Source organism: Actinotalea lenta, from assembly GCF_030586465.1.
Classification (GTDB): domain Bacteria; phylum Actinomycetota; class Actinomycetes; order Actinomycetales; family Cellulomonadaceae; genus Actinotalea; species Actinotalea lenta.
Window position 1 is genome coordinate 687,965 of record NZ_JAUQYP010000001.1, and the last position, 57,671, is coordinate 745,635.

Below are 57,671 nucleotides of genomic sequence, written 5' to 3' on the forward strand. Positions count from 1 at the left end.
CGTGGTGCGTGGTGCGTGGTGCGTGGTGCGTGGTGCGTGGTGCGTGGTGCGTGGTGCGTGGTGCGACACCGGCGCCGGCGGGCGAGGCGCTCGTCGCAGACGACGAAGGGCCCGTCACGACGTGCGTGACGGGCCCTCCGGTCGGGCGGCGGCGCGGGTTCGACCACCACCCGCGGGCTCACTCGCCGGCGATGAACTCCTCGAGGAGCCGGCGGCCCTTCGTGTCCTCCATCTGGACCGGCGGGGACTTCATGAAGTAGGTCGCGGCCGGGATGACCGGGCCACCGAGCCCGCGGTCCTTGGCGATCTTCGCCGCGCGCAGCGCGTCGATGATGACGCCGGCCGAGTTCGGCGAGTCCCAGACCTCGAGCTTGTACTCCAGGTTCAGCGGCACGTCGCCGAACGCCCGACCCTCGAGCCGGACGTAGGCCCACTTGCGGTCGTCGAGCCACGCGACGTAGTCCGACGGGCCGATGTGGACGTTGCGGTCCTCCTTCTTGCCCGACAGCGGACCGTCGTCGAGGTTCGAGGTGACCGACTGGGTCTTGGAGATCTTCTTGGACTGCAGGCGCTCGCGCTCGAGCATGTTCTTGAAGTCCATGTTGCCGCCGACGTTCAGCTGGTACGTGCGGTCCAGGATCACGCCGCGGTCCTCGAACAGGCGGGCCAGCACGCGGTGCGTGATGGTCGCGCCCACCTGGGACTTGATGTCGTCGCCGACGATCGGCACACCGGCATCCTCGAACTTCTTGGCCCACACGGGGTCGGACGCGATGAACACCGGGAGCGCATTGACGAAGGCCACGCCGGCGTCGATCGCGCACTGGGCGTAGAACTTCGCGGCCTGCTCGGAACCCACGGGCAGGTACTGGACCAGCACGTCGACCTTCTTGTCCTTGAGGACCTGGACGACGTCGACGGCCTCGGCCGGTGACTCCTCGATGGTCTCCGAGTAGTACTTGCCCAGACCGTCCAGCGTCGGGCCGCGCTGCACGGTGACGTCCAGCGGCGGCACATCGGCGATCTTGATGGTGTTGTTCTCGCTGGCACCGATCGCCTCGGACAGGTCGAAGCCGACCTTCTTGGCGTCGACGTCGAACGCCGCGACGAACTCGATGTCCGAGACGTGGTAGGGGCCGAACTGGACGTGCATGAGACCCGGAACCTTGCTGTTCGGGTCCGCGTCGGCGTAGTACTGCACACCCTGGACCAGGGAGGCGGCGCAGTTGCCGACACCCACGATGGCGACCCGGATGGGACTCATGTTTCCTCGCTTCCTCAGGACGGCTGGTCGCCGTCGTACCGATGGGGCACCGTACGGTGCCGTCGTCTGTCGCGACCGGAGTCGCGTTCGCGGTCGATCAATCCGTCGAGCAACGCGACCTCGCGCTCGACCTGCTCGAGGCCGTGGCGCTGCAGCTCGAGGGTGTACTCGTCGACACGCTCGCGGGTGCGGGCGGCCGAGGTGCGCAGCTGCTCCAGGCGCTCGGCGAGCCGGGTGCGCCGGCCCTCGAGGATCCGCAGCCGCGTCTCGACGTCGGTCTGCGAGAACAGCGCGAACCGGACGTCGAAGCCTTCGTCGTCCCACGCGGTGGGGCCCGAGCTGCTCAGCGCGTCGGCCAGGTGCTCCTTGCCGTCCGCGGTCAGCTCGTACACGTTGCGCGCCCGCTTGCCGGACAGGGCGTGCGGGGGCGGCTCTGCCGAGCCGACCACCGAAATCAGGCCGCGGTCGGCCAGTGAGCGCAGCGCGGGGTACAGCGAGCCGTAGGACAGTGCCCGGAACGACCCCAGCATGAGGTTCAGCCGCTTGCGCAGCTCGTAGCCGTGCATCGGGGTGTCCTGGAGGAGGCCGAGGATGGCCAGCTCGAGCACGTCGCTGCGGCTGCGCACCTGGTCACCTCCTGATCTGCTCGGGGGTCCCGACTGGTGGTCGAGAAGCTCATCGTAGCCGGATATATCGGCTCGATACATCAAAACGTAGCGGCTCACTGTTCCGTTCTCCAAACCCGCGAGCGCTGACGTGCACAGGGCCTCCACACGTCACCCCGCATCCGCCCCCGAACCGGCGCGGACCTGCTGCGTACCCTGGGACGGGTCGGCGAGGTGCCGGCTCTCTTCGCGACCCCGGAAGGCACCCGTGTCGACACCCCCCACCAGGCGCTCGAGCGGCGCCGGCGATACGCCGCGCCGGCGCAGCGTGATGCCCGACCGGCAGGGCTCCGGCCCGATCGGCGAGGTCCCGAGTCGGCGCCAGACCGCCGCGCAGCGGTCGTCCGGCGGGTCGGGTCGCGGCGGTTCGGGTCGCGGCGGTTCGGGTCGCGGTGGCTCCGGTCGCGGCGGCGGTTCGGGTCGTGGCGGTGGTTCGGGTCGTGGCCCGGGTCGCGGCCGTCGGCGGCTCATCGACTACCCACGCAGCGGCAAGCGCGGTGTGCTGCGCTGGCTGCCGTCCTGGCGGCTGGTGCTCGGCACGTTCCTGACGATCGGGGCGCTGGGCGCCGGTGCCCTGCTCGCGCTCTACCTGACCACCAAGGTCCCCGCGCCGTCGGACTTCGCCGAGGCGCAGACCGCGACCGTGTACTACGCCGACGGCACCACGAAGATGGGCACCTTCGGCGTGCAGAACCGCGTGATCGTCGCGTCGGACAAGATCTCCCAGCACATGAAGGATGCGGTCGTCGCCAGCGAGGACCGGACGTTCTACCAGAACCCCGGGATCGACCCGGTCGGCATCCTGCGGGCGCTGTACACGGACCTGCGCTACGGCACGCGCCAGGGCGGCTCGTCGATCACCCAGCAGTACGCGGAGCGCTACTACTTCAGCAAGACGGTGAGCAGCTACACCGGCAAGCTGAAGGAGGCGATGCTCGCGCTCAAGCTGGACCGGCAGCAGGACAAGGACGAGATCCTGTCCAACTACCTCAACACCATCTACTTCGGACGGGACTCCTACGGTGTCCAGACCGCCGCGCAGTCCTACTTCGGGGTCAACGCCTCGGACCTGACGATCTCCCAGGCGGCGCTGCTCACCGGGGTGATCCCCTCGCCGAACAACTTCGACCCGCGGGTCTCCCAGGCCCAGGCCGAGCGCCGCTGGAACTACGTCCTGGATGGCATGGTCAAGACCGGGGCGATCACCAAGGCCGAGCGCGACGCGCAGACGTTCCCGAAGACCGTCGACTACTCGCGGTCCGACGTCTACAAGGGTCCGCAGGGATACCTGCTCGCCATGGTCCGCGACGCGATGCTCAGCAAGGTCGGGATCAACGAGGACGAGCTCAAGACGCGGGGCTACTCGATCGTCACCACGATCGACCCGGGCCTGCAGGCCAAGCTCGAGAAGGCCGTGTCGGACGTGCCCTCGGACCACGCGCCCAACCTGCACATCGCGGCCGTGACGCTCGACCCCAAGGACGGCGCGATCCTCGCGCTGTACGGCGGTCCGGACTACCTGACCCAGGCCCGCAACGCCGTCACCCAGGACAACGCCCAGGCCGGATCGACGTTCAAGCCCTTCGCGCTCACCGCGTACCTGGAGAACGGCGGGTCGCTGAAGTCGCGCTACTCGGGTCGCAACGGGATCCCGATGAAGGGCTTCCCCAACGGCAAGGTCACCAACTACAACGGCGAGAACTTCGGGATGATCGACGTGGTCAAGGCCACGGCCGACTCGGTGAACTCGGTGTACGCGCAGATCAACCAGGAGGTCGGTCCGGACAAGACCATGCAGACCGCGATCAAGGCCGGTCTGCCTCAGGACACCAAGGGTCTGTCGGACAACCTCGCGAACGTGCTCGGCTCGGCGTCGCCGCACCCGCTGGACCTCGCCGCGGCTTACAACACGTTCGCCGCGGGCGGTGTGCACAGCAGCCCGTTCCTCCTGCGCAGCGTCAAGTACCTGGACGGCAGCGACGTCTACCAGGGCGGCACGACACCCAAGCGGGTGTTCCCCGCCGACGTGATGGCCGACGTGACCTATGCCCTCCAGCAGGTTCCCAAGCCCGGCGGGACCGCGCCGCAGGTCTCGAAGATCGGCTACCCGGTGGCGGGCAAGACGGGTACCGCCACCGACACCAAGGGCGCCTGGTTCGTGGGCTTCACGCGACAGCTGACCACCGCCGTGGCGATGTACCAGGTGGGTCCGAAGGGCGGCGAGGAGTCGATCACGCCGTTCGGCGGCTACTCGTCCATCACGGGCGGGTCGGCTCCCGCGGACCTGTGGACGGACTACATGACGCAGGCGATGGCCGGGCGGCCGAAGGTCGACTTCCCCCCGCCCGCCTACGTCGGCACGCCCAACGTCCCGCCGCAGGTCGCGGTACCGGACGTGACCGGGATGACAGAGGCCGACGCTCGCACCGCGCTCGGGGCCGCCGGGTTCACCACGCAGGTCACCCAGGCGAACGACCCCACGGTGCCGGCCGGCTCGGTGGTCTCCTCCGACCCGGCCGCCGGGACGCAGGCGGACCAGGGTTCCACCGTGACGATCACCGTCTCGCAGGGTCCGGGCACGGTCGCGGTCCCGGATGTCGTCGGCCTGGCCGTCGGTGACGCGAAGGCGTTGCTCGCATCGATGGACCTCAAGGCGACCGAGGTCAGCGAGCCGTCGGACACCGTGGCTGCCGGTGACGTGATCTCGGCCGATCCAGCGGTCGGGGCGCAGGTCAAGCCGGGCGACTCCGTCCAGCTCACGGTCTCCTCCGGTCCTGCCGCACCCACCCAGAGCCCGACCTCGTCGCCGAGCGCGACGAGCAGCCCCGGGGCGACGGGGGCGGCTTCGGGGCTCGGCGTGCCGGGGCGTGGCCTGCCCGGTGCGGGGGGTTGAGTCGGCAGACCCGCGGACGTTGTGGATCGCGTCCCCATGCCTCGCGGCGAGCCGGTACCATGGTGCGCCGTTGCCCGGAACGCGACGCCGATCGTCGCGGGGTCCTACCGACCCGCCCGGGTGGCAGACGCACAACCCTCCTGTCACGGATGGACCGTGACCGCGAAGACCACAGGAGGTGGGTTATCAGCATGCGTCGTTACGAGATGATGGTCATCCTCGACCCTGACATCGAGGAGCGCACCGTCGCCCCCTCGCTCGACAAGTACCTGTCGGTGGTGACCACCGCCGGTGGCAGCGTCGACAACATCGACATCTGGGGCCGGCGTCGTCTGGCGTACGAGATCGCCAAGAAGACCGAGGGCATCTACGCGGTCGTGGACTTCACCGCCGAGCCCGCCACCGCCCAGGAGCTGGACCGCCAGCTCGGCCTGAACGAGGCCGTCCTGCGCACGAAGGTCATGCGCCAGGACGCTCGCTGAGCTCCGGCCGACCGAGACGAACCGAGGAGCACGCATGGCTGGTGACACCGTCATCACGGTGATCGGGAACCTCACCGCGGACCCTGAGCTGCGGTTCACGCCGTCCGGGGCCGCGGTCGCGAACTTCACGATCGCGTCGACGCCGCGCACCTTCGACCGGCAGGCCAACGAGTGGAAGGACGGCGACACGCTGTTCCTGCGCTGCTCGATCTGGCGCGAGGCCGCGGAGAACGTCGCAGAGTCGCTCACCAAGGGCACCCGGGTGATCGCGCAGGGCCGGCTGGTCCAGCGGTCCTTCGAGACCCGCGAGGGCGAGAAGCGCACCGTCGTCGAGCTCCAGGTCGACGAGGTCGGTCCCTCGCTGCGCTACGCCTCTGCCAAGGTGACCCGCGCCCAGCGCTCCGGCGGTGGCGGCGGGTTCTCCGGCGGTGGCGGCAACGGCGCGGGCGGCGGGTACGACAACGACCCCTGGGCCACGTCCGGACCGTCCTCCTCCGGTGGCAGCTCGTCCTACGACGAGCCCCCCTTCTGACCTGATCTGACACCCCATCCCGGACCCCGAGGTCCGGGCTCCGAACCAAAGGAGCACCACGATGGCCAAGCCCGTCGTCCGCAAGCCCAAGAAGAAGCTGAACCCGCTGAAGGCCGCCAAGATCGAGGCGGTCGACTACAAGGACACCGCGTTGCTGCGGAAGTTCATCTCGGACCGCGGCAAGATCCGCGCCCGCCGCGTCACCGGGGTTTCCGTCCAGGAGCAGCGCGCGATCGCGCGGGCCGTGAAGAACGCCCGCGAGATGGCTCTGCTGCCGTACTCGAGCTCGGCTCGCTGAGAGGAGGGGTCGAGATGGCGAAGCTCATCCTCACCCACGAGGTGACCGGCCTGGGGACCCCCGGGGACGTCGTCGAGGTCAAGGACGGCTACGCGCGCAACTACCTGGTTCCGCGTGGCCTGGCCACGGCGTGGACCAAGGGCGCCGAGAAGCAGGTCGCAGCGATCCGCAAGGCCCGCAAGGCCCGCGAGATCTCCACGCTGGAGGACGCTGCGGCGGTGCGTGAGGCGCTCCAGGCCCGGACGTTCACGATCACGGCCAAGGCGGGTGCCAGCGGCCGCCTCTTCGGCGCGGTGACCACGAGCGACATCGCCGAGGCGGTGTCCGCCGGCGGGGGTCCCTCGATCGACCGGCGCAAGGTCGAGATCGGCCAGCCGATCAAGGCGGTCGGCGACTACCAGGTGCAGGTGCGCCTGCACGCCGACGTCTCGGCCCAGATCGACGTGCGGGTGGTCCCCGAGGCCTGACCCGGCACGCCGCGACGGCCCGGCCCCTCCCGGAGGGTGCCGGGCCGTCGCGCCGTCCGCCCACGCGTCGCCACCATCCGACGGCAGGTCACGGGTCCCGACGGCAGGTCACGGGTCTGAGGGTTCCCCCTGGGTGTGGTGCCCGTCGGAGGATCGGTCATCGCCTTCCTGTGCGGCGATCACGGCGACTGTCCGCCGCAACGACGTCAGCACGGTGGCAGCGACCACCTCGACCGGACCGTAGTGGTCGTGGCGGTCGTTGAGGGCGTCGGACAGCCGCTGGACGGCGTCGTCGACGTCGCGTGCCCGAGCCCGGTCCTCGACCTCCTGGCCGAGGCCCCGGACGTTGCCCGCCAGCTGCCGCAGCGCACCTGACATCGGCGAGCGCAGCTCGTCCGGGACGTCTGCGATGCCTTCCCCCCACGGGCGGTCGGAGGACAGACCGTCGAGGTCCTCCACCAGCACGACGCAGCGCCGCAGCACGTTGAGGCGTTCGGTACGCACCTCGACGGCGCCACGGTTCCGCCGGGCGCGCACATTGCCGCGCTGGGACTCATGAGCCTCGTGGACCACCTCGGTGGCCTGGGCGCGCAGCGGGTCGAGGCGCGGCAGACCGTCCCGCGCGGTCGGTGGGCGGTCACCGTCTGCGAGGCGGTCGGCGTAGCGGTCGAGGTGCGTGGCGACCGCGTCGCGCAGCTGTGCCAGACTCCGGTCCGCCCGGGACAGCGGAAGCTCGGGTGCCACCAGGTTGACCACGACGGCGACGAGCGCACCCAGCAGCACGAGCGCCGCGTAGCTGGCGGCGTACGTCTCCCGGTCCTGCGCGGCAACCAGGACGAACACGGCGGAGATCGGAACGTAGCTGCTCCCCTCTCCCAGGAAGTGCAGCCCACCCAGGAGGACCGCGATCGCGACCACGGCGGCCACCGACCACGGGCCACGACCGCCGAGCAGGCCGGCCCCGACGGCGACCAGTGAACCCAGCGTGAGGCCGGCGACGTTCTGCATCGAGCCCCGCAGGGACTGCGCGATCGTGGGCCGGGACCCCAGGATCGCGCCCAGCGGGGCGTAGTACGGGTACTGCCGCAGCGGGTCGGGAAGCTGTTGCGCCAGGACCCAGGACGCGGCGGCGGCCACCGCTGCGCGCGCGGCGAGCTGTGTGCGCGCGTGCAGCAGGAGCTGCTTGACGCGTTCCATGCCGTCCATGCAACGTGGCTCCCGCGCGCCCGGCAACCGCGGGGTCGGCTACGCGCCCGTGCGCATCCAGGCGGTTCCCCGCGCGCGCCAGCCGGTGGTCGCCGCGCGGGCGAGCATGAACAGGCCCGCGAAGGCCGCCCAGGCCCAGACCAGGCCGGCGGCGCCGGAGGGCGCCCACGCGTGCACGGCGATGGCCGCAGGCGCGTAGGCCACCAGAGTGATGAGCCCGGCCACGGCGAGGTACCGGCCGTCGCCTGCGCCGATCAGCACGCCGTCGAGCACGAAGACCCAGCCGGCGAGCGGGAGCGTGGCGCCCACCAGGAAGAGCGTCGTCGCGATCGCCCGGTGCACCGCCGGCTCGTCGGTGAAGAGCCTCGCGAAGCCCCATGCCCCGCCGGCGAGCAGCAGCCCGAGCGCCGCGCCGGAGACGACCCCCCACGTCAGCGTGCGCCGCAGCACCCCGCGGGTGGTCGCGACCTCGCCCGCGCCCAGCGCCTGGCCCACCAGCGCTTGCGCCGCGATGGCCAGCGCGTCCAGGGCGAACGCCGCGAACCCCCACAGCGCCGCGACCGCCTGGTGCCCGGCGAGGGCCACGGCGCCGAGCCCGGCGGCCACCCAGGTGGCCAGCAGGATCGCTGCGCGCAGCGTGATGGTCCGGGCCAGCAGCGGTGCTCCCGCAGCGATCGCCGCTCCGAGGCCCCGCACGCCGGGTCGCAGCGGCACCGTCTCCCGGCGTGCGCCGCGCACCACGACGGTGACCAGGACGGTTGCCATGAGCAGCTGAGTGATCGCGGTGCCCAGGCCGGAGCCTGCGACCCCCATCCGCAGTCCCAGGACCAGGAGCACGGACAGCGCGCCGTTGAGCACCGCCCCGGCCGAGGCGACCCACAGCGGAGTCCTGGTGTCCAACAGCCCTCGCAGGACGCCGGTGGCGGCGAGCACGGTGAGCATGCCGGGCAGGCCGGGCGCGGACCAGTGCAGGTACGCCACAGCCGGGCCGACCACGTCGGGCGGGGCTCCGAGCGCGTGCACCAGCCACCCGGCGGCGAGCTCGACGGTGACGGCGAGGCCCAGCCCCAGTGCCACGGCGAGCCAGAGGCCGTCGACGCCGTACCTCAGGGCCTCGTCACGGTGGCCCGCGCCGATGCGGCGGGCGACGCCGGCCGTGGTCGCGTAGGCAAGGAAGACGCACAGCCCGACCACGGTGGTCAGGACCGTGCTCGCGAGGCCGAGGCCGGCGAGTGGCGTGCTGCCCAAGGTGCCCACCACCGCGGAGTCCACCAGGACGAACAGCGGTTCGGCGACCAGGGCGCCGAGCGCGGGCAGCGCGAGAGCCACGACCTGCCGGTCCAACGACCGGACAGTGCCGGGTCCGGAGTGTCCACCTGGTGAACTCTTTGCCACGTCTTCCCCGTCCACAGCATCGGGAGGGTGTCGCCCGTGCTCAGAGCATTGTCCAGGCACCACCGTTCGCCACTATCCACAGCCTTGTCCCCGACTGTGCACAAGCGCTGTCCCCCATCGCGCGCTCACCGTCCACAGCGCCCACAACCTGTCCACAGGTCAGCTGCGGACGAGCTGCTTGGCGCTTCGTCGCCGCAGCTCTAGCCTCGCCGGTGGCCCGTAGGCAGCCGGTGTCGGACCTCGACGATAGGACTGGACGGCGACGGGGCCGGGTGGTCGAGGCGACAGGCCTGGGGTCGCGAAGGGGAGGTTCTGTCGGTGAGCATCGAAGAGCTCGACGCGGGGACGCGCGTCCGCGGACCCGAGTTCGAGCGCACGCCGCCTCAGGACATCTCGGCGGAGCAGTCGGTGCTCGGCGGCATGATGCTCTCCAAGGACGCGATCGCCGACGTCGTCGAGCAGCTCAAGGGCGTCGACTTCTACAAGCCCGCGCACGAGCTGGTCTACGAGGCGATCCTCGACCTGTACGGCCGTGGCGAGCCGGCCGACGCCGTCACGGTCGCCGCGGAGCTGACCAAGCGCGGCGAGCTGGGTCGGGTCGGTGGGGCGCCGTACCTGCACACCCTGATCTCGATGGTGCCCACGGCGGCCAACGCCGGCTACTACGCGCGCATCGTGCGCGAGCGCGCCGTGCTGCGCCGGCTGGTCGAGGCCGGGACCCGGATCGCGCAGCTCGGCTACGCCGCGGACGGTGGAGACGTCGACGAGCTGGTCAACACCGCACAGGCCGAGGTCTACGCGGTGACCGAGCAGCGCACCAGCGAGGACTACCTCCCCCTGGCGGAGATCCTCAACGGCGCGATGGAGGAGATCGAGGCCGCCGGGCACCGCGGCGAGGGCATGGTCGGTGTCCCCACGGGCTTCATCGAGCTCGACCGGCTCACCAACGGGCTGCACCCGGGCCAGATGGTCGTCGTCGCTGCGCGTCCGGCCATCGGAAAGTCGACCCTCGCCTTGGACATCGCCCGGGCCGCGTCGATCAAGCACGGCATGACCTCCGTGGTCTTCTCGCTCGAGATGAGCCGTAACGAGATCACGATGCGCATGCTCTCCGCCGAGGCTCGGGTGCCGTTGCAGAACATGCGCAAGGGCCAGATGCGCGACGAGGACTGGCAGAAGCTCGCCGCGACCATGGGGAAGATCTCCTCGGCACCGCTGTTCGTCGACGACTCGCCCAACATGTCGCTCATGGAGATCCGTGCGAAGTGCCGGCGCCTCAAGCAGCGTCACGACCTCAAGCTCGTCATCATCGACTACCTGCAGCTGATGACCTCGGGCAAGCGGGTGGAGTCCCGCCAGCAGGAGGTCAGCGAGTTCTCCCGCGCGCTGAAGCTGCTGGCGAAGGAGCTCGAGGTCCCGGTCATTGCGATCTCGCAGCTCAACCGTGGTGCCGAGCAGCGCACCGACAAGAAGCCCATGCTGTCCGACCTGCGTGAGTCCGGGGCGATCGAGCAGGACGCCGACGTGGTGATCCTGCTGCACCGCGAGGACGCCTACGAGCGCGAGTCGCCGCGCGCCGGCGAGGCGGACCTCATCGTCGCCAAGCACCGCAACGGCCCCACCGACACGATCGTCGTGGCGTTCCAGGGCCAGTACGCCAGGTTCGTCGACATGGCGCCGGCGATGTAGCTGCCGCCGGCCCGACGTCGGCTGAGCCGCCGGTCCGCCGCAGGACCTGCGCGGGCTACCGCGGTGTCGGCGCGTCGTCCCGGCCCGCCTCGAGGGGGCGCGCGCTCGGCTGGAACAGGAGCAGGTCGCCGGGCAGGACGCCGAGCGTCTCGCACAGCGTCGCCAGGGTGGACAGGCGGATGGCGCGTGCCTTGTTGTTCTTGAGGATCGACAGGTTCGCCATGGTGATACCGGTGCGGTGGGACAGCTCCGTGAGCGTCATGCTCCGCTCGATCAGGATCTGCTCCAGGCCCAGCAGCACCTGAGGTCCGGCCTCGGGGGAGTCAGTGGACACGCTGCACCTCCTCGAGCCGTCGCGGCGCGCCGCCAGCGGTCGGCGGCCGCCTGCTGCTCGAGGTCATCGTCGTCCTTGTCCGTGGCATGCGTCGAGCCCTGCAGTCATCGTCGCACCGATCGCTTCCCGAGTCAGCAGCCCGGCGCCGTCGGTCCCGGATGGCAGTGCCGCCCCAGCCTGCCACAGCAGGGTTCGACGCCCCGGGTCGGTAGCGGTCCGCGGACGACGTAGGCTGCACAGACGTGGCGACGTTCTCCTCGGTCTCGCGGCAGCACCTCCTCCAGGCGATCTCGGAGTACGACGAACGAGGCGGAGAGGAGTTCTGCGAGCTCTACGGCTTCACGCCGGCTCCGGAGCACACTCTCGTGCACGAGGGGCGCCGGTACGACGCGGGCGCTCTGCTCGGGGTGGCACATCGGATCGCGACGGGGCGGCTCGCTTCTCCGGACGAGGTGGCCCACGGGCTCGCCGGTGGTCTCGGCATCCTGCGCAAGCGCGGCTTCGAGGTGAGCGAGCCCGCCCGTCGCGTCCCCAGCGCCACCCGAGGCGGGACTCGTGCGTCGAGCAGCCGGCCCCGGGCGACCCGCACGCCGCGGGCTTCGACGCGCGAGGTGCCGCCGGCGATCTGTCCCACCTGCTCGATGGCTCTCCCGGCCACCGGGATCTGCGACTTCTGCGGCTGAGCTCCTGGCGCGACCCGGGGAGCCGGGCGGAGCGCGTGCGTCGAGGCCATGGCGGGCGCGGGCCGTGCCGTGCCAGGCTGTCGGTGTGGTGCCCGGACGGGCATGAGTCCGCCCCCTGCGACAGCCCTCCGGGCACCACATCGTGCTCCGGACGCGCGGGCAGCCGCTGAGGCCCGCCGGTGAGCGAGGCGCCGCCCAGCCGGCGACGGTGCCCGGGGGCCGAGACGCAATGGGTCCGGTGCCCGTCATCCCCCCTGCGGAAGACGAGCACCGGACCTCCGGTCCGATGTGCCCTCGGCTGTCACCGCAGACCTGCGGCAGTCGCGAGCGCAGGTCACAAATGTAATCGAACTCGATAACATCGTCAACGATAAGCGCCGCCGGTTGACCCGATCGGATGATCGCGGCACGAGCGGCGGGGCCTCGCGCCGTCTGCCCGGACTTCTCGGACGTGCGGCGTCGAACCGAACGGTCATCGATTCCGGGCGGGCGCGCCCTCGTGCGGGTGTGTGCTTGCCCACACCTGCACGCTCCCTGTGCACATGCCGGTGCCCTCGAGTTACGCAAGCGGTTGCATCGCCGCTACCGTGGCCCGGTGACCGAGATGATCGTGCCGACCCCCACGCCGGACCTGACCGTCGATGCCTTCACCCGCGCGTTCCTGCGCGAGCTGAACTTCGGCCAGGGCGTCGAGCTGTCGGCTTCCTCCGTGAACGACCAGTACCTGGCCCTCGCCCGCACCGTGCGGCAGTACCTGATGTCGCGCTGGCTGGAGACCCAGCACCGCCAGCGGGAGTCCCAGGCGAAGTCCGTGGCGTACCTGTCCGCCGAGTTCCTGTTGGGCCGTCAGCTCGACAACGCGCTGCTGTGCACCGGCCTCGAGGAGATCGCCGACGAGGCCCTGCGCGGCCTGGACATCGACCTGTCCGAGCTCCGCGACGCGGAGATCGAGCCGGGGCTGGGCAACGGTGGCCTGGGCCGGCTCGCGGCGTGCTTCATCGACTCGCTGTCCACGATGTCCGTCCCGTCGATCGGCTACGGCATCCGCTACGAGTACGGCATCTTCCGGCAGACGTTCGTCGACGGGCACCAGGTGGAGCAGCCGGACACCTGGCTCGAGCTGGGCTCGCCGTGGGAGTTCCCGCACCCTGAGGCCGCAGTGACGGTGGGCTTCGGCGGCCAGACGGAGTCCTACACCGAAGACGGGGAGCAGCGCTCGCGCTGGACCCCTGCGTGGTCGGTGCTCGGCATGCCCTACAACTACATGGTCCCCGGGTACCACAACGGCCGGGTCTCCACACTGCGGCTGTGGAGCGCACGCGCGACCCGCGCATTCGACCTGCAGATCTTCAACTCCGGCCACTACGCGGACGCGGTGCGCGCCCAGACGTTCGCGGAGAACATCTCCAAGGTCCTCTACCCCGAGGACTCGACGCCGCAGGGCAAGGAGCTCCGACTGCAGCAGCAGTACTTCTTTGTCGCGTGCTCGCTGCGCAACTTCATCGAGGACGTGCTCCCCGCGGACTTCGACCTGCACCGGCTGCCGGAACGTGTGATGTTCCAGCTCAACGACACGCACCCGGTGATCGCGGTGCCGGAGCTGATGCGCATCCTGGTCGACGAGAAGGGCTTCGGGTGGGACGAGGCCTGGGAGGTCACCCAGCAGTGCTTCGCCTACACGTGTCACACGCTGCTGCCCGAGGCGCTGGAGGTGTGGCCGGTCGAGCTGCTCGGTCGCCTGCTGCCGCGCCACCTGGAGATCATCTACCGGATCAACGACGACTTCCTCGCCCAGGTGCGCGCCACCTACCCGCGTGACGAGCTCAAGGCTCGCCGCATGTCGATCATCGCCGAGCACCCTGAGCGCGCGGTGCGGATGGCCTACCTGGCCACGGTCGCGGGCGCCAAGGTCAACGGTGTCGCCGAGCTGCACTCCCAGCTCCTGCGGGACAAGGTGCTCGACGAGTTCGCGACGCTGTGGCCTGAGAAGTTCACCAACGTCACCAACGGCGTCACCCCGCGTCGCTTCCTCCGGCTCGCCAACCCCGAGCTGTCCCGCCTGATCACCGACGCGATCGGCGGCGGCTGGGTCACGGATCTCGAGCGTCTGCGCGAGCTCGAGCCGTTCGTGGACGACCCGGAGTTCACGCGGCGGTTCCGGGACGTCAAGCGCCGCAACAAGCTGCGCCTGGCCGGCGTGCTCGAGAAGCGCGACGGGCTGACGGTCGACCCCGACTCGTTGCTCGACGTGATGGTCAAGCGTCTGCACGAGTACAAGCGGCAGATGCTCAAGCTGCTGCACGTGGTCACGCTGTACGACCGGGTGACCTCCGGCGAGCTGCCCATCGAGGAGCTCGCCCCACGCACCATCGTCTTCGGGGCCAAGGCCGCGCCCGGCTACAAGATGGCCAAGGACATCATCTGGCTCATCAACTCGGTGGCCGCCACGGTCAACGCCGACCCCCGCGTCGAGGGACGGCTGAAGGTCCTCTTCCCGGCCAACTACAACGTCACTCTGGCGGAGAAGCTGATCCCCGCGGCGGATCTGTCCGAGCAGATCTCGCTCGCCGGCAAGGAGGCGTCCGGGACCGGGAACATGAAGTTCGCCCTGAATGGGGCTCTCACCATCGGTACCGACGACGGCGCGAACGTGGAGATCCGCCAGCTCGTCGGTGACGAGAACTTCTTCCTGTTCGGGCTGACCGAGCCCGAGGTGACGACCGTCGTGGACAAGGGCTACCGGCCCGCGGCGTACTACGAGGCCAACGAGTCGCTGCGCCGCGCCCTGGACATGATCGCTTCGGGCACGTTCTCGCACGGGGACCGGCACGCGTTCGAGCCGATCGTGTCGAACCTCCTCTACCAGGACCGGTTCCTCGTGCTGGCCGACTACCAGGCCTACCTGGACGCCCAGGAGCGCGTCGACGAGGCCTACGGCGACGAGGAGGCGTGGACCCGCTCTGCGATCCTCAACGTGGCGCGTACCGGGTTCTTCAGCTCGGATCGTTCCATCCACGACTACCTTGGTCGCATCTGGGGCGCCGGTCCCGTGCACTGACGCAGCGACGAACCACGGAGGGCCTGGTGGCGACGTCGCACGAGTCTCTCTGGTCCACGGCCGTGCGCCTCCGGGGCAACCCGCGGGCGGCGGTCTGGACCGAGCCGATGTGGGGCCTGTCGATGGCCCTCGTGCTGCCGTACGCGTCGGTCTACATGCTGGCGCTCGGGCTGAGCGACCAGCAGATCGGCCTGCTGGCGACGATCGGGATCCTGTCCCAGACCGTGTTCGGGCTGCTCGGCGGGGTGATCACCGACAAGCTCGGCCGGCGCGCCACGACGGCGGTGTTCGACCTGGTCGCGTGGTCCGTGCCCTGCCTGATCTGGGCCGTGGCGCAGAACTTCTGGTTCTTCCTGGGTGCGTCGCTGGTCAACGGGGCCTGGCAGGTCACCCAGAACTCGTGGGACTGCCTCCTGGTCGAGGATGCCGAGCCGCGGCTCATCACCCGGGTGTACTCGCTGGTCCGCGTCGCAGCCGATCTCTCGGCGCTGTTCGCCCCGGTCGCGGCGGTGCTGGTGGCGCGCTTCGGCCTCGAGCCGGCGGTGCGGATCCTCTACGTCAACGCCTTCGTCGTGATGACCGCCAAGGTCTGGATCCTGTACCGCGCATCCCACGAGACCGACGTCGGCCGGCTCCGCATGACGCAGGTCGCGGGCCGGTCGACCTGGTCACTGCTGCGCGAGTACCGCGGTGTGGGGGCGGTGATCCGACGCTCGCCGGGCACGCTGTACTCGGTGGCCGTGATGGCCGTGGTCGCTGCGGTGGCGCTGGTCACCGGGACGTTCTGGCAGATCGCGGTCAGTCAGCGGCTCGGCGTGCCCGACGCGCTTCTGCCGTTCTTCCCGATGGCCCGCTCGATCCTGTCGATGCTGTTCTTCTTCACCCTCATCCCCCGGCTCACGGGGGGTGCGCAGCTGCGACGCCCGACGCGATGGGGTTTCGTCGCATACCTGGCAGGACAGCTGCTGCTGGTCGCCATCCCCGCCGCGGACGGTGCCCGAACGTCGACCTACCTGCTGCTCGGCGTCACACTGGTGCTCGACGGGTTCGGGGGAGGGATCCTCGCGATGCTCGCCGAGTCGCTGGTCGCCCTGCACGTCGACAAGCTCGAGCGGTCGCGGGTCATGGCGATGCAGCGCACCGCTGTGATGCTCGTCACGGCGCCGTTCGGCTGGATCGCTGGGTGGTTGTCCGGGGTGGACCGGTCGTGGCCCTTCGTGCTGACCTCGTCTCTGCTCGTCCTCGGGCTCGTGCTCACCGGGTGGGCCCCTACCCTGCCCCAGCACGACGTCGACGAGCCGCCGCTCCCCGTGCCGCCCGGGCCGGAGACCGCGCGCGGGATGTGAGCGGCTCGCGCGATCAGCTCTTCGCGTCCTGGTACCGCGCCAGCGCCTCGCGGCGCTCCTGCCCGTGGTCCAACAGCTGGCCCGGATAGCCCTCGGCGTAGCCGTCGCGTGCCTTCCACGGCTCGTGCGCCGATGCGCCCGGCAGGTGGCGCAGCTCGGGGACCCACCGGCGCACGTACTCTCCGTCGGGGTCGAAGCGCAGTCCCTGGGTCACCGGGTTGAACACCCGGAAGTACGGCGCGGCGTCGGTGCCCGTGCCCGCGGCCCACTGCCAGCCGTGGCTGTTGGATGCGAGGTCCCCGTCGCGCAGGTGCGCCATGAAGTGGCGCGCGCCGTGCACCCACCACTGGTGCAGATCCTTGACCAGGAAGCTTGCGGTGACCATCCGGACCCGGTTGTGCATCCAGCCGGTTGCAAGGAGCTGGCGCATCCCGGCGTCGACGAACGGGAAGCCCGTCCGCCCCTGTCGCCATGCCTCCAGGGCTGCGGCGGCACCTGGGTCGGACGTCGGATCGTCGTACCGGAGCGCGAGGTCGGCACGCCAGTCGGTCCACGCCGACGCCGGGGCGTGCCAGAGCACGTCCGCGTAGAACTCTCGCCACGCGAGCTCGTTCAGGAACGTCTGGGCACCGGGCTCGCGGCCGGCGGGATGGTCGGCGACGTCGGCCAGCAGGGTCCGCGGGTGCACGGTGCCGTACTTGAGGTGCACGGACAGTCGGGAGGTGCCGTCCAGGTCGGGCCGGTCGCGACGGTCGCGGTAACCCTCCAGGCCGTCGTCGAGGAACTCGCGCCAGCGGGCCAGTGCCGTCTCCTCCGTCACCGGGGGCAGGTCGCTCGGCGCGTGTGCGACGGCCTCGGCCAGCGGTTCGGAGTCCAGGGTGCGGCGCCACCGCAGCCCGGTCGGTACCGCCGCGGGCCGGCGCCAGCCGTGCTCGCGCCACGCGCGCGAGAAGGGGGTGAACACCTTGTACGGCTCGCCGGCACCCGTGCGCACCCGTCCCGGCGTCACCGCGTACGGGCTCCCGGTGGCGACCAGCGGGACGCCGAGCCCGTGCAGCGCGCGCCCGACCCTTTCGTCCCGACGCCTGCCGTAGGGGGTGGTCTCCGCAGACACGTGCACGGAGTCCGCCCCGCTCTCCCGCACGACGGTGGGCAGCACCTCGTCGGGGCGACCGTGCCGCACCACGAGCGCGCCATTGTAGGCCGCGCGAACCCCGTCGAGCGCGTCACGCAGCGCGGCAAGCCGCGCCGGCCCGGCCGAGGTGACCAGCGCGGGGTCGACGACGAACAGCGGCAGCACAGTGTGGTCCGACGTGGCCTCCACCGCCGCGGCGAGCGCGGGGTGGTCGCGCAGCCGCAGGTCCCGGCGCAGCCACAGGATGCTGGTCATTCGCGAAGGCTAAGCGCTCGACTCACGCCGTGCCGGGTGGAGCGGCCTCCAGCGCGCATCGCGGCGTCCGGTGCAGATCGCGGCATCCGGTAGGCCGCATTCTGCACCGCCGGCCGCGTCCTGCGCCGCCGGCCGCGTCCTGCACCGCCGGCCGCATTCTGCACCGCCGGCCGCGTCCTGCACCGCCGGCCGCATCCTGCACCGCCGGGCTGTGGTCCTCAGAGCTCGCCGGTGCGCTGCAAGGCCCGCATCGACAGCCAGCCGAATGGCACCCGACCCCAGAACGTCAGGCCACGGAACAGTGCCACGGCGCTGGTCGCGATGCCCGCCGGGATCCCGCCGGTGGCAGTCAGCCCGGTGAAGAGCGCGACCTCGACCGTCCCCAGCCCACCCGGCGTCGGGATCACGGCCCCGGCAGCATTGCCCACCAGGTAGATCAGTGCCAGGTCGATGAGGGACAGCTCCTGCCCGAACGCCGCCAGGCTCGCCCAGAACGCGCCGAGGTAGGACAGCGTCACGATGAGGTTCCCGCCCACGGCCACGGCGAAACGCTTCGGCTGGGACAGCATCCGGACCAGCCGCGGCCAGGTCTGCCGCCAGATCGGCACGGTGCGCCCGATCACCCACCGGCGCACACGCGGCACCAGCAGCGCGGCCCCCACGGCCACCAGGACCACCGCGATCGCCGCGAGCATCGTGGAGGACGGCAGGTGCAGCGCACGCGAGGACCCGCTCACGAGCGAGAGGCCGAGGAGCACGACGATGGTGGTCAGCAGCTGGCTGATCTGCACGAGTCCCACCGAGGCGACTGCCAGCCCGTTGGAGACGCCGCGTCGGGTGAGCATGCGCAGGTTGAGGGCCGCGGGCCCGACGCCGGCGGGTGCGACCAGCGCGACGAAGGATGCCGCGCACTGCACGAGGGTCGCCCGCCACAGCGGGAGTCGGACGGGCGAGAACGCGACGAGGGCGATCGCGCCGCCCAGGAAGGTCAGCATGCCCAACCCGAACGTCGCGGCCGCCCACCACGGCTGGGACTCGGTGAGCGCGAGCCGGATCTGGTCGATGTTGATCGTGGTGACCACGAGCACACCGGCCGCGATGGTCAGCGCGAGCGTGAGCACTGTGCGGACGCCGAACCGGGCCAGCCGTTCCGGCTCGACGTCCGCCTCCGGCATCCGCTCGAGCAGGGCCTCACGGACCTCGGCCATCAGGCCGCGCTGCGAGCGCGCCGCCTCACGCGTGGCGCGCGGCATCACGATGGTCTGCAGCAGCGGGCCGATGGTGGCGAGCTCCTCCGGGGTCAGCACGCGGCCGGCCGAGTCGACCGCGCGGGCCGCCCCGACCTGCAGGGCGAGGAGGCCCAGCAGCTGCGCGATGTCCACGCGCCGGGCCAGCTCGGAGGAGGCCACGTCGCCCGACTCCCACCCCGTCAGCAGCACCCGGTGGCCGTAGGCCCGGTCGGTCACGAGCACGGCGTCGGCGGTCAGGGCGCGGTGCGCAAGGCCCGCCTGGTGCGCAACGCGCAGCTGGCTCCAGATGGCGTCGAGGGTCGCGTCGTCCAGCTGGGCGGGATCCAGCTCACCGAGCGGCACGGCGCCCGGCACGTGCTCGAACACGAGCAGCATCGAGTCGTCCGCCTCGGCCATCGACAGGAGCCGGGGCGTGTGCACCCCGGCGGAGGCGGCGGCGTAGCTGAGCAGGGCGACACGCTCGGCGACCTGTCGCAGCGACACGACCGCCCGGCCGTCGATCCCGCGCAGGCGCAGCGACCGCCACCACCGCATCAGCACGCCGACGACCTGGCGGTCCCCGTCCAGGGCGAGCACGTCGCGGCGTGCGCCGTCCCGGTCGACCATGGCGTAGACCCGCTGGTCGGAGTGCCGGGCCAAGGCGACGCTCGCCGGGTCGCCGGCCAGGGCTGCGTCACCGTGCCCGTGGTCGTCCGGCACCGAGTGGACCCGGTACAGCGCGGCGGGATCGGTGCCTGCGCGTCGGACGCCGTCGACGAGGACCCGTCCGTAGGCGCGCTCGGACTGCACGCCGGATGCGAACCGGATCGCGGTGCCGACCATCCGGCCCAGCAGCGCGGTGGTCAACGCACCCGGCAGGGTGAGAAGGCCGGTGACCATGGCGGCGCCGAGCCCGACCCACACGGCGTTCCAGGACCACGCGACCGTGCGTCGCCTGCTGCGCGGGCCGGCCACGGTGAGCAGCGCGGTCACGGCGATCAGCGTCCCCGGCAGCGTCACGGTCCCCTGGCCCCCGCGGTACACCGAGAACGACTGCTGCAGCGCGGGGATGCCGAAGTGTGTGATGAGCCAGGTGGCGACCTGGCTGGCCACCAGTCCGAGCGCGGCGGCCAGCACCGCCTCGGCGGCGTGCCGGAGCAGGCGCCGCAGCAGCAGCTCGCCCAGGGCGGCGATCGGCGCCACGATCGTGATGAGTGCTTCGAGCACCGTGACGGGGAAGAACACCAGGCGCCGCACCACCGAGGCGAACCCCTGGACGTCCTCCGTCACGCCCGTGGTCGTGCCCTGCGCGTAGACGGCGAGGATGCACACCGCGGCGATGCCCACGGCGGACAGGATCAACGCCACCAGGTCGCCCGGATGGTGCACGCGGGCGGTGGGGGTGTCCACGATGCGCACCACCGGCCCCGACGGCCCGGGCGGGCCGGTGCGCCAGGGACCGGACATGGCGGCGAGTCTAGGCGGGACCACCCTCGGCCGTGGCCTCCGCGTTCTGCCTGCCCAGCCCGAGACGGGCCTCGTTCTCCTCGCGCCAGCGTCGTGCGCGCTTGTCGGCGTACATGTCGTCGTCGGCCTGGGCGAGCATGGCGTCCGGCTCGCGGTCGGGCGAGAACGCGAGCGAGACGCCGATGCTCGCACCGACGCTGACCTGGGTCCCGTCCCGCAACGCGACGGGCACGTCGCACGTCTGGGCCAGACGGCCGACCACACCTGCGACCTCGGCGACGTCGTGGACGTCGGTGAGGATCGCGCAGAACTCGTCACCGCTGATCCGGGCGAGGTGGTCGTGCGGCCGCAGTCCTGCGCGCAGCCGCTTCGCCAGGGCCACGAGCACCTCGTCGCCGGCGGCGTGCCCGTGGGTGTCGTTGACCTCCTTGAAGCGATCCAGGTCCAGGAAGAGCACGGCGACGCCCGCCTCGGTCTCCGCCATCGCGAGGTCCTCCCCGAGGCGCTCGAGGAGGCCGGTCCGGTTGGGCAGCCCGGTCAGGTCGTCGTGCGCGGCGGCGAACCGGAGCTCCTCCTGGTGCTGGAGCCGTTCCGTGACGTCCCGCTGCTCGATGACCAGGCCTTCGACGAGTCGGTCGCCCAGCAGGTTGTGCACGGTCCACTCGTACCACCGGGCGTCCCCGCCGCTCGAGGTGACCACCACGTCGAAGCTCGTGCGCGTCCCACGGCCGGCCGTGACGACATCGGCGAGCTCGGCCGCGACGTGGTCCCGGTGCCCGGGGTCCACCATCGTGAGGAGGTCGGCGCCCAGCAGGTCCTGCTGCGACTGCCCGAGCACCCGCTCCACGGCGGGGCTGACATAGGTGAGCCGCCGCCTCGCGTCGCTGACGGTGAGCACGTCGCTGGAGGACTCCATGAGCGCTCGCAGCCGGGCGTCCGCCCGGGCGAGCGCCGCCTCCACGTGCTGGCGCTCGGACACGGCCAGCCCGACGCTCAGCACGCCGCTTGCGGACAGCAGGAAGATCGCGAGGGTCGCGACGTGACTGACGGCCGGGGCGACCACGGTGGACACCGCGCCGGTCGCGACACCGATCTGGCCCAGTGCCGTCGTGACGGCGAGCAGCAGCACGGCCGGTCGCCACACCTGCGATCCCGACCGCTGGATGTGCACGACCGCCACCAGGATTGCCGTGGCCGGGAGCACGAGGCTCCACCCGGCCAGCCAGGTGTAGGCGGCGAACAGGGCGTAGGCCAGCGTGAGACGAACCGCGGGCCGGTTGTCGAGCCGGCCGGAACCGATCCAGCGCTGCACGGGTTCGAGCCCGGCCAGGACCACGAGCGGGGTCATGAGCGCCAGCTCCCACGGGGCCCCGCTCACGAGGCCGTGGGTGTGCAGCCAGCTGTACGCGGGCAGCGCGACGGCACCGCTGAGCACGGCGGTCGCGATGGCGACTGCGCCAGGCACGCGGACTGCTGCGGTATGACCCGGCATGCGCACCTCGGGGGGTGGGGGGGAGCCAGCTCAGTGTGCCCAGCCTGGGGGCGCCTGACCAGGGCTGTTCCGCCGACCGGTCCCGCCGAAACGCTCCCACGTGCGGTGATGCGGGGACGGTTGGTCCGATTTCACCCACTCGGCGCCCCGAGTCCGGGCGGCTCTGGGACCTCCGACTCAGGACACGCTGACCGTCGACGTCCCGCTACGACAGGCCAAGTGCCGCGAGGAGGCTCGCCGGGACCAGCGCGTACCCGACGAACGAGACGAGGTCGAGCAGGAAGTGGGCGACCACCAGAGGCGCCACCCGCTTCCACCTCAGGTACGCGAGCGTGAAGACGACGCCCATCACGACGTTGCCGACGGCCATCGCAGGACCCTGGTACAGGTGGTAGGAACCGCGGATGAGAGCACTCAGCGCGATCGCCGCGGGGATGCGCCAGCCGAGCCGGCCGAGGCGGTCGAGCAGCCACGCCACCACGACGACCTCTTCGAGCACCGCGTTGTACAGGGCCGAGAGGATCAGCACGGGGACGGTCCACCAGTGGTCCGTGAGCCCGGAGGCGGCCACGTGCACGCTCAGGCCGAGCGCCCGGCCCGCCGCGTACAGGCCGAGTCCGGGGATGCCGATCACCGCTGCGAGCCCGGCGCCCGCGAGCAGGTCCCGTCCGGGTCGGCGAGCGTTCAGGCCGATGCGGTCCAGCGCTGCGCGCAACCCGGCGGGCTGTGCCAGCAGGAACAGGGCGAGCGCGACCGGCATCAGGCCGAAGCCGATGTGCAGGAGCTGGTAGGTCAGGTCGAGCCAGGGTCGTGGGGACTGGCTGGGATTGATCGTGGCGGTCTGCTGACCGAGGGACTGAGCCCGGGTGAGCCGGTCGGCCAGGTTGACGATCGCGTAGACGCCCGCCTGGCCGAGGGAGAGGCCGAGGACGATCCAGATCTCCGCCCGGAGCCGGGTGCGGGAGGGCGCGGGCTGCGGGCCCGAGCCCTCGGCCGGGGCGTCCTTCTCGCGCGGGGTCACGGCAGTCACCCTCGCACGCTACGACCCCGACCTGGACATCGCCTGGACGTCCCCCATGAGCCCCCCAAGGCCGTGATCAAGGGACCCGTGCCCACCACAGGGTGGTGTTCAAGGAGAAGATGGTCGCAACGGTGCTGTCCGGTCAGGAGAAGCGGCGCAGACGCAGGGAGTTGGTGACCACCAGGACGCTGCTGCACGCCATCGCAGCGCCGGCGATCATCGGGTTGAGCATGCCGAACGCCGCCAGCGGGATCGCGGCGACGTTGTAGCCGAACGCCCAGAACAGGTTCTGCTTGATGATCTCCAGCGTCCGGCGCGACAGCCGGATCGCCTGGCCCGCGGACTGCAGGTTGCCCCGCACCAACGTGATGTCGGCGGCCTCGATCGCGACGTCGGTGCCGGTTCCCATGGCCAGACCGAGATCGGCCTGGGCCAGCGCTGCGGCGTCGTTGACGCCGTCGCCGACCATGGCCACGACCCTGCCCTCGCCTTGCAGTCGGGTGACGGTGGCGACCTTGTCCTCCGGCAGCACCTCGGCGACGACGTCGTCGATGCCCACCTCGCGGGCGACCTTGCGGGCGACGGTCTCGTTGTCGCCGGTCAGCAGCACGGGACGCAGTCCGAGGTCGCGCAGCTCGCCGACGGCGGCCGCGGACGTCTCCTTGATCGGGTCCCGCAGCACGATCGCGGCGCGCGCCTTGCCGGCCCACGCGACCAGCACGACGGTGGAGCCCTCGCGTTCGGCGAGCTGCGCCACGCCGTCCAGGGCCGCCGTGTCCACGTCCTGCTCGCCGAGCCAGGTGCGTCGCCCGACGAGTACCCGGCGGCTGACCTGGATTCCCTGGTGCGCGGTCCGCACGACGCCGACCACGCCGCGCCCGGCGTCGTTGCGGAAGTCGACCACCTGGTCGGAGCCGATCTCGACCCCGTCGGCGCCGGTACGAGGTGCCTCCGGCTCGGGCGCGCCGCCGGTCGTGACGGTGGCGCGTGCGCGCTCGACCACCGCGCGGGCGATCGGGTGCTCGCTGCGCGCCTCGACCGCGCCCGCGAACCGCACGGCCTCGTCGAGGTCCTCCCCCTCGGCGGGCAGGACGTCGGTGACCTGCATGCGGCCCTCGGTGACGGTGCCCGTCTTGTCGAGCACGACGGTGTCGACACGGCGGGTCTGCTCGAGGATCTCCGGGCCCTTGATGAGCACACCGAGCTGCGCGCCGCGCCCGGTCCCGACCAGCAGGGCGGTCGGTGTGGCCAGTCCCAGGGCGCACGGGCACGCGATGATGAGGACGGCGACGCCCGCGGTGAACGCGGCGGTGACCCCGGCGCCGATCAGCAGCCAGACCAGGAACGTCAACAGCGCGAGCGAGATCACCACCGGCACGAACACCGCGGAGATCCGGTCCGCGAGGCGCTGCACGGGCGCCTTGCCCGTCTGGGCCTGCGTGACGAGCCGGCCGATCTGGGCGAGCGTGGTCTCCTCGCCCACCCGGCTCGCGCGGACCACCAGGTAGCCCGACGTGTTGACGGTGGCGCCCGTCACCGCGTCCCCCGGGCCGACGTCCACCGGCACGGGCTCGCCGGTGAGCAGCGAGGTGTCCAGGGCCGACGTGCCTTCGACCACGGTTCCGTCGGTGGCGACCTTCTCGCCGGGTCGGACGGCGAACAGGTCGCCGACCCGCAGCGCCGACGTCGGGACCGATCGCTCGACGCGTCGGCCACCCTCCTCGACGAGGACGGTCGCCTGGGTCGCGCCCAGGGAGAGCAGGCTGCGCAGCGCGTCCCCGGCGCGTCGCCGGGAGCGGTGCTCAGCGAACCGACCCGCGAGCAGGAAGGTCGTGACCACGGCCGCGGTCTCGAAGTACAGCTCCGGCAGGCCGCCGCCCCCAGCCGCGGCCCGTGGCAGAAGGGTCGGGTGCATCCGCATCCCGATCGCGCCCGCGCCGCCGAGGAGCAGCGCCCACAGCGACCAGCCCGTGGCCGCGATGACGCCCAGCGAGACCAGGGTGTCCATCGTCGAGGACCCGTGTCGTCCGGCCCGGGCGGCGGCGCGGTGGAACGGCCACGCTCCCCACGTCGCGACCGGCAGGGCGAGCGCGGCGACCACCCACTGCCAGCCGTCGAACTGCAGCGGGGGGACCATGGACAGCAGCACCACAGGCACGCTGAGCACCGACGCCCCGATCAGCCGGCGGCGCAGGTCGCGGCCCCGCGCTTCGCCCGGATCGGAGGTGTCGTCGCCCGCCGCGTCGGCGGAGCTCTCGGACGTGTGACCGGAGAGCGCCATCTCGCGCTCCTCGTCCGCGTCGGCGGCGGGCCGCGTCGCACGCGAGTCGCGCAGCACGGTCGCCGAGTACCCGGCCGCCTCGATGGCCTGCAGGATCGTCGCGGCGTCGAGGTCCTCGCTCAGCTCGACGCGGGCCGACTCGGTGGCGAGGTTCACCACCGCACTCGCCCCGGCGATCTTGCCGACCTTCCGCTCGACCCGTCCCACGCATGATGCGCACGTCATCCCCTGGACCGCGAGGTCGAGCACGGCGACGGGTGCGTCGCCGGCGGCGTGCGCCTGCTCGATCGGGCTCTGCTGCGCCGAGGCCGGCGTCGCTGGGGTCTGCTGGGTCATGCGGGTCCACCTCCCGGTGTGCGTGGGGCTCGAGCAGGTCGGTCGAGCGGATCGGGCTAGAGCAGGTTGTCGTCGCGCACGACGGCGTAGCCGGCCTCGGCGACGGCCGCGGCGATCGCCTCGTCGGAGACGGGGTTCTCGGCGGTGATGGTCACGGTCGAGGTGCCGCCGGCGACCAGGTCGACGTCGACGCCGCTGACGCCCTCGATCTCGCCGACCTCCTCCGAGACGGACATCACGCAGTGGTGGCACGTCATGCCGGCGACACGGACGGTCTGGGTGCTCATGGTGGTTCCCTTCCTTCGATGGGGCGTCGACCCCGGTTGCGGCACGGGCCCGACGGGCCCGCGTTTGCGCCCGGTCCCGATCGCGGGGCCGAGCGCGGTGGTTCAGCTGCGTACGAGCCGGGCGATGGCCTCGGCGGCCTCGCGAACCTTGGCGTCGCCGGCTTCGTGCGACTCGCGAGCCGCGTCGACGACGCAGTGCGCGAGGTGGTCCTCCATCAGCCCGAGGCTGACCGCCTGCAGGGCCTTGGTCACGGCGGAGACCTGGGTGAGGACGTCGATGCAGTACACGTCCTCGTCCACCATCCGGGCGATGCCCCGGACCTGGCCCTCGATGCGGCGAAGGCGCTTGAGGTAGTCGTCCTTGGTCCCGGTGTAGCCCGGCATCTGCACTCCCTCGGTCGAGGTTCGCGTAACACGGTACCCCCGTAGGGTATTTCGTTCGACAGGACCTTGGGCCCTCCGTGTTCCGGGGCCGGGACCTAGGCCCTACTAGACCTCTGGTTGATCTTCGTCAAACACCTTCGTGGCGGAGTCGGCGCAGGCGACCTCGAACGAATCCCTCAACGACCCCCCGGGCGCGGCGAAGGGAGACCGACCGCGCCGTGCAGAGTTCTCCGGCGCGAGGACTCAGGGGAGGACAGCCATGCTCAACACGTTCCGCCGGACGACGATCCGGTTCCGCCTGCTGCTCATCGGTGTCGTCGCGATCGTCGCGCTCGCCGCCGTCAGCGGCGTCGCCACGACGCTCTTCACCACGAGCAGCCGCGCTGCGGACCGCAGCGCGGCGCTCGGCAGGCTGGCCGAAGAGGCCGTTCGGTTGAAGTACCTGGCCGCGGACTGGAACGGCTGGCAGACCGCGTACGCGCTGGACGCGATGCAGGATCCGGCCTCGGTCGCCCAGGACGCCGGATCGCGCGGATCGTTCCTGGCCGCCGCCGACCTCGTGGACAAGCAGCTCACGACGCTCGAGAAGGCCACCGGCCTGACCGACGGCGAGGCGGCGCAGGTCGCCAGGGCGCGAACCGGTTACACGACGTTCATGCAGGTCGACGACCAGATCATCCAGGGCTACCGCAGCGGTCGCGACGGGGCCGTCGAGCACGCGACCCAGCAGGTGCTCCACGACGAGATCACCGTCTACCAGGGCATCGCGACCGCGATGACCAAGCTCGTGTCGAGCCTCGACGAGCGCGCCCAGGCCGCAGCCGCGTCCGCGACGTCGCAGGCCGCGGCCGGTCGCCTCGCGGTGCTCAGCATCGCCGGGATCGCGCTGGTGGTCAGCGCACTGCTGATCGGCGCTGCCGTGCTGTCCATCACCGGGCCGCTCGGCCGCCTCAAGGCACGGCTGGACGACATCTCCCGTGGGGAGGGTGACCTGACCGCACGGCTCGAGGTCGAGGGGCGCGACGAGCTGTCCACCGTCGCCGAGTCGTTCAACCGCTTCGTCGGTCAGGTGGCCGACGTCATCCGGTCGGTCGCGACCTCGTCCTCGGCCGTCGCCTCGGCGGCGGAGGAGATGTCCGGCACCTCGCAGCAGATCGGAACTGCTGCGCAGGAGACCAGCGCGCAGGCCGGCGCCGTCGCCGCAGCGGCGGAGCAGGTCAGCGCCAACGTGCAGACCGTGGCGTCCGGCACCGAGCAGATGGGCTCGAGCATCAAGGAGATCGCCCGCAACGCGACCGATGCGGCGCGGGTCGCCTCCGAGGCGGTCCAGGTGTCGCAGGAGACCACCGCCTCGATCACCCGGTTGGGCACGTCCTCGGCCGAGATCGGCGCCGTGATCACGGCGATCACCCAGATCGCCGAGCAGACCAACCTGCTGGCCCTCAACGCGACGATCGAGGCGGCCCGGGCGGGGGACGCGGGCAAGGGCTTCGCGGTGGTGGCAGGAGAGGTCAAGGACCTCGCACAGGAGACCGCGAAGGCCACCGAGGACATCGCACAGCGCATCCAGGCGATCCAGCAGGACACCTCGGGCGCCGTGACGGCCATCGGCCGGATCTCCGAGATCGTGGACCGCATCCATCAGTTCCAGACCACGATCAGCGCCGCGGTCGAGGAGCAGACGGCCACCACGGGTGAGATGAACCGGAGCCTGGCGGAGGCCGCGAGCGGCTCCGGCGAGATCGCGCGGAACGTCACCTACGTGGCCACGGCCGCGACCCAGACCACGCAGGGCGTCGAGCAGAGCGCGTCGGCGATCGCGGAGCTGGCCCGGATGGCTGCCGAGCTGCAGAGCCAGGTGAGCAGGTTCCGGGTCTGACAGGCAGGTGGGACCTCGCCGGTCCGGGCCCAGGCGACACCGCGGCGACCGTCGCGGCGTCCGGGCCGGCGAGGCTTCGCTGTGGAAACCGCTCCCCGGCCGTGCGCCCGCTGGAATACTCGCTGCGAGATGTCCGAACGATCCCGAGGGCGGTAGCGATGAGCGAGAACCAGACGGGTGGCCCGTGGGAGCCGCAGCCCAGCCCGGTGCCGCCGCACCAGCAGTCCAGCGGCCCGGACGACGCGTTCCCGACGCCGGTCGGCGCCCAGCCCGTTCCGGCAGGCCAGTCCTACCCGTCGGGGCCCGGCTACGCGTACCCGTCCGCGCCTGCGGCCAGCCAGTCGGCGCCCGTGCCCGCGGTGCCGGGCGTCGAGCTCGGAAGCTGGGGACGGCGCGTCGGTGGGTATCTCGTCGACGTGCTCGTCGCAGGCATCCCGTTGGCCATCGGTGAGGGCATCTTCGTCGGCGGCTCGCTCTCGGACGCGTTGAACGGCACCACGTCCGAGGTGTCCGCCGGTGGCGCAGCGGCCCTGATCGTCGGCGGTCTCATCACACTTGTGCTGTGGGCCTGGAACCGCGGGGTGCTGCAGGGCCGTTCTGGTCGGTCGATCGGCAAGCGTGCGGTGGGGCTGCGCCTGATCGGCGAGCGCACGCACCAGCCGATCGGGGTCGGCATGGCCCTGGTTCGCGACATCCTGCACGTGCTCGACTCGTTCCTCTACGTCGGCTACCTCTGGCCGCTGTGGGATCCCAAGAAGCAGACGTTCGCGGACAAGATCCTCTCGACTCTCTCGGTCCGCGGCTGAGGCGCCCGTCGTCGTTCTCGTCCCGGCACTGAGGTGCCCCTCGTCGCTCTCGGTTCGGGAGGTGGCCCGGCTCGGAACGGGGGAATCCTGTGGACCCCGGCGGTGCGGCCCGGGAGGGTGGCGCCATGGTCGACCCCGCTGCTCCCACCGGCAGAACCAGCCCCGCCGCCACGGCGACCCGGCTGCCCGGCGGGCTTGAGCTGCGCACCGCCCGCCCGGCCGACCTCGACCAGATCGGGACCCTGCTGGTCGAGCGCGGGGACGAGGCCGACGGCCTGGACCACCGCCTGGTGGTGCACGACCCGGACCTGGGCTGGGACGCGAGCGCCGTGGTCGTCGACGGCGACCGGGTGGCCGCCACCGCGACCCTGCTCGACGAGACGGTGCGGCTCGGCGACGTGACGCTGCCCGCGGGCCAGGTGGAGCTCGTGGCCGTGCACCCGGACTACGAGCACCGCGGTCTGGCACGTGCCCTGATGGGGTGGGCGCACCGGCGGTCGGCCGACCGCGGCCACCTTGTGCAGCTGATCATCGGGATCCCGTACTTCTACCGCCGCTTCGGGTACGAGTACGCCATCGACATCCCGCCCGCGCGGCGCCTTGTCGGGTCCGTCCCGGAGGTCGGCGCTGCGGCCGGTGCGCTGCGGGATGCGCGCAGCGAGGACCTCCCCGGACTGGTGGGGCTGCAGGAGGCCACCCAGGCGGCGTTCGACGTGGCCGTGCCGCACCCCGCGGCCCGCTGGCGTGCGCTGCTGGCGCAGAGCGCCTCGCGGACGCGCGTGCTGGAGCGCGACGGGGCGGTGGTCGCCTCGGCCCGGGTCCGGGCGGACGACGACGGGCTCGTGGCCGCCGAGCCCGCGGCGGTCGATGCGGGCGCCGCGAATGCGCTGCTGGCTCGCCTGGCGGCCCAGCTCCCGGACGGTCAGGAGCTCTCGGTGGTGCACCGGGCAGGCACCGTCACCGGCGATACGTGGGACCGGCTGCTGGACGTCCCGGATGCCGGGTGCGAGCAGTACTACCTGCGGATTCCCGACGTCGGCGCTCTGCTGGGTGCGCTGCGGCCCGTGCTGTGGCGGCGCGCGTGCGCGCTGGCGCCCCAGGTGCTGGGTGAGGCGCTGGTGATCTCGACGTTCGGTGCCCACCACCGGCTGCCGGTCACCGCCGACGGCTTCGGCCCGGTGCAGACCGGCGGCCCCATGCAGTCGCCCGGCGTGCACGGCGGGTTCGGGGTGGCGCCGGATCAGCTCGGGGCGTTGCTGTTCGGCCAGCGTGGTTTCGCCGGCCTGAGGCGCGTGCGGCCCGACGTCTACGGCAGGCCCGCCGTGGGTGAGGCGCTCTTCCCCGCCGTGACGGCTGACCTGCTCACCTACTACCTGCCGTGGTGACGGCGGAAGTCGGCCCGGCGAGGGCGCCACACTGGCACACTCGGGAGGTACGCCGCTACGACGAGGGGGACGGCGCGATGAGCGTGGACCGAGGACCAGCCGACGGGGGCCCCGCCCCCGGAGCCCCGCAGTACCAGGGGGCGCCGGTCTATCAGGGCGAGATGGCGCCGCCGGTGCCGGACGTCGCGCTCGCCGCGTGGCCGCAGCGGGCGAGGGCGTTCCTGATCGACGTCATGATCGTGGCGGTCCCCGGCGGCGCCATCAGCGGCGTGTACGCGGCTGCGACGGCGTCGGACGGGCCCACGCGGAGCAGCTCGGTCGTCCTCGCCGTCGGCAGCCTGATCGGGCTGGTCCTGTGGATCTGGAACCGCGGCGTGCGCCAGGGTGCCGGGCAGTCCATCGGCAAGGGCATGGTCGGGCTGAGACTGGTCTCGGAGGAGACCCGTCAGCCGATCGGTACCGCGATGGCGCTGGTGCGCGACGTCGTGCACCTTCTCGACAGCAGTCTGTTCCTCCTCGGCTACCTGTGGCCGCTGTGGGACCCGAAGAAGCAGACCTTCGCGGACAAGATCGTCCGGACGATCTCGGTTCGCGCCTGACCGTTCCTCGCCGGGCGACCGGGTAGCCCAGGCCCGCCACCCGGAACCTCATCTGCTCCTCACGGGCCGCCGGGAACGGCCTGCCGGCCGCCGGTCTGCCAGGATCGTTCCTGGGACCGCGACCGGATCGAGGAGGGTTCATGGAGCTGCCGTTCACCTCCGCGTACCGGCACGGCTTCGCCCGCGTGGCGGCCTGTGCGATGCCGAGCGCCGTCGCCGACCCGCAGGCCAACGCCGACGCCGTGATCCGTGCCGCGCACGCGTGCCACGACGACGCGGTCGCGGTCGCCGCGCTGCCGGAGCTCGCGCTGACCGGGTATGCGATCGACGACCTCCTGCTCGCCGACGCGCTGCTCGACGACGTCGAGGCCGCGCTGGCCCGGGTGGCCGAGGCGACTGCCGAGCTGATGCCCGTGCTCGTGGTCGGGGCGCCGCTGCGGTACCGGCACCGGATCTACAACTGCGCGGTCGTCGTGCACCGCGGCCGGGTGCTCGGGGTGGCGCCCAAGTCGTACCTGCCGACGTACCGGGAGTTCTACGAGCGTCGTCAGATGGCGCCGGGGGACGACCTGGCGGGGTCGACCATCCGGTTGCTCGGGGCGGACGTGCCGTTCGGCCCGGACCTGCTGTTCGCCGCGTCGGACCTGCCCGGGCTCGTGGTGCACGTCGAGGTGTGCGAGGACATGTGGGTGCCGGTGCCGCCCAGCGCCGAGGCCGCGCTCGCGGGCGCGACGGTGCTGGTCAACATCTCGGGCAGCCCCATCACGATCGGCCGGGCCGAGTCGCGGGCGCTGCTCGCGCGGGCCGCGTCGTTGCGGTGCGTGGCCGCCTACGTGTACGCCGCGGCGGGCGAGGGCGAGTCCACCACGGACCTGGCCTGGGACGGCCAGACGATGGTGCACGAGCTGGGCTCGACCCTCGCGGAGGGAGAGCGGTTCGCGCACGGCGACCACCGCACCGTCGTCGACGTGGACCTCGGCGCGATCGCGGCCGAGCGGCGGCGGATGGGCACGTTCGACGACAACCGCCGGCACCGCGCCGAGCGTGCGCGCGCGGCCGGATCGACCGGGGCTGCAGTGGTGGACGGAGCCGGAGCCGTCGGCCGCGACGGGTTCCGCACCGTGTCGTTCAGGCTCGACCCGCCCGCGCGGGACGTGGGTCTGCGGCGCGTCGTGGAGCGGTTCCCGTTCGTGCCGTCGGACCCGGCGCGGCTGGCCCAGGACTGCTACGAGGCCTACAACATCCAGGTCGCCGGGCTGGAGCAGCGGTTGCGGGCGATCGGTGGGGCGAAGGTCGTCATCGGGGTCTCGGGTGGGCTGGACTCGACCCACGCGCTCATCGTCGCCGCGCGCGCGATGGACCGGGAGGGGCGGCCGCGGTCGGACATCCTGGCGTTCACGATGCCGGGGTTCGCGACGTCGGACGAGACCAAGGCCAACGCGACGGCCCTCGCGCGGGCGCTGGGGGTGACGTTCTCCGAGCTGGACATCCGGCCCGCGGCGCGGCAGATGCTCGCCGACCTGGGCCACCCGTTCGCCGACGGTGAGCCGCAGTACGACGTGACGTTCGAGAACGTCCAGGCCGGGCTGCGCACCGACTACCTGTTCCGCGCCGCCAACCAGCGCGGCGGGATCGTGCTCGGGACCGGGGACCTGTCGGAGATCGCGCTCGGCTGGTCGACGTACGGCGTCGGCGACCAGATGTCGCACTACAACGTGAACTCGGGCGTGCCCAAGACGCTCATCCAGCACCTGATCCGCTGGGTGATCGCGAGCGGGCAGTTCGACGCGGACGTGGACGCGGTGCTGCAGGCGATCCTCGACACCGAGATCAGCCCGGAGCTGGTCCCGGCCGCCGAGGGCGAGGGGCCGCAGTCCACCGAGGAGCGGATCGGCCCGTACGCGCTGCAGGACTTCTCGCTGTTCCACACGCTGCGGGTGGGGCGCTCGCCCTCGACCATCGCGTTCCTGGCCTGGCACGCCTGGCACGACGCGGGGCTCGGGCCGTGGCCGGAGAACTTCCCGGCGGAGCGTCGGGTGGCGTATGACCTCGCGACGATCAAGCGGTGGCTCGGGGTGTTCTGCCAGCGGTTCTTCGCGTTCAGCCAGTTCAAGCGGTCGGCGATGCCCAACGGGCCGAAGGTGTCCGGCGGTGGGTCGCTGTCGCCGCGGGGTGACTGGCGGGCACCGTCCGACGCGAGCGCGCGGGTGTGGCTGGACGAGCTGGCGTCCGTGCCGGAGGCGTGGGAGCCGGACGCGGGACGGTGACTCGGCGACGATCCCGGGTCCGACGGCACGGCGTCCTGGTGCCGCCGCTGCTGGTCGGCATGCTGGTCCTCGTGGCGGGGTGCAGCGAGGGGACGTCCGGGTCGGTCGGGCTGACCCCTGCGCCGGCCGCTGCGGCGGGATCGCAGGCGGGCTCGGGTGAGGGTGCAGGGCGGGACGCAGCGACGACGCCCGTCGCCTCGGACGATGCCCAGGGCGGCTCGGCCGGTTCTCCGACGAGCGTGACCACGACGCCGGCGGCCTCGGCCGTTGCGAGCGGGCAACCTCTGCGGTTCTACGCCGACCCGTCGCAGCAGGCCATCCTCGAGCAGGCGGCCGACGACTCCGAGCGTGCGCTCCTGTCGCGGATCGCCGACCAGCCCCAGGCGATCTGGCTCAACGGCGGGACCTGGGACGCCGCGACGCTCGAGCGTGCGGTCCGGGCGTCGGCTGCGGAGGGGACGGTCCCGGTCGTCGTGCTCTACAACATCCCGACCCGGGACTGCTCGCAGTACTCGGCCGGCGGCGCCGCCGACCCGTCCGCCTACCTGGCCTGGGTGCGGCAGCTGGCCGACCGGATGGACGGGCGGGTCTGGGTGGTCCTGGAGCCCGACGGGCTGGCCGCGTCGGACCAGTGCGGCGGCGCGACGCGGGTGCGGCTGCTGCACGACGCCGGTGCGATCCTGCGCGCGGGGGGCAACCGGGTCTACCTCGACGTGGGCAACGCGGCATGGCTCCCGGCGACCGAGGCGGCGTCGAGGCTGCGCGCCGTGGGAGCCGACGCGTTCGACGGCATCGCCCTCAACGTGTCCAACTACGAGACCACGGCCGACTCCGTCGACTACGCCGAGCGGATCTCGGAGGCTTACGGCTCGACCCTGCACGCGGTGGTGGACACGTCGCGCAACGGGAACGGCCCCACGGCCGACCACCAGTGGTGCAACCCGCCGGGCCGGGCGCTCGGCGAGGCGCCGCGCGCCGTGGACGAGGGCGTGCTCGACGCGGTCCTCTGGGTGAAGATCCCCGGCGAGTCCGACGGGACCTGCAACGGTGGCCCGGCGGCGGGAGTGTTCTGGAAGTCGAACGCTCTGGAGCTGGCGCGCGGGGCTGGGTGAGCGCCGGGGCTCGCTCCCGTGTCCCTCGAGTCGATCGCTCGCCGCTGGCGGGCGTGTCGGAGCAGAGGAATATCGTACAGGTGTTCGACGATCGGGGGTGTTCTGGTGTCGGTAGCAGCCGCTGGGCCCACGGGACCGAGCGCGCCATGGGCCTGGGACGGGCGGCACCCCGTCGCCGCAGAGCTGGAGGGCCGCAGCTCGTCGGTCGGCCTCGTGTCTCGGCTGGTCGAGCTGGACCCTGCCGCGATGGACAGCGAGACCCTGGTCGAGGGCATCGCGGGGTGGGAGCGCGCGGCGGCCTGGATGGTCGGCCACCAGTCGAGGTGGATCGCGGAGCTGGGCAGACGCGCGACGTGCGGCGCGGATGTGGATCGCCTGCCGGACGAGGTAGCGACCCGGCTCGCCATCACGCGCCGTGCGGCCGAGCACAAGGTCGAGCTCGCGCTCGGGCTGGAACGCCACCCACGGCTGGCCGCCGCCCTGGATGAGGGGTCCGTCTCCGGCCGCAAGGCCGAGGCGCTGCTGCACGACACCGAGCACCTGCCGCGGGCGCTCGCGGACGAGGTGCTCGCCCGCGTCCTGGAGACGGCGGACGAGCGCACCGTCCCGCAGCTCCGCGCGGACGTCCGGGCGACCGAGCTCGCGCTGGACGCCGAGGCTGCGGCGGCCCGGCACGCCGACGCGCGTCGGGATCGCTGCGTTCGGATGACACCCGCCCCGGACGCGATGGCGTGGATCCGGGCTCTGCTGCCCGCGGCGGACGCCGCCACCGTCATGACCGCGCTCGATGGCGTCGCCGCGGCGCGCGAGCCGGGTGACGAGCGCACCGCGGACCAGCGCCGGGCCGACGCTCTGACGGCGATGGCGCGCGGCGTGCTCGACTCCGGACTCGGGCCCGGCGGTGCGCCGTTGCCGGTGCGCCAGCACCGCCGACCTCACCTGCTCGTCACGGTGGCCGCGAGGTCGGCCCGCGCAGCGGGAGGGCGGTCCGGGGCCGTCGCGCAGCAGGGTGCGGGTGCGGACGAGCCTGCGGGTGGTCCGCCCGCGAGCCCAGATGCGGGCCTGGGGCACATCGCGCACCTGGCGGGCTACGGACCGGTGCCGCTGGTGGCCGTGGCGCACCTGGCGGGCTACGGACCGGTGCCGCTGGTGGCCGTGGCGCACCTGCTGGAGGACGCGACGCGCGAGCTCGTGCGGGTGGACGAGGACGGCGTGCCGATCGTCGCCGTTCCGGGCACTGACGGCTACCGGCCCTCCGCCGAGCTCGCCCGTGCCGTCGTCGACCGGGACCGGACCTGCCGCTTCCCGGGGTGCCGAGTCCCGGCCTCGCGCTGCGACATCGATCACGTCGAGCCGTTCGACCCGGACCGCCCCGCCCGGTGGCAGACCGTCGAGCAGAACCTCCAGGCGCTCTGCCGCCACCATCACCGGCTCAAGACTCACGCTGGCTGGTACGCGAGCCGGGATCCCATCAGCGGGGCGACGCTGTGGCGCTCACCGGTCGGCCGGGTCCACATCGTGAGCCTCGAGCCGGTTCTCCCCATCCGCCTGCCCGAACCGCGGGCCCGCACGGGGTAGTGGGCCCGGCACGAGCACCCGATGCCGCGTCGACGGATGAGTCCGGTGAAGCGCGCGGGATCCACCTCACGTGCCCACCGATCAGGCGGGTGTCCTCACGTGCCCACCGATCAGGCGGGTGTCCTCACGCACCCCCCGATCAGGCGGGTGTCGCGCCCGGGGCGCGGGCCGCTGCGTCAGCCGCGGCGGGCAGGGCGTCGAGGATGCGCGTCACGGCGGTGTCGTCGTGCGCCGCCGTGACGAACCATGCCTCGAACGCCGACGGTGGCAGCGCTACCCCGGCGTCGAGCATCGCGTGGAAGAACCGCGTGTAGGACGCGGTGTCCTGGGCCTTGGCCTGCGTGTACGTGAGCACACCGTCCTCGGCGGCGCGCTCGCCCCAGAACACCGAGAACAGGTTCCCGGCGTGCTGGACCCGGTGCGGGACGCCGGCCCGGTCGAGCGCAGCGTGCACCTCGGCGCGCAGCGTGTCGGCCACCTCGTCCAGCCTGCGGTAGACGGCGTCGTCCGCGAGTCGCAGGGTGGTCAAACCCGCCGCCACCGCCACCGGGTTCCCGGACAGGGTGCCGGCCTGGTAGACCGGCCCGAGCGGCGCGAGGTGCTCCATCACCGCGGCCGGCCCTCCCACGGCGGCGACAGGCAGCCCACCGCCGACCACCTTGCCGAACGTCACGAGATCCGGCGCCCACGCCCAGCCCGGCAACCCCGCCGGCGAGGCCGCCTCAATCCCCCACCAACCACTCGGCCCGACCCGGAAGCCGGTCAGGACCTCGTCCCAGATCAGCAGGGCGCCGTGCGCGGCGGTGATCCGCCGCAGCTCACCGTTGAAGTCGGGCAGCGACGGGACGACTCCCATGTTCGCAGGTTGCGCCTCGGTGATGACCGCGGCGATCCGGTGGCCATGTGCCGAGAACGCAGCCTGTACCGCGTCGAGGTCGTTGTACGGCAGGACCAGCGTCTCCCCGGCCGTCGCCTCCGTCACACCCGCCGAGCCCGGTAGGCCCGCGGTTGCCACACCTGAACCGGCGGCGGCCAGCAGCCCGTCGGAGTGTCCGTGGTAGCAGCCGGCGAACTTCACGACGAGCGGGCGGTGCGTGATGCCGCGAGCCAGCCGCACCGCGGTCATCGTCGCCTCGGTTCCGGTGGACACCAGGCGCAGCCGTTCGACGACGGGCACGCGCCGGACGATCTCCTCGGCGAGCTCGACCTCGGCGACGGTCGGTGCGCCGAAGGACAGCCCGCGCGCGGCGGCGCGCTGCACGGCGTCCACCACCTCCGGGTGCGCGTGCCCCAGGATGGCTGGGCCCCAGGACGCCACGAGGTCTACGTACTCACGGCCCTCCACGTCGACGACGTAGGGGCCGCGCGCCGACTCCAGGAACCTCGGGTCGCCCCCCACCGAGCCGTAGGCGCGAACCGGGGAGCTCACCCCGCCGGGGATGACCGCCGCCGCTCGGGCGAACGCGTCATGGTTGGTCAGCACGCGGTGCTCCGTTCTTCACGAGGGGGTGCACGGTGTCCTGGGGTCCGGTGCGGTGGGGGCGCTGGGGTCCGGTGCGGTGGGGGCGCTGGGGTCCGGTGCGCTGGAGGCGCTGGGGACTGGTGCGATGGGGACGCGCGGCGGGTCGCCGATCAGCACAGGGCCGCAGGTCACGCATCGCGCAGCCACCCGGCCAGCTCCGTCGCCCAGTACGTCAGCACGGCGTCGGCGCCGGCGCGGACGATGCCGGTCACCTGCTCGGTCACCACGCCCCGCCGGTCGATCCAGCCGTGCGCGGCGGCGGCCTCCACCATCGAGTACTCCCCGGAGACCTGGTAGGCCCACACGGGCACCGGGGAGGCCTGCGCCACGTCGGAGAGCACGTCCAGGTAGGACCCCGCGGGTTTGACCATCACGACGTCCGCGCCCTCCGCGACGTCCAGCATCGCCTCCCGCAGACCCTCACGCCGGTTCGCCGCGTCGAGCTGGTAGGTGCGGCGGTCGCCCTGCAGGGTGGACTCGACCGCCTCCCGGAACGGGCCGTAGAACGCCGAGGCGTACTTGGCGGCGTACGCCAGCAGCGCCGTGTCCTGGTGGCCGGCCGCGTCCAGCGCCGCGCGGGTCGCCGCGACCTGGCCGTCCATCATCCCGGACAGTCCCAGCAGGTGCGCACCCGCGTCCGCGAGCACCACCGCCATGTCCGCGTAGCGCTCCAGCGTGGCGTCGTTGTCCACCCGCCCGTCCGGCGTCAGCACCCCGCAGTGGCCGTGGTCGGTGAACTCGTCGAGGCACAGGTCCGCCTGCACGACGAGCGCGTCCCCCACCTCGGCGACCACGTCCCGCACCGCCGTCGCCAGCACGCCCTCCGGGTCGGTGGCCCACGATCCGGTCGCGTCCCGCGTGGCGGGGACGCCGAACAGCATCACCCCGCCCACGCCGGCCTCGGCCGCCCGGGTGACCGCGTTGCGCAGCGAGTCGCGCGAGTGCTGCACCTGGCCGGGCATCGAACGGATCGGCACCGGCTCCGTCGCGCCCTCGCGGGCGAACACCGGTAGGACGAGCTGAGCCGGATGCACCCGCGTCTGCGCGACCAGCCGACGCATCGCTCGGCTGGTGCGCAGGCGGCGGGGACGGACCGTCGGGCCGGGCACGGCGCCGACGTTGCGGGGTTCGCGTGGCAGCGGGTGGGTGCTCACCGGGTCTCCTGGTCGCGGTCGGTCGGGGGTTGGTTCGCCGGGAGCTGGTTGCCCGGGGGCTGGTGGTCAGAGCGGCTCGGGCGCATCGCATCGCTCCGACCAGCTGCGTGTGCCGCCAGTGCCTCGACCATCGCTGGGACGCCTGACGTGGGGGGCGTGACGTGCACGGTGAGCCCCGCCTCCGCGGCAGCGCGCCGGGTCCGGTCGCCGATGCACACGACCGTACAGGTGGGTGGCGGCGTCCCGACGAGTGCGAGCAGCTGCGCGACCGTGCTCGGCGAGGTGAGCAGCACCGCGTCCACCGCTCCGTCGGCGAGGTCGCGGCGTACGCCCTGCGGCGCGGGCGGACCCGCCACCGTCCGGTAGGCGACGACGTCCCGCACGGTCCAGCCGCGCCCGCGCAGACCGTCCACCAGCGTCGTGTCGGCCAGGTCGGAGTGCGGCGCGAAGACGGTACCGGGCCCGTCCGGCATGGCCGCCACGAGCCCGGCTCCGGAGTGCAGCGGCGCGATCAGGTCGGCGTGCACGCCAGCGTGCTGCGCGGCAGCGGCCGTCGCCGGCCCGACCGCTGCGACCCGGGCGTGGGCGAGCGCCGTCGCGAGGGACGTCCCGCGGACCGCGCACCGCTGCTCGAGCACGGACACCGTGGTGGCGCTGGTCAAGGCGACCCAGTCGACCTCGCCCGCGCCGACCCGGTCCAGAGCGGCGTCGAGCGGAGCGGGGTCGTCCGGTGGGGCGAACTCGATGAGCGGAACCACGAGGGCCCGCGCGCCCTCCTCCTCGAGGAGCGCGGAGACGCGCTCCGCCCACTCGCCTGCGCGGGGGACGAGCACCGTCCAGCCGTCCAGGGCGCGGCTCGCCCCGCTCTCGCGCTCCGCCGGCTCCTGTGCGCGCCCGCTGGCCCTGGCCCGGACGACGAGCGCTCCTGCGCCACGGTCCAGCAGGTCTCGCGCGACACGGACACCCAGCGCGTGCGCGGCGTGCTCGGCCGCCGGGCGGTCGGCGGGCAGCACCGCCGCGCCGGAGGCCGACAGTCGCCGCGAGCCGTCCGTCGCGCACACGACGGCGTCCAGCTGCAGCGAGTCCCCCTCGGCGCGGCCGAGCGCCCCGACGGGGGCCGCGCACCCCGCCTCGAGCGTGGCCAGCAGACTCCGCTCGGCCAGCACGGCGAGCCGGGACGGCAGGTGGTCGACGGTGGCGAGCGCCGCCTCGGCGGTCGGGTCCAGCGGCCCTGCTCCTTCGATCGCCAGCGCGCCCTGCGCGGGCGCGGGCAGCACCGTGGCGGGGTCCAGCGCCTCGGTCACCGCCGCCAGCAGGCCGAGCCGACCGAGCCCGGACATCGCCAGCACGACGGCGTCGAGGTCACCGGGCCCGCTCGTACCGTCGGCGTGCACGTACCCCGCGACGCGCCCGAGCCGGGTGGGGACGTTCCCCCGCAGGTCCACGATCTCCAGGTCCGACCGGGCGGCGAGCAGCTGAGCGGCCCGGCGGGGCGACCCGGTGCCCACCCGGGCCCCGGCCGGCAGCGTCGCCAGGGTCAGGCCGTCGCGCGCGCACAGCGCGTCCCGCGGGTCGGCGCGCTCCGGCACAGCCACCAGTCGGAGGCCGTCCGGCGGCGCCGTGGGGAGGTCCTTCATGGAGTGCACCGCGAGGTCGCACCGCCCGTCGATGAGCGCAGCCCGCAACGCGGTCACGAACACGCCCGTCCCGCCCAGCGACGCGAGGGAGCCGGACAGCCGGTCGCCGTCCGTGCGGACCCGGACCAGCTCGATCCCGTCCCGTGCGTCGCCTCCCATGGCGTGCGCGATCGCGTCGGCGACCATGCCGGTCTGCGTCCGTGCCAACGCGCTGCCGCGGGTGCCGATCCTCATGCCAGGCCTGCGACCGCCGGTCGTTCGCCCCGCGGGTTCGCGCAGCACCCGGCCCGGCACACGTCGTACCAGGGGCCGAGCGGCGTCAGCGCCGGCCGGTCGACCGGACCGTCCGGCTCCCCCGTGGTGTGCCGCTCCTCGACCAGGTCCACCAGCCCCGTCACGAAGGTCGGGTCCACGCCAGGGGTGGGCACGCGGGACACCGCGAGCCCGGCGTCCCGGGCGGTGGCCGTGGCCTCCTCGTCCAGGTCCCACACGACCTCCATGTGGTCCGAGACGAACCCGAGCGGGACGATCACCACGCCGCGCACCCCGCGCGAGGCCAGCTCGCCGATCGCGTCGTTCACGTCCGGCTCGAGCCACGGCGTGTGGGGGCTGCCCGACCGTGACTGGAACACGAGGGACCAGTCCACCTCGATCGCGTCGGTCCCGCTGGCCAGCGCCGCCATCACGACCTCGGCCACCGCGCGGTGCTGGGCGCCGTAGGCGCCGTCCGGTCCGAGATCGGCGGTCGGCGGCCCGGACGCCACGGCCGTGACGGTGGGGATCGAGTGGGTCGAGAACAGCACGTGCACGTCCCCCGGTCCGGCGTCCGGCCCGATCTCGTCGAGCACCGTGCGGATCGCGTCCCGGGTCCCGGAGACGAACGGACCGACGAAGCCGGGGTGGTCGAAGTACTGGCGGACCTTGTCCACCTGGACCTCGGCCGTCAGACCGGTTTCCTCGAGCGCGGCGGCCAGGTCCTCCCGGTACTGCCGGCAGCTCGAGTACGACGAGTACGCGCTCGTCACGACCGCGAGCAGCCGCCGGTGACCGGCGGCATGCGCCGCCCGCAGCGCGTCGGAGAGGTACGGGTCCCAGTTGCGGTTGCCCCAGTACACCGGCAGGTCCAGGCCCCGGCGGTCGAGCTCGGCGGTCAGCGCCGCGCGCAGCGCCCGGTTCTGGTCGTTGATCGGGCTCACCCCGCCGAAGTGCCGGTAGTGGTGGGCGACCTCCTCGAGCCGCTCGTCCGGGATGCCCCGGCCGCGCGTGACGTTGCGCAGGAACGGCAGCACGTCGTCCTGGCCCTCGGGGCCGCCGAACGAGACCAGCAGCACGGCGTCGTAGCGGGTGCGCGGCTGCGGGTCGCGCGCCGGCAGAGACGCGGCGCCCTGGCTCACCGCAGCACCTCCGCGACCTCGGCGACCTCGATGCGCCGCCCGGTGAAGAACGGCACCTCCTCGCGCACGTGCCGACGCGCCTCGGTGGCCCGCAGGTGCCGCATCAGGTCCACCAGGTCGGTGAGCTCGTCGGCCTCCAGCGCGAGGATCCACTCGTAGTCGCCCAGGGCGAACGCGGCGACCGTGTTGGACAGCACCTGCGGGTACTCGCGGCCCTTGAGGCCGTGCTCGGCGAGCATCTCGCGGCGCTCCTCCTCGGGTAGCACGTACCAGTCGTAGGAGCGCACGAACGGGTACACCGTCAGCCAGGCCTTGGGCTCGGCGTCATGCATGAACGCCGGCGCGTGCGAGGCGCTGAACTCGGCCGGGCGGTGCACGCCCATCACCGCCCACCGCGGGACCAGGGGCGCGAGCTCGGTGGTGCGCCGCAGGGCGCGCTGGGCGGTCTGGAGCGCCTGTGCGCCGGTGCCGGTCAGCCAGACCATGAGGTCCGCGTCGGCGCGCATCCCCGACACGTCGTACAGGCCCCGCAGGCGGACGCCGTCGGGCAGGGCGTCGATCGCGTCGGCGAGGGCGACGTCGGAGTCGGCGGGTGTCGGGTCGACCGGCTTGCGCAGCACGGTCCACAGGGTCCACGGGGCTTCGGTGGCGGAGGTCATGACGGCAGTCTGCGGGATGCCGGCCGATCCGCCACAATTCGCGGCCGTCCGCGGCCGGCACGGGCCCATTCCGGGAGAATTCTGAGCATCCGCTGTGACGTTTGTGACGCAGTGTCAGAAATGTCACTCACGTGTGATCGCCGCCGCCGTGGCGCGGGCGTCGGCCACCACGGAAGCCAGGCCGGTGCCCGACACCCATGCGCCGGTCACCCACAGCCCGCGCGGGACCCCGGCACGCAACGCGGCCATCCGGTCCCGGTGCCCGGCGGCGGGGGCGCCCAGGCCCACGGGCCACTCCGTGCGCGCCCAGCCCCGCACCATCGTGCGCGTCACCGGCACGCCGAGCAGGACCGAGGCGTCCGTCAAGGCGGTGTCCAGCCCGGGGTCGGGCCGGGACCCGCCGCGGCCGTAGGACAGCCGCACGACCTGCCGCCCCGGTGTCGCCCGGGCGAGCCACTCCCACTTGGCCGTCGCATGTGTCAGACCCTTGGCCGCCACCCCGGCGTCCGGCGAGACGAGCACGCCCGTGCCGCGCGGGGCGGCCTCCAGGTCGGGCGCGTCCAGCACCAGCGTCACGATGGTGACGGGGACCGCCGGCGGAACCTGCACGTGCGCCCACGGCTCGAGCAGCCGCGCCGCGCCCGTGCCGGTGGTCGCGACCACCACGTCGTCGGCGAGCAGGACCTCGGCGCCCAGGTGCACCTCCCACCGACCGTCCGGTCGGCGCGACAACGCCTCGACCCTCGCGCCCGTGCGCACCTGCCCCCCGTGCCGGCTCACGTCCTGCTCCAGCACCGGCGGCACGCGGTGCAGCCCCCCGCGCAGCCCGGCTGCGGCTGCACCGGCCGGGGAGCGCTCCCGGATCCGTGCCACGGCGGCGGCGAGCGACCCCGTCTCGCGGATCCCGTCGCGGACCCCCGCCAGCGCGGTGTCGGCGTCCAGCGCGTGCGGCGTCGAGGAGTGCACGCCGCCGACGATGGGCGTCACGAGGCGGTCCAGGACACGCCGGCCCATCCGCGAGCTGACCAGCTCCGCGACGCTCATCGGGCCTGGCCGCAGGCCCACGCGCGCCGGTAGGAGGCGGTCGAGCGACGCCCGCGCGGAGCCCGCGAGCCCGATCGCCCGGATCACGTCGGGGGCCCAGGGCTGCACGGGGATGCCCAGCAGCCCGGCCGCCGGCAGCGCGACAGGGCCGCCGGCGTGCTGGACCCAGGCGCCCAGCCGGCGCGGCAGCACCACGTCATCGGCCAGACCCACGTCGGCCAGCAGCTCGACGACCGCGGTGGTGCGGGTGGCGAACGACTCGGCGCCGCCGTCCAGCAGGACGCCGTCGGGCAGGCCGTCCGGGCGCACCGGTGCCAGGCACCCCCCGACCCGCGTAGCGGCGTCCAGCACGGTGACCCGCCGACCGGCCCTGGCCAGGTCCACGGCCGTGGTCAGGCCCGCCGCACCACCCCCGACGACGATGACGTCCGCGGTCACACGGCCCCGCTCTCGTGCTGCGGGTGCTCGCCGTGGACCAGGCGCACGATCGCGGTGAGGACGTCCGGGTCGGCGTTCGGTGGCACGCCGTGACCGAGGTTGACGACGTGCCCCGGGGCGGCCTCGCCCCGGCGCAGCACGTCGCGCACGTGCGCGGCGAGCACCTCCCACGGGGCTGCGAGCATCGCGGGGTCGATGTTGCCCTGCACAGGTGTGGTTCCACCGAGCCGTCGCGAGGCCTCGTCGAGCGGCACCCGGTGGTCCACGCCGACGGCCGCGTGCCGGACCGCACCCGCGGCCACGTCGCGCAGCTCCGCCAGGAGCTCGCCGCCCTGGGCTGCGAAGTGCACGACCGGAACGTCCAGACCCGCGAGCGCCCGGCTCGACCACGGCGCGACGTGCGCCCGGTAGTCCGCGGCGGAGAGCACCCCGGCCCACGAGTCGAACAGCTGGACCGCGGCGGCCCCGGCCGCCACCTGCGCGCGCAGGAACGTGCCCGTCACGTCCGCGGCCCACGCCATCACCCCGGCCCAGGCCTGCGGGTCCGCGTGCATGAGGGTGCGGGTACGCAGGTGGTCCTTGGACGGGCCACCCTCGACCAGGTAGCAGGCCAGCGTGAACGGCGCGCCGGCGAACCCGAGCAGCGGCGTGTCACCGAGCTCCGCCACGGCCGCGCGGACCCCGTCGACCACCGGGCCCAGGTCCGGGTCGGGGGTCGGCAGCGCCGCGACGTCGGCGGCGGTGCGCACCGGCTCGTCCAGCACGGGCCCCACGCCCGACCGGATCTGGACGCCGACGCCCGCGCGCAGCACCGGCACCACGATGTCGCTGAAGAACACCGCCGCGTCGACCCCGTGCCGGCGCACCGGCTGCAGCGTCAGCTCGGCGGCCAGCGCCGGGTCCAGGCAGGCGTCCAGCATCGCGATCCCGTGCCGCGCCGCCCGGTACTCCGGCAGCGACCGGCCGGCCTGACGCATGAACCACACGGGCGTGCGCGCCGGACGTGCGCCCTGCAGCGCGGTGAGCAGGGCGGGCCGGTCGGGTGTCGTGGCAGGCATGGCTCGATTGTGCCCAACGTCCCGCGGAATGATTGAATCGGGATTCTTGTGGTGCTGATGAATCTCTCGGCGAGCCACCGCAACCTTGATCTCGACCGTCTCGAGCAGATCAGTGTCGGTGCGCATTCCGTGGTGCCCGGAATCGTCTCCGACGACTCCGTGCGCGGCGTCGTGGTCCTCGCCACCTGCAACCGCTTCGAGGTCTACCTGGATGCCGCGGACGAGGCTGCAGCGGCGGACGCGACCGTCGCCGCCGTCGCCGCGCAGAGCGGCCTGGCAGCCGACGAGGTGCGTTCCCGGCTGTCCGTGCGATCCGGCGAGGACGTGGTCCAGCACCTGTTCACCGTCGCCGCCGGTCTGGACTCGATGGTCGTCGGCGAACGCGAGGTGGCCGGCCAGGTGCGTCGCGCGCTCGACCACGCCCGCACGCTGACCGCCACGTCCTCCGACCTCGAGGCGCTGTTCCAGGGTGCGTCGCGGGTGTCCCGTGCGGTGGCCCGGCGCACCGGCCTGGCGGCCGCGGGTCGCTCCGTGGTGAGTGTCGCGCTGGACCTCGCCGAGGAGCGGCGACCGGTGTCCGGTGCCCGCGTGCTTCTCGTGGGCACCGGCTCCTACGCCGGTGCGAGCGCGGCCGCCCTGGTCGACCGTGGCGCGCGGGTGCTCGCGGTGTACTCCCCGTCCGGGCGCGCCGAGGCCTTCGCCGCGACCCACGAGGGCCTGGAGCCCGTTGGGCAGGACGGGCTGGCCGACGCGCTCGCCACGGCCGACCTGGTCGTGGCGTGCTCCGGCAGCGGCGGCACCGTGATCGGCGCCGACGACGTGGCCCGGGCCCGGTCCCGCGGCGGCGGTCCAGCGGTGCTCGTCGACCTCGCCCTGCGCCGGGACGTGGACCCGGCCGTGGCGGACCTGCCCGGCGTGCACCTGGTGGACCTGGCGGCCGTCGCGCGGCACGCGCCGGAGTCGCTGGGCACCGCGGTCGAGGAGGGCCGGGTCATCGTCGAGGCCGAGACGGCCCGGCTGCTGGCGACCTTCGCCGAGCGCGAGGCGACCCCGGCCGTGCGCGCCGTGCGTGCCCACGTCGAGTCCGCGCTCCTCGAGGTGGCCGCGCGCTATCCCGACGACCCCCAGGTGCAGCGCGCGCTGCACCAGTTCGCGGCCTCCCTGCTGCACCAGCCCGTGAACCGAGCGCGGTCCATGGCCCGCATCGGGCGTGCGACCGAGTTCGAGCAGGCGATGGGCACGTTCCTCGGGCTCGAGGTCGAGCCACCCGCCTGAGGTCAGCGCATGGCCTGCGCGAGCTCGGAGACCTCCGTCGTGACGGTGCCGACCACCTGCGTCATCGCCCCGATCGCGCCACGGGCGCGGGCAGTGGCGTCGGACTGCTGCGCGACCGCGGAGGAGATGGTGCTCTGCGCGCCGACCACCTGCGAGATCGCGTCGTCGATGCCCTGTGTTCCGGTCAGCGCCTCCCTGGTCCCGGCGAGCACGCTCGCCACCACCTCCTCGATCTGGTCGGTGGCCTTGGCGGTCTCCTGGGCGAGCTCCTTGACCTCGCCTGCGACCACCGCGAAGCCCTTTCCTGCCTCTCCGGCCCGTGCCGCCTCGATGGTCGCGTTCAGGGCCAGGAGGTTGGTCTGCTCGGCGATCGTCGTGATCGCTCGGGCGATGTCCGTGATCTGCTGCGTGGCGGACTCCAGGCGCTGCATGGTCGCCGCTGACGCACCGACCGCCTGTGCGGCCTGGCTCGCCCAGCTCGCCGCCCGGTCCGCGGCGCCGCCGATCTCCTGCGACGCTGCCACCAGACCGTCCATCACCGTGTCGGCCTCCTCGGCGCCCGAGCGCAGCTGCGTGCCGGCGGACGTGAGCGCGGCGAGCTTCGCCTCGAGCACCTCCTCGCGTCGGCGCCGTCGCTCGAGCTCGGCCTGCACCAGCTCGGCGTTGCGGGCCTGCTCCTGCACGAGGGCGGCCTGCGCCGCGAGCTGCTCGGCCGCCGTCGCCTCCGCGTGCGCGGCCTGCGCACGGCGCGCCTGGTCCGCCTGCTCGGTGAACCGCCAGCTCGCTGCGAGGGCGACGCACTCCGCCAGCAGCAGGCCGGCGTGCAGCAGCGAGAACAGGTACGGGTGTGCCTGGGCGCGTGGGTCGGAGAACACCATCGCAGGGTTGACCATGCTCATGCCGATGTGGTGCGCCGCCACCACGAGGATCGACAGCACGAACGGCGTCCAGAGCTGGTACAGCGCCACCGCCGCTGCCGTGACGAAGAAGTGCAGGTGCATGTCCGTCATCCCGCCGGACAGGTGCACGAGCGTCGCGCTCGACGTCGCCAGCCCCACGCTGACAGCGGCGGCACGTGCGGTCTGACCGTGTGCGATCCGCCCCACGCCCGCGAGCACGACCATCGTCGCGATACCCGTCCACGCCATCCACATGTGCATGGGTGCGTGGCCGGGCTGGCCCGGGGCCCCCCGCACGACCGTCGGAGACCACACCAGCGCCAGCACCGCGAGCAGTGGCACGTGGCCGAGCAGCACCCAGGTCAGGGCGTCGTGGCGCGCACGGAAGGCCGTCTCGTCGAGCTGGGCACCGCGCGGGACGAGGCGCGCCAGGACGGGCCTGGGCTCGGTGACGGCGGGCACGGCGGGGGTCGTGAGAGCTGTCATGGCCCCTGCATCGGCCGGATCGAGGTCGCGCTGAGAAGACGGAGGTTGATCATCTTCGCAGGTCAGCGCGCGATTCGACGAAACCCGACGTCTTTCGTGTCAAATCCGGCGCGACTCGCCGGCCGGTCAGTCGTCCAGGAACCGCACCAGGTCGGCAGCGGCGCCGGTGTACGTCGCGGGCGTCATCGCCGCCAGTCGCTGGGCGGTGGCCTCGGGCAGACCCAGGCCGAGCACGAACTCGCGCATCCGGTCGCCCGTGACCCGGTGCCCGCGGGTGAGCTCCTTGAGCCGCTCGTACGGGTTCTCCATGCCGGCCACCCCGGCGACTCCCGCCGCGCGCATCGCGGACTGCACCGCCTCGCCCAGCACCTCCCAGTTGGCGTCCAGGTCGCGCGCCGTCGCGGCGGTGTCCACGTCCAGACCGGCCAGGCCCCGGCGGACGTTGTCGATCGCCAGCAGGGAGTGCCCGAACGCCGGGCCGATGTTGCGCTGGGTCGTGGAGTCGGTGAGGTCCCGCTGCATCCTGGAGGTCACCAGGGTCGCGCCAAGCGAGTCCAGCAGGGCGCAGGAGATCTCCAGGTTCGCCTCGGCGTTCTCGAACCGGATCGGGTTCACCTTGTGCGGCATGGTCGACGAACCCACCGTGCCCTGCCCCCGGACCTGCGCGAAGTAGCCGAGCGAGATGTACGTCCACACGTCGGTGGCGAGGTTGTGCAGGATCCGGTTGAACCGCGCCACGTCCGCGTACAGCTCGGCCTGCCAGTCGTGCGACTCGATCTGGGTGGTCAGCGGGTTCCAGGTCAGGCCCAGGTGCTCGACGAACGCCCGGGACAGGTGCACCCAGTCCGCGGTCGGCACGGCGGCCAGGTGGGCGCCGTAGGTGCCGGTCGCACCGTTGATCTTGCCCAGGTACTCGGCACCCTCGATCCGCCGCAGCTGGCGGCGGAGCCGGTGCGCGAGCACCGCGAGCTCCTTGCCCATCGTCGTCGGCGTGGCGGGCTGGCCGTGCGTACGGGCCAGCATCGGCACCGTCGCGTGCTCGTGCGCCATCCCCGCGACCTGGTCCACGAGGGTGCGAGCAGCCGGCAGCCACACGCGCTGCACGGCTCCCCGCACCATCAGCGCGTAGGCGAGGTTGTTGACGTCCTCGCTCGTGCACGCGAAGTGCACCAGCTCGGTGACCCGCGGCAGCACGGTGTCCTCGCCGAGCACACCGGGGGCCGTCGACATCCGCTCCTTGAGCAGGTACTCCACGGCCTTGACGTCGTGCACCGTGATCTTCTCGGTCGCGGCGAGCTCGGCCACCGTGTGCTCGTCGAAGTCCGTGACGATCGCACGCAGGTGGTCGCGCTCCTCGCCGGACAGCGTCGGCGCGCCCGGCACCGCGTGGTGCGACGTCAGGTGGATGAGCCACTCGACCTCGACGTGCACGCGCTCCCGGTTCAACGCGGCCTCGCTCAGGTGGTCGACCAACGGTGCGACCACCGCGCGGTACCGCCCGTCGAGCGGGCCCAGTGCGATGGGAGGGGCGACGTCGGCGAGGCTGCGCCGTGCGGGGGGCTGCTCGACGCCGGGTGCCGCGTCCTGGTCGGAAGGGTGCGCCATGCCGCTCATCCTCCCAGAACCGCGGTCGGTGGGGACCCGGAGCCCGTGGGGCAGGATGGGCCAGTGGGGAGGCGACGGCCGGCGGCTGGGATGGTGCTCGTGGTGGCCCTGCTCGGGGTCACCGTGCTGGCTGCGTCCTACGCCGGACCGTGGGTCGTCCGCTTCACGCCGCGCGTGCTCCCCACCGATGGCGCGACGCGGGAGCCGGCGCCGCTCCCCTCCCTGCCCAGCATCCCCCCGGAGGCCGCGGACCAGCCGTTCACCCTGGACCTCAGCGGTGCCGCGTGGGCCGGCGTGGTGCTCGGCCTGGTGCTCCTGGCGCTCATGGTCCGCTGGGTGCTGGCCCAGGAGAGGCCCGAGCTGTCCTTCCCGGACACCGCTCCTGAGGTGGCACCCCTCGAGCCCGAGCCGAGCCTCGCGACCCTCGAGCAGGGCCTGGCGGCCGCGGTCCAGCAGCTGCGCGGCGGGGGCGAGCCCGCCGACGCGGTGGTCGCCGCGTGGGTGGCCCTCGAGGACGCCGCCCGGCGCAGCGGCGTCCCGCGCGACCCAGCGGCCACACCTACGGAGTTCGTCGTCGAGGTCCTCGGCCGCACGACGGCCGACCGCGCGGCGACCCGATCGCTGCTGGCGTCGTACGAGCGCGCCCGGTTCTCGGCGCTCCCCGTCAGCGAGGCCGACGTCGACCGCGCGGCCGACGACCTGCGGTGCATCTCCGCGACGCTGCGCGAGGTGGCCAGGTGACCCAGGAGGCGGCCCGCGGCGGGCCGGCGGGCCGGGGCCGCCGGCTCGCCGACTGGCGCGTCTGGGCCGGTGCCGTCACCGGCGCCGTCCTGGCCGGCGTGGTCGGGGCGAGCGTGCCCGACGCGTTCGCCGTCGGCGGGGCGGTGGCCGTGCTCGGCCTCGCGGTGCAATGGCTCGACGGCGGCCGCGACGAGCCGTGGCCCGACTCGACGCGCCGCATCCACGACGGGCGGCGGGTCGAGGTGTCCGACCTCACCTGGTCGCTGGCCGGCCGGGACGGCCGGGTCTCCGGTCCCGCTGCGCGACACCTGCGAGAGGTCGCGGCCGCCAGGCTGGCCCGAGTCGGACTGCCGCTGTCCGCGGGCTTCGACGGCCCGGCCGACGCCGTCGGGCTCGCCCAGCGGTGCGCTGCGCGCGACGCGCTCGGGGACCGGGCGTGGACCGCCCTGATGCCCGACCGGACCCCGTCGCTCGCCGACGTCGCCGCCTGCGTGCAGGCGCTCGAGGCGTTGACCGACCGATCCCCGACCTCCCAGGAGCAGAGATGACTGCCGACACCCCGCTGCCCGCCGCCGAGGTCGCCCGGCTGGGCCAAGCGGTGCTCGACGAGGTCGGCACCGCCGTGGTCGGGGCGGCCGGCCCGCTCCGGGTCGCGCTCGCAGCGATCCTCGCCGGTGGGCACGTCCTGTTCGAGGACGTGCCCGGGCTCGGCAAGACGCTCGCCGCGCGCAGCCTCGCCCGAGCCCTCGGCCTGGACTTCCGGCGCCTGCAGTGCACGCCGGACCTGCTCCCGTCGGACATCACCGGATCAGCCGTCTACGACCCGTCGACCCGCAGCTTCGCCTTCCGGGCCGGCCCCGTGTTCACGGGCTTGCTCCTCGCCGACGAGATCAACCGCACGGCTCCCAAGACGCAGTCCGCCCTCCTGGAGGCGATGGCCGAGCGCCAGGTCACCGTGGACGGAACGACGCACGCCGTGCCGCGCCCCTTCCACGTGATCGCGACCTCCAACCCCGTGGAGTACGAGGGCACCTACCCGCTGCCCGAGGCGCAGCTCGACCGCTTCATGGTGCGCATCGCCGTCGGCTACCCCGACCGCGACGAGGAGGTGGACGTGCTGGCCCGCCGGGTCGCCCGGCGGCACGAGGAGGCCCCCGTGCGCACGGTCGTGGACCCCGGCACCGTCCTCGCCATGCAGGCCGGGGTCGAAGCGGTGGACGCGGACCGCGACGTGCTGGGCTACTGCGTGGACCTTGCCGCCGCCACGCGCGTGCACAGCGACGTCGAGGTCGGTGTCTCCCCCCGCGGTGCCCAGTCCCTGCTGCTCGTGGCCCGTGCCGCCGCGGTGCTCGCCGGGCGCGACTTCGTGCTGCCCGAGGACGTCAAGGACGTGGCCGTGCCCGCCCTCGCGCACCGGCTCACGCTGGGTGCCGGCGCCTGGGCGACGGGTGTCGACCCCGACGACGTCATCCGTCAGGTGCTGGCCGGCACGCCCGGACCGGTCACCGTGCCGGAGCGCCCATGACATGGCACGTCGCCGGCGCCCCCGCGCAGCTCGGCGGCGGCCTTCTCGTGGTGCTGCTCGCCGTGGTGGCCGGGCGGCCCGACCTCGCCGTGCTCGGGGTACCCCTGGTGCTGATGGCCGCCCAGGAGCTCCTCACCGCCGGGCCGACGTCACCGCTGCGCGCGCGCATCGAACCGGGGGGAGACTCCTGGACCGCACGCCTCGAGCTGGACCTGCCCGCGCGGGTCGGCTGGGTACGGGCGAGGGTGTCCCGGCGCTCGCACACGCCGCGCGAGGTGGTGCTCGCCGCCCGGCCGGCGCTCGTCGTCCGGGCCCGTTCCGTGCGGACCGGTCCCCAGGAGCTGCTGTCGGCCGACGTCCAGGGAATCGGGCTCGGCGGCGCCGGGACCACGGAGGTCCTGCGGGTGCCGGCGCGTGAGGTCGCCGTGCCGCCGCAGGCCCGACGGGTGGCCGCCGTCCCGGTGCCCCGCCGTCTGCGCGGTCACACCGGTCAGCACGAGTCCCGACGGCCCGGTGAGGGCGGCGGCCTGCGGGACCTGGCTCCGTTCGGAGCCGGGGACACAGTGCGCCGGGTCGACTGGAAGACGACAGCCCGGCAGTCGCCGGACCTGGACCGGCTCTGGGTCCGGCGCACGTTCGGCCTCGCGGAGGCGCACGTCGTGGTGATCCTCGACTCCCGGGACGACGTGGGCCCCGATCCGCGGACCTGGAGCGGCACGCTCCCGGTGCGGCCGGACGACGCCACGTCGCTCGACCTCGCGCGCCAGGCGGCCGACAGCCTCACTCGGGCCTATACCGACGTCGGTGACCGGATCGGGGTGGAGGACCTCGGCTCGCTGCGGCACCCGATGCGCGCCGGCACGGGACGTCGGCACGCCGAGCGGGTGCGGCAGTGGCTCGCCGTGGTCCGCCCCCGTGGGGCTCCGCGGCGCGTCGCCCGGCCGCCGAAGATCCCGCAGGGCGCCCTGGTTGTGGTGGTCTCCACCTTCCTGGACTCCGAGGCCGGCGACCTGGCGCTGCGATGGCGTCGGGCCGGCCACCGCGTCCTCGCGGTCGACGTGCTGCCGCCGGTTCGCTCCGCCCACCTGTCCACCAGGGAGCGCCTGGCGGTACGGCTGGTCGTGCTGGAGCGTGAGGACCGGCTGGCGAGCCTGGACGCCGCCGACGTCGAGCTGGTGCGCTGGGCGGACCCGGACGTCGCCCTGCGCCGTGCGACGCGCCGGAGGCCGAGGTGACCCGGCCGGATCGGGCCACCGGACGTGCGGCCCTGGGGCACCTGGTGGTGGATCTGCCCGGGGCCGTGCCGGGGTGGGTGGTGCGGCCGCTACCAGCCGTGGCCGTGCTGGTCTGCGGGGCGGCACTGCCCGCGGACCCGTTCGCCTGGGTGGTGCTGCCGCTCATCGCCCTGGTCGCCGCGCTCCGGCCCGGCGGGACCGTGCCGGTGCTGCTCGCGGGCATCCTGGCAGCGGCGCTGCTGTTCGGGGGGCCGGTCGGGTACCCGGTGCTCGCGGGCCTGGTCCTCGGGGTTCATGTGGTGGCCGCGGGCTGCGCGTTCACGCGACACGTCGCTTGGGGAGCGGTCGTGGACCCGGCGGCGTTGCGGCGCGTGCTGGTCGCCCAGGTGCCCACCCAGCTCGTGGCCCAGGCGTTCGCGCTCGTCGCGGCGGGGCTCGCCGGCGTCACCCCGGCCGCCGGAGGCGGACCGCTGTCATTGGCCCTGCGGGCGGTCGCCCTGGGGTCCCTGGGCTGGCTGGTGCTGGCGATCCCGCGGCGGGGGCGCTGAGCCACAGCCCCGTGCCCGCAGGGATCGTCCACAGGCCGCCGGTACCGCCGCCGGACGGCGGTGCGGCAGCGCCTAGCGTTCAGCGCCGTGATGACAGGCGACCTGTGGGCATCGGCACAGCTGGACAGGCTGGCGGCCGACCTGTCCCGGGCGCTGCACCACCTGGCACGTGCTGAACCGGAGGTCTGGCGCTCCCCGGCGGCCCACGCCTACCGCGCGCGCCTCGCCGTGCTGCTGACCCAGGTGAGCCGGCTGCGCACCGCGCTGTGGGCAGCGCAGGTGCGCGCGGGCCCGCCGGACGTGCGGTGAGCGACGGGATCACAGTCCGGGGAGGCGCGGGCGGTGTCACCGCGCAGATCGAGGAGCTCGAGGCGCTCGCCGCCGCACTCGGGGCCGCGGCGCACGCCCTGGCCACCGCCGTGGCCGACCGCGCGTCGGCCGGCACCGCGCTCGTGGCTGCGCCGGCCCTGACGGTCCTGGACGGCCCGGCGGGCCTGGTCGCCTGCGAGCGCGAGGCGCGTGCGCTGGGAGCCGGCCTCCGCGGCGTCGCAGTCACATACCAGGAGGCGGACACCGACGTCACCGTCCGGCTGCGCGCCGTGGCCTCCGGGATGGGGCACGCCTGGGGCGAGCTCGGTCCGGTGTCGGTACCTCTGGTGGGACTGCTCGGCCTGCAGGCCGCGTCGACGCTCGTGTGGCTCCGGCTGAGCCGGTGGACGCCGACTCCATGGGGTGGGGCCCTGCTCGGGGTGGGCCACCCCGCCGTCGCAGGCCGGTCCGACCCGCTCGGCGCGATCGGGCGGTTGCTCGCCGGTCCGGGGCTGCTGCCCCGACCGCCGGTCCTGGGTCGCGGGTCGGTCGAGACCCTCACGGTGGGGATGAGCTCCTACCTGCACGCCCTGCTGCCCGGACGCCAACCGGTGCTGCGCGACCCGGTGCCGGCCGGCGCCGGTCTGCTCGCCGGTCTCGCCGCCGCCGCGGCCGGTCCGGGCCGGCTCGTGGTGACCGCCGGCCCGCACGCCGTCCCCGCGCACGTCCCGCACACGGAGGCCGACGTGCTGTCTCTCGTGGCGGACCAGTACGCGGCGGGCGCGGCCGACGGGCTTGCCCGGGTCGCCGTGCAGCGCCTCGAGCACGCCGACGGCTCCCGCAGCTGGGTCGTGGCGGTCCCGGGCACCGAGACCTGGGCGACGGGTGGCGCCAACCCGCTCGATGCCCTGACGGACCTGGAGCTGACGGCCGGCGTGCGGGACGACGTCACGGCGCTCGTGACGCGCGCGATGGATCAGGCGGGTGTCTCGCCCGGTGAGCCCGTGCTGCTCGCCGGGCACTCGTTGGGCGGGATGGCCGTCGCGCGGATAGCCGCGGACCCGGTGCTCGCGCGGCGCTACACCGTCGCCGGTGTGCTCACCGCGGGGTCACCGGTGGCGGGGTACGACGTCCCCGCCCGCACCCAGGTCCTCCAGCTCGAGCACGCCCAGGACATCGTCCCGGGTCTGCGCGGGCTGCCCGACCCCGACCGGGTGAACCGGACCACCGTCGTGCGGGACCTCGGGGCGTCGGCCGACGCCACCGAGCGCGTCATCCGCGCACCCGGCGCCGCGCACGCGCTCGACCGCTACCGGCGCACCGCGGAGCTGCTGCCCGCCGCCGACCCGTCGGTGCAGGGCTTCCGGCGGGCCGCCGCACGCGTGCTCGGCCGGGACGTGGTCGCGGCCCGCACCTGGACGTTCACCGGCGTGCGGGTGCCTGCACAGGGATGTCGACCGTGAGCCTCAGCGCTTCTTGCGGGCGGCGGGGACGACCGCCGTGAGGATCACGGTGCCGAGCGCGATGATGATCGCGCCGATCACCGCGGTGCCGAAGTCGGCCACGCGCAGCCCGTAGTCGGTCTGCTCCGACAGCCAGCCGACCAGCTCGAGCATCAGGGCGTTGACGACGAGCCCGAACAGCCCGAGCGTGAGCAGGTACAGCGGCAGCGAGAGCACCTTCACCACGGGCTTGATGATGGCGTTGACGAGGCTGAACACCAGGGCCACGGCGAGGAACACCAGGGCCGTGCCCAGGGCGGTACCACCGCCGACGACCTGGAGGCTGTCGGGCAGCAGGAGGGTCGCGACCCAGATCGCGACGGCTTGGATGACGAGGCGCACCAGGAAACCCATGGACCCCATCCTGGCACCGCGGGCCCCGGCGCGGGCCGAGGCCGCCTCCCTGCTGGCATGCTGGCGCCGTGACCCAGCCGCGCCCCCGCCCCGCCGTCGCGTCCCTGCCCGCCTATGTCCCCGGCGCCCGGCCGAGCGACGAGCGTGCGCACAAGCTCTCGTCCAACGAGAACCCGTACCCGCCGCTGGACCCGGTACGTGCGGTCATCGCCGAGGCCGCGGGCCGGGTGAACCGCTACCCCGAGATGTTCGCCGACACGCTCGTGGCAGCGCTCGGCGAGCGGTTCGGGGTGGGGCCCGCGGGCGTGGTGGCTTCCACCGGTTCGGTGGCCGTGCTCAGCCACCTGCTCCAGGCGTACTGCGAGCCCGGCGACCAGGTGGTCACCGCGTGGCGGTCGTTCGAGGCCTACCCCATCCTGGTGCGGCTCCAGGGCGCCGAGCACGTCCAGGTGCCGCTCGCGTCGGGCGCCCGGCACGACCTCGCTGCGATGGCCGACGCCGTGACGGATCGCACCCGCGCCGTGCTGGTGTGCACGCCGAACAACCCGACCGGGCCCGCCGTGCACCACGACGAGCTCGTGGCGCTCCTGGCGAGCGTGCCCGAGGACGTCGTGGTCGTCATCGACGAGGCGTACGTCGAGTTCATCACCGACCCGCGGGCCGCGGACGGGCCGGCGCTGCTCGCCGAGCACCCCAACGTCGTGCTGCTGCGCACGTTCTCCAAGGCGTACGGCCTCGCCGGCCTGCGGGTGGGCTACGCCGTCGCTCACCCCGAGGTCGCCGCGGCCGTGCGGACCGCTGCGACGCCGTTCGGCGTCAACGACCTGGCACAGACCGCGGCGGTGGCCTCGCTGACCGCCGAGGACGCGCTGCTCGATCGGGTGCGTGCGGTGGTGGCCGAGCGGGAGCGCGTCGCCGGCGCGCTGCGGGGTCAGGGCTGGCAGGTGCCCGACGCCCAGGGCAACTTCGTGTGGCTGCCCACCGGGGACCGGACCGCCGAGCTCGCGTCCCGGGCCGCGGCCCGGGGCCTGCTGGTGCGCCCGTTCGCCGGGGAGGGTGTCCGGGTCTCGATCGGCTCGCCCGACGCCAACGACGCCGTCCTGGCGCTCACCGCCGAGTGGGCGCCCGGCGAGTGAGCCGGCCGCCGTGTTCGCGGGGACTCCTCCCGATTGGGCGGTCCCCACAACACCACCCCGCCGGTGTTGTGACGATGCTCCACGTGCTACCTACGGTGGCGTAGCCTACGCTGGCGTAACCAGCCGGGACGGGGCCTCCGCGAGGTCTGCCCCCCCCCGCGTGACCAGCCGGACCGTCATGGACCCGCCGGAAGGACCCCGCGTGACACAGCCCCAGGACGTTGCCATGGAGACCGTCCAGCTCCTCACCCCGGAGGGCACTCGCGTCGCCGACGCCCGCTATGACCACCGCGTGGCCCACCTGGACGCCGACGCGCTCCGCGGCTTCTACGCAGACATGGTGCTGACCCGCCGGTTCGACACCGAGGCCACAGCCCTGCAGCGCCAGGGCGAGCTCGGGCTGTTCACCCCGAGCATGGGCCAGGAGGCCGCGCAGGTCGGCTCGGCCCACGCCCTGGCCCCGCAGGACTGGGCGTTCCCGGCGTACCGCGAGCACGGCGTGCTGCATGTGCGTGGCGTGGACCTGGTGGACGTGCTCAAGCAGTTCCGTGGGGTGGAGCACGGTGGCTGGGACCCGGCCGAGCACCACGTTCACCTGTTCACGCTCGTGGTCGGCGCACATCCGCTGCACGCCGTCGGCTACGCGATGGGCATGCAGCGCGACGGCGTCGTCGGCACCGGTGACCCGCAGCGCGACGCCGGTGTGATCGCCTACCTCGGCGACGGCGCGACGTCGCAGGGTGATGTCAGCGAGGCCCTGGTGTTCGCCGGCGCCTCGGACGCCCCGGTGGTGTTCTTCGTGCAGAACAACCAGTGGGCGATCTCGGTACCGGTCGGGACGCAGTCCAAGGTGCCGCTCGCCCAGCGCGGCCAGGGCTTCGGCATCCCGACGGTCCGCGTGGACGGCAACGACGTCCTGGCGAGCTACGCCGTGACGGCCGAGGCCATGGAGCGCGCCCACCGCGGCCACGGCCCGACGTTCATCGAGGCGGTCACCTACCGGATGGGTGCGCACACCACGTCCGACGACCCGCTGCGCTACCGGGAGGACGACGAGGTCGCCGCCTGGCGCGCGAAGGACCCGATCGACCGGCTGCGGCGCTACCTAGAGTCCGCCGGGGAGCTGCCGCAGGACTTCCTGGCGGACCTCGAGGCCCGGTCCGAGGCGCTGGCCCGGCACGTGCGGGACGGGGTGCACGCGATGACCGCGCCGGAGCCGACCTCGATGTTCGACCACGTCTACGCCTCGCCGCACTCGCTCGTGCAGTCCGAGCGCGCGTGGTTCGAGCAGTACGAGTCCGGCCTCGCCGAGGGAGGAGCCCGAT

At 73.3% G+C, this 57,671-nt stretch carries 49 protein-coding genes and 1 pseudogene (2 of these 50 running past the window's edge); 27 read left to right on the forward strand and 23 right to left on the reverse strand.

Features of this window, described 5'->3' with window-relative positions; all coding sequences use genetic code 11:
- Positions 1-178 precede the first annotated feature (178 nt).
- Together Q6348_RS03190 and Q6348_RS03195 are read right to left on the reverse strand one after the other, a co-directional pair.
- The gene (locus Q6348_RS03190; RefSeq protein ID WP_304599884.1) at positions 179-1,264 is read right to left on the reverse strand and encodes an inositol-3-phosphate synthase; all 1,086 of its coding nucleotides are present in this window, start codon (positions 1,262-1,264) and stop codon (positions 179-181) included.
- A gap of 14 nt (positions 1,265-1,278) precedes the next feature.
- Positions 1,279-1,890 carry a PadR family transcriptional regulator gene (locus Q6348_RS03195; RefSeq protein ID WP_304599885.1) on the reverse strand — a complete coding sequence of 204 codons (612 nt, stop codon included), beginning with the start codon at positions 1,888-1,890 and terminating at the stop codon, positions 1,279-1,281.
- A 310-nt stretch (positions 1,891-2,200) separates the two neighbouring features.
- Here Q6348_RS03195 and Q6348_RS03200 point away from each other — a divergent pair, with 310 nt between their 5' ends.
- The 5 genes from Q6348_RS03200 to rplI all read left to right on the forward strand — a co-directional run bounded on the left by Q6348_RS03200 (position 2,201) and on the right by rplI (position 6,601).
- Positions 2,201-4,822: a transglycosylase domain-containing protein gene (locus Q6348_RS03200; RefSeq protein ID WP_304599886.1), complete on the forward strand. Its 2,622-nt coding sequence runs from the start codon at positions 2,201-2,203 to the stop codon at positions 4,820-4,822.
- Between the two features lie 191 nt (positions 4,823-5,013).
- Positions 5,014-5,304 (forward strand): 30S ribosomal protein S6, encoded by a 291-nt coding sequence (rpsF, locus tag Q6348_RS03205; RefSeq protein WP_304599887.1) that lies wholly within the window; start codon positions 5,014-5,016, stop codon positions 5,302-5,304.
- Between the two features lie 34 nt (positions 5,305-5,338).
- Complete coding sequence (locus Q6348_RS03210; protein ID WP_304599888.1) at positions 5,339-5,836, forward strand: single-stranded DNA-binding protein; 498 nt, start codon at positions 5,339-5,341, stop codon at positions 5,834-5,836.
- Between the two features lie 61 nt (positions 5,837-5,897).
- Positions 5,898-6,134: a 30S ribosomal protein S18 gene (rpsR, locus tag Q6348_RS03215; protein ID WP_304599889.1), complete on the forward strand. Its 237-nt coding sequence runs from the start codon at positions 5,898-5,900 to the stop codon at positions 6,132-6,134.
- Between the two features lie 14 nt (positions 6,135-6,148).
- Positions 6,149-6,601, forward strand: coding sequence for a 50S ribosomal protein L9 (gene rplI / locus Q6348_RS03220; RefSeq protein ID WP_304599890.1), 453 nt, complete (start codon positions 6,149-6,151; stop codon positions 6,599-6,601).
- Between the two features lie 108 nt (positions 6,602-6,709).
- On the opposite strand, the gene Q6348_RS03225 is transcribed toward rplI, so the two are convergent.
- Complete coding sequence (locus Q6348_RS03225) at positions 6,710-7,798, reverse strand: FUSC family protein (RefSeq protein WP_304599891.1); 1,089 nt, start codon at positions 7,796-7,798, stop codon at positions 6,710-6,712.
- Between the two features lie 48 nt (positions 7,799-7,846).
- Positions 7,847-9,151 (reverse strand): MATE family efflux transporter, encoded by a 1,305-nt coding sequence (locus tag Q6348_RS03230; protein WP_304599892.1) that lies wholly within the window; start codon positions 9,149-9,151, stop codon positions 7,847-7,849.
- Positions 9,152-9,520: 369 nt separating this feature from the next.
- Here Q6348_RS03230 and dnaB point away from each other — a divergent pair, with 369 nt between their 5' ends.
- Positions 9,521-10,891, forward strand: a complete 1,371-nt coding sequence (gene dnaB, locus Q6348_RS03235) for a replicative DNA helicase (protein ID WP_304599893.1) — start codon at positions 9,521-9,523, stop codon at positions 10,889-10,891.
- Positions 10,892-10,946: 55 nt separating this feature from the next.
- On the opposite strand, the gene Q6348_RS03240 is transcribed toward dnaB, so the two are convergent.
- Positions 10,947-11,225, reverse strand: a complete 279-nt coding sequence (locus Q6348_RS03240) for a helix-turn-helix domain-containing protein (protein WP_304599894.1) — start codon at positions 11,223-11,225, stop codon at positions 10,947-10,949.
- A gap of 242 nt (positions 11,226-11,467) precedes the next feature.
- On the opposite strand from Q6348_RS03240, the gene Q6348_RS03245 reads away from it, so the two are divergent.
- The 3 genes from Q6348_RS03245 to Q6348_RS03255 all read left to right on the forward strand — a co-directional run bounded on the left by Q6348_RS03245 (position 11,468) and on the right by Q6348_RS03255 (position 16,312).
- Positions 11,468-11,908 (forward strand): ScoMcrA-related endonuclease, encoded by a 441-nt coding sequence (locus tag Q6348_RS03245; RefSeq protein WP_304599895.1) that lies wholly within the window; start codon positions 11,468-11,470, stop codon positions 11,906-11,908.
- A 604-nt stretch (positions 11,909-12,512) separates the two neighbouring features.
- A complete protein-coding gene (locus tag Q6348_RS03250) occupies positions 12,513-14,966 on the forward strand; it encodes a glycogen/starch/alpha-glucan phosphorylase (RefSeq protein WP_304601894.1) in 2,454 nt (817 codons plus the stop codon).
- Between the two features lie 26 nt (positions 14,967-14,992).
- Positions 14,993-16,312: an MFS transporter gene (locus Q6348_RS03255; RefSeq protein WP_304599896.1), complete on the forward strand. Its 1,320-nt coding sequence runs from the start codon at positions 14,993-14,995 to the stop codon at positions 16,310-16,312.
- Positions 16,313-16,325: 13 nt separating this feature from the next.
- Here the strand turns inward: Q6348_RS03255 and Q6348_RS03260 are convergent, their stop codons facing one another.
- The 7 genes from Q6348_RS03260 to Q6348_RS03290 form a co-directional block, all read right to left on the reverse strand.
- A complete protein-coding gene (locus Q6348_RS03260) occupies positions 16,326-17,702 on the reverse strand; it encodes a cryptochrome/photolyase family protein (RefSeq protein ID WP_304599897.1) in 1,377 nt (458 codons plus the stop codon).
- 218 nt (positions 17,703-17,920) lie between these two features.
- A complete protein-coding gene (locus Q6348_RS03265) occupies positions 17,921-20,398 on the reverse strand; it encodes a lysylphosphatidylglycerol synthase transmembrane domain-containing protein (protein WP_304599898.1) in 2,478 nt (825 codons plus the stop codon).
- A 10-nt stretch (positions 20,399-20,408) separates the two neighbouring features.
- A complete protein-coding gene (locus tag Q6348_RS03270; protein WP_304599899.1) occupies positions 20,409-21,863 on the reverse strand; it encodes a sensor domain-containing diguanylate cyclase in 1,455 nt (484 codons plus the stop codon).
- Between the two features lie 232 nt (positions 21,864-22,095).
- Entirely contained in the window at positions 22,096-22,911 is an 816-nt protein-coding gene (locus Q6348_RS03275; RefSeq protein ID WP_304601895.1) for a CPBP family intramembrane glutamic endopeptidase, read from the reverse strand.
- A gap of 142 nt (positions 22,912-23,053) precedes the next feature.
- Positions 23,054-25,528: a heavy metal translocating P-type ATPase gene (locus Q6348_RS03280; protein ID WP_304599900.1), complete on the reverse strand. Its 2,475-nt coding sequence runs from the start codon at positions 25,526-25,528 to the stop codon at positions 23,054-23,056.
- A gap of 56 nt (positions 25,529-25,584) precedes the next feature.
- A complete protein-coding gene (locus Q6348_RS03285; protein WP_304599901.1) occupies positions 25,585-25,815 on the reverse strand; it encodes a heavy-metal-associated domain-containing protein in 231 nt (76 codons plus the stop codon).
- A gap of 102 nt (positions 25,816-25,917) precedes the next feature.
- On the reverse strand, positions 25,918-26,199 hold the full coding sequence (locus Q6348_RS03290; RefSeq protein ID WP_304599902.1) for a metal-sensitive transcriptional regulator: 282 nt from the start codon (positions 26,197-26,199) through the stop codon (positions 25,918-25,920).
- Between the two features lie 259 nt (positions 26,200-26,458).
- Here Q6348_RS03290 and Q6348_RS03295 point away from each other — a divergent pair, with 259 nt between their 5' ends.
- The 7 genes from Q6348_RS03295 (at position 26,459) to Q6348_RS03325 (ending at position 35,825) form a co-directional block, all read left to right on the forward strand.
- The gene (locus Q6348_RS03295; protein ID WP_304599903.1) at positions 26,459-28,078 is read left to right on the forward strand and encodes a methyl-accepting chemotaxis protein; all 1,620 of its coding nucleotides are present in this window, start codon (positions 26,459-26,461) and stop codon (positions 28,076-28,078) included.
- Between the two features lie 158 nt (positions 28,079-28,236).
- Positions 28,237-28,884: an RDD family protein gene (locus Q6348_RS03300; protein ID WP_304599904.1), complete on the forward strand. Its 648-nt coding sequence runs from the start codon at positions 28,237-28,239 to the stop codon at positions 28,882-28,884.
- A gap of 125 nt (positions 28,885-29,009) precedes the next feature.
- A complete protein-coding gene (locus Q6348_RS03305; RefSeq protein ID WP_304599905.1) occupies positions 29,010-30,269 on the forward strand; it encodes a GNAT family N-acetyltransferase in 1,260 nt (419 codons plus the stop codon).
- 77 nt (positions 30,270-30,346) lie between these two features.
- Entirely contained in the window at positions 30,347-30,868 is a 522-nt protein-coding gene (locus tag Q6348_RS03310) for an RDD family protein (protein WP_304599906.1), read from the forward strand.
- 140 nt (positions 30,869-31,008) lie between these two features.
- A complete protein-coding gene (locus tag Q6348_RS03315; protein WP_304599907.1) occupies positions 31,009-33,135 on the forward strand; it encodes an NAD(+) synthase in 2,127 nt (708 codons plus the stop codon).
- Positions 33,132-34,247 carry a glycoside hydrolase family 6 protein gene (locus tag Q6348_RS03320; protein WP_304599908.1) on the forward strand — a complete coding sequence of 372 codons (1,116 nt, stop codon included), beginning with the start codon at positions 33,132-33,134 and terminating at the stop codon, positions 34,245-34,247. The genes Q6348_RS03315 and Q6348_RS03320 overlap by 4 nt, the downstream gene beginning before the upstream one ends.
- 246 nt (positions 34,248-34,493) lie before the next feature.
- Positions 34,494-35,825, forward strand: a complete 1,332-nt coding sequence (locus Q6348_RS03325) for an HNH endonuclease signature motif containing protein (protein WP_304599909.1) — start codon at positions 34,494-34,496, stop codon at positions 35,823-35,825.
- Between the two features lie 139 nt (positions 35,826-35,964).
- Here Q6348_RS03325 and hemL read toward each other — a convergent pair whose 3' ends face one another.
- The 8 genes and pseudogenes from hemL to hemE all read right to left on the reverse strand — a co-directional run bounded on the left by hemL (position 35,965) and on the right by hemE (position 44,731).
- Positions 35,965-37,305 (reverse strand): glutamate-1-semialdehyde 2,1-aminomutase, encoded by a 1,341-nt coding sequence (gene hemL, locus Q6348_RS03330; protein WP_434062024.1) that lies wholly within the window; start codon positions 37,303-37,305, stop codon positions 35,965-35,967.
- Positions 37,306-37,475: 170 nt separating this feature from the next.
- Positions 37,476-38,501, reverse strand: a complete 1,026-nt coding sequence (hemB, locus tag Q6348_RS03335; protein ID WP_434062044.1) for a porphobilinogen synthase — start codon at positions 38,499-38,501, stop codon at positions 37,476-37,478.
- On the reverse strand, positions 38,498-39,334 hold the full coding sequence (locus Q6348_RS03340) for a uroporphyrinogen-III synthase (protein WP_304601897.1): 837 nt from the start codon (positions 39,332-39,334) through the stop codon (positions 38,498-38,500). The genes hemB and Q6348_RS03340 overlap by 4 nt, the downstream gene beginning before the upstream one ends.
- 84 nt (positions 39,335-39,418) lie before the next feature.
- A pseudogene (hemC, locus tag Q6348_RS03345) lies at positions 39,419-40,372 on the reverse strand (hydroxymethylbilane synthase); the annotation flags it as partial.
- Positions 40,369-41,532, reverse strand: coding sequence for a ferrochelatase (locus Q6348_RS03350; RefSeq protein WP_304599911.1), 1,164 nt, complete (start codon positions 41,530-41,532; stop codon positions 40,369-40,371). The gene Q6348_RS03350 and the pseudogene hemC, both read right to left, overlap by 4 nt.
- Positions 41,529-42,191 (reverse strand): hydrogen peroxide-dependent heme synthase, encoded by a 663-nt coding sequence (gene hemQ / locus Q6348_RS03355; RefSeq protein WP_304599912.1) that lies wholly within the window; start codon positions 42,189-42,191, stop codon positions 41,529-41,531. The genes Q6348_RS03350 and hemQ overlap by 4 nt, the downstream gene beginning before the upstream one ends.
- 123 nt (positions 42,192-42,314) lie before the next feature.
- A complete protein-coding gene (locus tag Q6348_RS03360) occupies positions 42,315-43,673 on the reverse strand; it encodes a protoporphyrinogen/coproporphyrinogen oxidase (protein WP_304599913.1) in 1,359 nt (452 codons plus the stop codon).
- Positions 43,670-44,731, reverse strand: coding sequence for a uroporphyrinogen decarboxylase (gene hemE, locus Q6348_RS03365; protein WP_304599914.1), 1,062 nt, complete (start codon positions 44,729-44,731; stop codon positions 43,670-43,672). The genes Q6348_RS03360 and hemE overlap by 4 nt, the downstream gene beginning before the upstream one ends.
- A 57-nt stretch (positions 44,732-44,788) precedes the next feature.
- On the opposite strand from hemE, the gene Q6348_RS03370 reads away from it, so the two are divergent.
- Positions 44,789-46,006 (forward strand): glutamyl-tRNA reductase, encoded by a 1,218-nt coding sequence (locus tag Q6348_RS03370; RefSeq protein WP_304599915.1) that lies wholly within the window; start codon positions 44,789-44,791, stop codon positions 46,004-46,006.
- 2 nt (positions 46,007-46,008) lie between these two features.
- Here the strand turns inward: Q6348_RS03370 and Q6348_RS03375 are convergent, their stop codons facing one another.
- Both Q6348_RS03375 and purB read right to left on the reverse strand, forming a co-directional pair.
- The gene (locus Q6348_RS03375; RefSeq protein ID WP_304599916.1) at positions 46,009-47,391 is read right to left on the reverse strand and encodes a methyl-accepting chemotaxis protein; all 1,383 of its coding nucleotides are present in this window, start codon (positions 47,389-47,391) and stop codon (positions 46,009-46,011) included.
- A gap of 126 nt (positions 47,392-47,517) precedes the next feature.
- Complete coding sequence (purB, locus tag Q6348_RS03380) at positions 47,518-48,996, reverse strand: adenylosuccinate lyase (RefSeq protein WP_304599917.1); 1,479 nt, start codon at positions 48,994-48,996, stop codon at positions 47,518-47,520.
- Between the two features lie 63 nt (positions 48,997-49,059).
- Here purB and Q6348_RS03385 point away from each other — a divergent pair, with 63 nt between their 5' ends.
- The 7 genes from Q6348_RS03385 (at position 49,060) to Q6348_RS03415 (ending at position 54,817) form a co-directional block, all read left to right on the forward strand.
- Positions 49,060-49,737: a DUF4129 domain-containing protein gene (locus tag Q6348_RS03385; protein ID WP_304599918.1), complete on the forward strand. Its 678-nt coding sequence runs from the start codon at positions 49,060-49,062 to the stop codon at positions 49,735-49,737.
- Complete coding sequence (locus Q6348_RS03390) at positions 49,734-50,285, forward strand: hypothetical protein (protein WP_304599919.1); 552 nt, start codon at positions 49,734-49,736, stop codon at positions 50,283-50,285. The genes Q6348_RS03385 and Q6348_RS03390 overlap by 4 nt, the downstream gene beginning before the upstream one ends.
- The gene (locus Q6348_RS03395; RefSeq protein WP_304599920.1) at positions 50,282-51,262 is read left to right on the forward strand and encodes an AAA family ATPase; all 981 of its coding nucleotides are present in this window, start codon (positions 50,282-50,284) and stop codon (positions 51,260-51,262) included. The genes Q6348_RS03390 and Q6348_RS03395 overlap by 4 nt, the downstream gene beginning before the upstream one ends.
- On the forward strand, positions 51,259-52,497 hold the full coding sequence (locus tag Q6348_RS03400) for a DUF58 domain-containing protein (RefSeq protein WP_304599921.1): 1,239 nt from the start codon (positions 51,259-51,261) through the stop codon (positions 52,495-52,497). The genes Q6348_RS03395 and Q6348_RS03400 overlap by 4 nt, the downstream gene beginning before the upstream one ends.
- Positions 52,494-53,045, forward strand: coding sequence for a hypothetical protein (locus tag Q6348_RS03405; protein WP_304599922.1), 552 nt, complete (start codon positions 52,494-52,496; stop codon positions 53,043-53,045). The genes Q6348_RS03400 and Q6348_RS03405 overlap by 4 nt, the downstream gene beginning before the upstream one ends.
- Positions 53,046-53,135: 90 nt before the next feature.
- Entirely contained in the window at positions 53,136-53,354 is a 219-nt protein-coding gene (locus Q6348_RS03410; protein ID WP_304599923.1) for a hypothetical protein, read from the forward strand.
- Positions 53,351-54,817, forward strand: a complete 1,467-nt coding sequence (locus Q6348_RS03415) for an alpha/beta hydrolase family protein (protein ID WP_304599924.1) — start codon at positions 53,351-53,353, stop codon at positions 54,815-54,817. Before Q6348_RS03410 ends, Q6348_RS03415 begins: the two co-directional genes overlap by 4 nt.
- 3 nt (positions 54,818-54,820) lie before the next feature.
- Here the strand turns inward: Q6348_RS03415 and Q6348_RS03420 are convergent, their stop codons facing one another.
- Entirely contained in the window at positions 54,821-55,219 is a 399-nt protein-coding gene (locus tag Q6348_RS03420) for a phage holin family protein (protein ID WP_350339636.1), read from the reverse strand.
- A 59-nt stretch (positions 55,220-55,278) separates the two neighbouring features.
- On the opposite strand from Q6348_RS03420, the gene hisC reads away from it, so the two are divergent.
- Positions 55,279-56,346 carry a histidinol-phosphate transaminase gene (gene hisC, locus Q6348_RS03425; protein WP_304599925.1) on the forward strand — a complete coding sequence of 356 codons (1,068 nt, stop codon included), beginning with the start codon at positions 55,279-55,281 and terminating at the stop codon, positions 56,344-56,346.
- A gap of 178 nt (positions 56,347-56,524) precedes the next feature.
- A protein-coding gene (gene pdhA, locus Q6348_RS03430) for a pyruvate dehydrogenase (acetyl-transferring) E1 component subunit alpha (RefSeq protein ID WP_304601899.1) crosses the window boundary here: on the forward strand, positions 56,525-57,671 show its 5' portion. Its footprint extends 2 nt past the window's final position; only the first 1,147 of its 1,149 coding nucleotides appear in the window; the start codon lies at positions 56,525-56,527; its stop codon straddles the right edge of the window (only 1 of its three bases is visible, at position 57,671).
- Positions 57,670-57,671: a 2-nt sliver of an alpha-ketoacid dehydrogenase subunit beta gene (locus tag Q6348_RS03435; protein WP_304599926.1), read on the forward strand. Its footprint extends 1,030 nt past the window's final position; only 2 of the gene's 1,032 nt are visible here; only part of the start codon is in view: it crosses the right edge, with 2 bases visible at positions 57,670-57,671; its stop codon lies beyond the right edge, outside the window. Before pdhA ends, Q6348_RS03435 begins: the two co-directional genes overlap by 4 nt.

Coding starts and splice junctions, on each gene's coding strand:
- Q6348_RS03190 (WP_304599884.1), bottom strand. CDS start 1,264: ATGAGTCCCATCCGGGTCGCCATCGTGGGTGTCGGCAACTGCGCCGCC.
- Q6348_RS03200 (WP_304599886.1), top strand. CDS start 2,201: ATGCCCGACCGGCAGGGCTCCGGCCCGATCGGCGAGGTCCCGAGTCGG.
- rpsF (WP_304599887.1), top strand. CDS start 5,014: ATGCGTCGTTACGAGATGATGGTCATCCTCGACCCTGACATCGAGGAG.
- Q6348_RS03210 (WP_304599888.1), top strand. CDS start 5,339: ATGGCTGGTGACACCGTCATCACGGTGATCGGGAACCTCACCGCGGAC.
- rpsR (WP_304599889.1), top strand. CDS start 5,898: ATGGCCAAGCCCGTCGTCCGCAAGCCCAAGAAGAAGCTGAACCCGCTG.
- rplI (WP_304599890.1), top strand. CDS start 6,149: ATGGCGAAGCTCATCCTCACCCACGAGGTGACCGGCCTGGGGACCCCC.
- Q6348_RS03225 (WP_304599891.1), bottom strand. CDS start 7,798: ATGGAACGCGTCAAGCAGCTCCTGCTGCACGCGCGCACACAGCTCGCC.
- Q6348_RS03250 (WP_304601894.1), top strand. CDS start 12,513: ATGATCGTGCCGACCCCCACGCCGGACCTGACCGTCGATGCCTTCACC.
- Q6348_RS03260 (WP_304599897.1), bottom strand. CDS start 17,702: ATGACCAGCATCCTGTGGCTGCGCCGGGACCTGCGGCTGCGCGACCAC.
- Q6348_RS03265 (WP_304599898.1), bottom strand. CDS start 20,398: ATGTCCGGTCCCTGGCGCACCGGCCCGCCCGGGCCGTCGGGGCCGGTG.
- Q6348_RS03280 (WP_304599900.1), bottom strand. CDS start 25,528: ATGACCCAGCAGACCCCAGCGACGCCGGCCTCGGCGCAGCAGAGCCCG.
- Q6348_RS03285 (WP_304599901.1), bottom strand. CDS start 25,815: ATGAGCACCCAGACCGTCCGTGTCGCCGGCATGACGTGCCACCACTGC.
- Q6348_RS03290 (WP_304599902.1), bottom strand. CDS start 26,199: ATGCCGGGCTACACCGGGACCAAGGACGACTACCTCAAGCGCCTTCGC.
- Q6348_RS03295 (WP_304599903.1), top strand. CDS start 26,459: ATGCTCAACACGTTCCGCCGGACGACGATCCGGTTCCGCCTGCTGCTC.
- Q6348_RS03300 (WP_304599904.1), top strand. CDS start 28,237: ATGAGCGAGAACCAGACGGGTGGCCCGTGGGAGCCGCAGCCCAGCCCG.
- Q6348_RS03305 (WP_304599905.1), top strand. CDS start 29,010: ATGGTCGACCCCGCTGCTCCCACCGGCAGAACCAGCCCCGCCGCCACG.
- Q6348_RS03310 (WP_304599906.1), top strand. CDS start 30,347: ATGAGCGTGGACCGAGGACCAGCCGACGGGGGCCCCGCCCCCGGAGCC.
- Q6348_RS03315 (WP_304599907.1), top strand. CDS start 31,009: ATGGAGCTGCCGTTCACCTCCGCGTACCGGCACGGCTTCGCCCGCGTG.
- Q6348_RS03325 (WP_304599909.1), top strand. CDS start 34,494: ATGGACAGCGAGACCCTGGTCGAGGGCATCGCGGGGTGGGAGCGCGCG.
- hemQ (WP_304599912.1), bottom strand. CDS start 42,191: ATGACCTCCGCCACCGAAGCCCCGTGGACCCTGTGGACCGTGCTGCGC.
- hemE (WP_304599914.1), bottom strand. CDS start 44,731: ATGCCTGCCACGACACCCGACCGGCCCGCCCTGCTCACCGCGCTGCAG.
- Q6348_RS03370 (WP_304599915.1), top strand. CDS start 44,789: ATGAATCTCTCGGCGAGCCACCGCAACCTTGATCTCGACCGTCTCGAG.
- Q6348_RS03375 (WP_304599916.1), bottom strand. CDS start 47,391: ATGACAGCTCTCACGACCCCCGCCGTGCCCGCCGTCACCGAGCCCAGG.
- purB (WP_304599917.1), bottom strand. CDS start 48,996: ATGGCGCACCCTTCCGACCAGGACGCGGCACCCGGCGTCGAGCAGCCC.
- Q6348_RS03395 (WP_304599920.1), top strand. CDS start 50,282: ATGACTGCCGACACCCCGCTGCCCGCCGCCGAGGTCGCCCGGCTGGGC.
- Q6348_RS03400 (WP_304599921.1), top strand. CDS start 51,259: ATGACATGGCACGTCGCCGGCGCCCCCGCGCAGCTCGGCGGCGGCCTT.
- Q6348_RS03410 (WP_304599923.1), top strand. CDS start 53,136: ATGACAGGCGACCTGTGGGCATCGGCACAGCTGGACAGGCTGGCGGCC.
- Q6348_RS03420 (WP_350339636.1), bottom strand. CDS start 55,219: ATGGGGTCCATGGGTTTCCTGGTGCGCCTCGTCATCCAAGCCGTCGCG.